Annotated in this window: 66 protein-coding genes, 1 other RNA gene and 1 pseudogene (1 of these 68 cut by a window edge); 22 read left to right on the forward strand and 46 right to left on the reverse strand. The window is 62.9% G+C overall.

Features of this window, described 5'->3' with window-relative positions; translation table 11 throughout:
- The 10 genes from AC1DW2_RS36510 to AC1DW2_RS36555 all read right to left on the reverse strand — a co-directional run.
- A partial coding sequence (locus tag AC1DW2_RS36510) for a helix-turn-helix domain-containing protein (protein ID WP_477006897.1) occupies positions 1-158 on the reverse strand: 158 nt, incomplete at its 3' end.
- A 230-nt stretch (positions 159-388) separates the two neighbouring features.
- A complete protein-coding gene (locus AC1DW2_RS36515) occupies positions 389-1,174 on the reverse strand; it encodes an inositol monophosphatase family protein (RefSeq protein ID WP_028150910.1) in 786 nt (261 codons plus the stop codon).
- An 84-nt stretch (positions 1,175-1,258) separates the two neighbouring features.
- Positions 1,259-2,341, reverse strand: a complete 1,083-nt coding sequence (locus tag AC1DW2_RS36520) for a tetratricopeptide repeat protein (protein WP_063981021.1) — start codon at positions 2,339-2,341, stop codon at positions 1,259-1,261.
- 8 nt (positions 2,342-2,349) lie between these two features.
- On the reverse strand, positions 2,350-3,024 hold the full coding sequence (locus AC1DW2_RS36525) for a thiamine phosphate synthase (RefSeq protein WP_063981022.1): 675 nt from the start codon (positions 3,022-3,024) through the stop codon (positions 2,350-2,352).
- Positions 3,025-3,027: 3 nt separating this feature from the next.
- Entirely contained in the window at positions 3,028-4,053 is a 1,026-nt protein-coding gene (locus AC1DW2_RS36530) for a class I fructose-bisphosphate aldolase (protein WP_063981023.1), read from the reverse strand.
- Positions 4,054-4,342: 289 nt separating this feature from the next.
- Positions 4,343-5,410 (reverse strand): class II fructose-bisphosphate aldolase, encoded by a 1,068-nt coding sequence (gene fba, locus AC1DW2_RS36535; RefSeq protein ID WP_477008376.1) that lies wholly within the window; start codon positions 5,408-5,410, stop codon positions 4,343-4,345.
- A 52-nt stretch (positions 5,411-5,462) separates the two neighbouring features.
- Positions 5,463-6,659: a phosphoglycerate kinase gene (locus tag AC1DW2_RS36540; RefSeq protein ID WP_063981025.1), complete on the reverse strand. Its 1,197-nt coding sequence runs from the start codon at positions 6,657-6,659 to the stop codon at positions 5,463-5,465.
- A gap of 138 nt (positions 6,660-6,797) precedes the next feature.
- Complete coding sequence (gene gap / locus AC1DW2_RS36545; RefSeq protein WP_085401784.1) at positions 6,798-7,805, reverse strand: type I glyceraldehyde-3-phosphate dehydrogenase; 1,008 nt, start codon at positions 7,803-7,805, stop codon at positions 6,798-6,800.
- A 168-nt stretch (positions 7,806-7,973) separates the two neighbouring features.
- On the reverse strand, positions 7,974-9,959 hold the full coding sequence (gene tkt / locus AC1DW2_RS36550) for a transketolase (RefSeq protein WP_063981027.1): 1,986 nt from the start codon (positions 9,957-9,959) through the stop codon (positions 7,974-7,976).
- Between the two features lie 182 nt (positions 9,960-10,141).
- Complete coding sequence (locus tag AC1DW2_RS36555) at positions 10,142-10,276, reverse strand: hypothetical protein (RefSeq protein ID WP_256376459.1); 135 nt, start codon at positions 10,274-10,276, stop codon at positions 10,142-10,144.
- Here AC1DW2_RS36555 and AC1DW2_RS36560 point away from each other — a divergent pair.
- The 5 genes from AC1DW2_RS36560 to AC1DW2_RS36580 all read left to right on the forward strand — a co-directional run bounded on the left by AC1DW2_RS36560 (position 10,245) and on the right by AC1DW2_RS36580 (position 12,754).
- Complete coding sequence (locus AC1DW2_RS36560) at positions 10,245-10,565, forward strand: DUF4164 domain-containing protein (RefSeq protein WP_020608063.1); 321 nt, start codon at positions 10,245-10,247, stop codon at positions 10,563-10,565. The two genes, AC1DW2_RS36555 and AC1DW2_RS36560, sit on opposite strands and share 32 nt — an antisense overlap.
- Complete coding sequence (locus tag AC1DW2_RS36565) at positions 10,562-10,945, forward strand: cell division protein ZapA (RefSeq protein WP_028150902.1); 384 nt, start codon at positions 10,562-10,564, stop codon at positions 10,943-10,945. Before AC1DW2_RS36560 ends, AC1DW2_RS36565 begins: the two co-directional genes overlap by 4 nt.
- Before the next feature lie 59 nt (positions 10,946-11,004).
- Positions 11,005-11,165: non-coding RNA, 6S RNA (gene ssrS, locus AC1DW2_RS36570), on the forward strand.
- A 190-nt stretch (positions 11,166-11,355) separates the two neighbouring features.
- Positions 11,356-11,952 (forward strand): 5-formyltetrahydrofolate cyclo-ligase, encoded by a 597-nt coding sequence (locus tag AC1DW2_RS36575; RefSeq protein WP_166079786.1) that lies wholly within the window; start codon positions 11,356-11,358, stop codon positions 11,950-11,952.
- Positions 11,930-12,754 carry a TIGR00282 family metallophosphoesterase gene (locus tag AC1DW2_RS36580; protein ID WP_028150900.1) on the forward strand — a complete coding sequence of 275 codons (825 nt, stop codon included), beginning with the start codon at positions 11,930-11,932 and terminating at the stop codon, positions 12,752-12,754. Before AC1DW2_RS36575 ends, AC1DW2_RS36580 begins: the two co-directional genes overlap by 23 nt.
- Before the next feature lie 206 nt (positions 12,755-12,960).
- On the opposite strand, the gene AC1DW2_RS36585 is transcribed toward AC1DW2_RS36580, so the two are convergent.
- Complete coding sequence (locus AC1DW2_RS36585) at positions 12,961-14,028, reverse strand: CobW family GTP-binding protein (RefSeq protein WP_063981029.1); 1,068 nt, start codon at positions 14,026-14,028, stop codon at positions 12,961-12,963.
- A gap of 120 nt (positions 14,029-14,148) precedes the next feature.
- Between AC1DW2_RS36585 and AC1DW2_RS36590 the strand changes: the two genes are divergently transcribed.
- Positions 14,149-15,246, forward strand: coding sequence for a cyclase family protein (locus AC1DW2_RS36590; RefSeq protein WP_063981030.1), 1,098 nt, complete (start codon positions 14,149-14,151; stop codon positions 15,244-15,246).
- A gap of 270 nt (positions 15,247-15,516) precedes the next feature.
- Here AC1DW2_RS36590 and AC1DW2_RS36595 read toward each other — a convergent pair whose 3' ends face one another.
- The 5 genes from AC1DW2_RS36595 to AC1DW2_RS36615 form a co-directional block, all read right to left on the reverse strand.
- Entirely contained in the window at positions 15,517-16,860 is a 1,344-nt protein-coding gene (locus AC1DW2_RS36595) for a c-type cytochrome (RefSeq protein WP_063981031.1), read from the reverse strand.
- Complete coding sequence (locus AC1DW2_RS36600; RefSeq protein WP_063986084.1) at positions 16,857-19,025, reverse strand: xanthine dehydrogenase family protein molybdopterin-binding subunit; 2,169 nt, start codon at positions 19,023-19,025, stop codon at positions 16,857-16,859. Before AC1DW2_RS36600 ends, AC1DW2_RS36595 begins: the two co-directional genes overlap by 4 nt.
- Before the next feature lie 8 nt (positions 19,026-19,033).
- Positions 19,034-19,498 carry a (2Fe-2S)-binding protein gene (locus AC1DW2_RS36605; protein WP_187387920.1) on the reverse strand — a complete coding sequence of 155 codons (465 nt, stop codon included), beginning with the start codon at positions 19,496-19,498 and terminating at the stop codon, positions 19,034-19,036.
- Positions 19,499-20,231: 733 nt separating this feature from the next.
- Positions 20,232-21,656, reverse strand: a complete 1,425-nt coding sequence (locus AC1DW2_RS36610) for a methyl-accepting chemotaxis protein (protein WP_063981033.1) — start codon at positions 21,654-21,656, stop codon at positions 20,232-20,234.
- Positions 21,657-21,764: 108 nt separating this feature from the next.
- A complete protein-coding gene (locus AC1DW2_RS36615) occupies positions 21,765-23,513 on the reverse strand; it encodes a methyl-accepting chemotaxis protein (protein WP_283018003.1) in 1,749 nt (582 codons plus the stop codon).
- 203 nt (positions 23,514-23,716) lie between these two features.
- Between AC1DW2_RS36615 and AC1DW2_RS36620 the strand changes: the two genes are divergently transcribed.
- The 10 genes and pseudogenes from AC1DW2_RS36620 (at position 23,717) to AC1DW2_RS36665 (ending at position 31,861) form a co-directional block, all read left to right on the forward strand.
- Positions 23,717-24,463: a YebC/PmpR family DNA-binding transcriptional regulator gene (locus tag AC1DW2_RS36620; protein WP_063981035.1), complete on the forward strand. Its 747-nt coding sequence runs from the start codon at positions 23,717-23,719 to the stop codon at positions 24,461-24,463.
- Between the two features lie 236 nt (positions 24,464-24,699).
- Positions 24,700-25,227 (forward strand): crossover junction endodeoxyribonuclease RuvC, encoded by a 528-nt coding sequence (gene ruvC, locus AC1DW2_RS36625; protein ID WP_028157463.1) that lies wholly within the window; start codon positions 24,700-24,702, stop codon positions 25,225-25,227.
- Positions 25,228-25,369: 142 nt separating this feature from the next.
- Entirely contained in the window at positions 25,370-25,987 is a 618-nt protein-coding gene (ruvA, locus tag AC1DW2_RS36630; protein WP_063981036.1) for a Holliday junction branch migration protein RuvA, read from the forward strand.
- On the forward strand, positions 25,984-26,514 hold the full coding sequence (locus AC1DW2_RS36635) for a hypothetical protein (protein WP_063981037.1): 531 nt from the start codon (positions 25,984-25,986) through the stop codon (positions 26,512-26,514). The genes ruvA and AC1DW2_RS36635 overlap by 4 nt, the downstream gene beginning before the upstream one ends.
- The gene (gene ruvB, locus AC1DW2_RS36640; protein ID WP_063981038.1) at positions 26,511-27,563 is read left to right on the forward strand and encodes a Holliday junction branch migration DNA helicase RuvB; all 1,053 of its coding nucleotides are present in this window, start codon (positions 26,511-26,513) and stop codon (positions 27,561-27,563) included. The genes AC1DW2_RS36635 and ruvB overlap by 4 nt, the downstream gene beginning before the upstream one ends.
- A 150-nt stretch (positions 27,564-27,713) precedes the next feature.
- Positions 27,714-28,628, forward strand: coding sequence for a metallophosphoesterase (locus AC1DW2_RS36645; RefSeq protein ID WP_477008377.1), 915 nt, complete (start codon positions 27,714-27,716; stop codon positions 28,626-28,628).
- A 403-nt stretch (positions 28,629-29,031) separates the two neighbouring features.
- A pseudogene (locus AC1DW2_RS36650) lies at positions 29,032-29,189 on the forward strand (hotdog family protein); the annotation flags it as partial.
- Between the two features lie 111 nt (positions 29,190-29,300).
- Positions 29,301-29,741 (forward strand): tol-pal system-associated acyl-CoA thioesterase, encoded by a 441-nt coding sequence (gene ybgC / locus AC1DW2_RS36655; RefSeq protein WP_477008378.1) that lies wholly within the window; start codon positions 29,301-29,303, stop codon positions 29,739-29,741.
- A gap of 83 nt (positions 29,742-29,824) precedes the next feature.
- A complete protein-coding gene (locus AC1DW2_RS36660; protein ID WP_477008379.1) occupies positions 29,825-31,108 on the forward strand; it encodes a hypothetical protein in 1,284 nt (427 codons plus the stop codon).
- 561 nt (positions 31,109-31,669) lie between these two features.
- On the forward strand, positions 31,670-31,861 hold the full coding sequence (locus AC1DW2_RS36665; protein ID WP_477008380.1) for a hypothetical protein: 192 nt from the start codon (positions 31,670-31,672) through the stop codon (positions 31,859-31,861).
- 54 nt (positions 31,862-31,915) lie between these two features.
- Here AC1DW2_RS36665 and AC1DW2_RS36670 read toward each other — a convergent pair whose 3' ends face one another.
- On the reverse strand, positions 31,916-32,125 hold the full coding sequence (locus tag AC1DW2_RS36670; protein WP_477008381.1) for a hypothetical protein: 210 nt from the start codon (positions 32,123-32,125) through the stop codon (positions 31,916-31,918).
- Positions 32,126-32,535: 410 nt separating this feature from the next.
- Between AC1DW2_RS36670 and AC1DW2_RS36675 the strand changes: the two genes are divergently transcribed.
- Together AC1DW2_RS36675 and AC1DW2_RS36680 are read left to right on the forward strand one after the other, a co-directional pair.
- Positions 32,536-32,769: a DUF6894 family protein gene (locus AC1DW2_RS36675; protein WP_477008382.1), complete on the forward strand. Its 234-nt coding sequence runs from the start codon at positions 32,536-32,538 to the stop codon at positions 32,767-32,769.
- A 102-nt stretch (positions 32,770-32,871) separates the two neighbouring features.
- Entirely contained in the window at positions 32,872-33,594 is a 723-nt protein-coding gene (locus AC1DW2_RS36680; RefSeq protein WP_477008383.1) for a Crp/Fnr family transcriptional regulator, read from the forward strand.
- 63 nt (positions 33,595-33,657) lie between these two features.
- Here the strand turns inward: AC1DW2_RS36680 and AC1DW2_RS36685 are convergent, their stop codons facing one another.
- From AC1DW2_RS36685 to AC1DW2_RS36695, 3 genes are all read right to left on the reverse strand, one after another.
- Positions 33,658-33,912 carry a hypothetical protein gene (locus AC1DW2_RS36685; RefSeq protein WP_477008384.1) on the reverse strand — a complete coding sequence of 85 codons (255 nt, stop codon included), beginning with the start codon at positions 33,910-33,912 and terminating at the stop codon, positions 33,658-33,660.
- Positions 33,909-34,097, reverse strand: a complete 189-nt coding sequence (locus AC1DW2_RS36690) for a hypothetical protein (protein WP_477008385.1) — start codon at positions 34,095-34,097, stop codon at positions 33,909-33,911. Before AC1DW2_RS36690 ends, AC1DW2_RS36685 begins: the two co-directional genes overlap by 4 nt.
- Positions 34,098-34,369: 272 nt before the next feature.
- On the reverse strand, positions 34,370-34,756 hold the full coding sequence (locus tag AC1DW2_RS36695) for a hypothetical protein (RefSeq protein WP_477008386.1): 387 nt from the start codon (positions 34,754-34,756) through the stop codon (positions 34,370-34,372).
- A gap of 118 nt (positions 34,757-34,874) precedes the next feature.
- On the opposite strand from AC1DW2_RS36695, the gene AC1DW2_RS36700 reads away from it, so the two are divergent.
- Positions 34,875-35,024, forward strand: a complete 150-nt coding sequence (locus tag AC1DW2_RS36700; RefSeq protein ID WP_477008387.1) for a hypothetical protein — start codon at positions 34,875-34,877, stop codon at positions 35,022-35,024.
- Positions 35,025-35,178: 154 nt separating this feature from the next.
- Here the strand turns inward: AC1DW2_RS36700 and AC1DW2_RS36705 are convergent, their stop codons facing one another.
- On the reverse strand, positions 35,179-35,463 hold the full coding sequence (locus AC1DW2_RS36705; RefSeq protein ID WP_477008388.1) for a hypothetical protein: 285 nt from the start codon (positions 35,461-35,463) through the stop codon (positions 35,179-35,181).
- Positions 35,435-35,815 carry a hypothetical protein gene (locus AC1DW2_RS36710; RefSeq protein ID WP_477008389.1) on the reverse strand — a complete coding sequence of 127 codons (381 nt, stop codon included), beginning with the start codon at positions 35,813-35,815 and terminating at the stop codon, positions 35,435-35,437. The genes AC1DW2_RS36705 and AC1DW2_RS36710 overlap by 29 nt, the downstream gene beginning before the upstream one ends.
- Positions 35,816-36,075: 260 nt before the next feature.
- Here AC1DW2_RS36710 and AC1DW2_RS36715 point away from each other — a divergent pair, with 260 nt between their 5' ends.
- Together AC1DW2_RS36715 and AC1DW2_RS36720 are read left to right on the forward strand one after the other, a co-directional pair.
- On the forward strand, positions 36,076-36,585 hold the full coding sequence (locus tag AC1DW2_RS36715) for a phasin family protein (RefSeq protein WP_166093118.1): 510 nt from the start codon (positions 36,076-36,078) through the stop codon (positions 36,583-36,585).
- A gap of 129 nt (positions 36,586-36,714) precedes the next feature.
- Entirely contained in the window at positions 36,715-36,996 is a 282-nt protein-coding gene (locus AC1DW2_RS36720) for a LuxR C-terminal-related transcriptional regulator (RefSeq protein ID WP_441267930.1), read from the forward strand.
- A 579-nt stretch (positions 36,997-37,575) separates the two neighbouring features.
- On the opposite strand, the gene AC1DW2_RS36725 is transcribed toward AC1DW2_RS36720, so the two are convergent.
- From AC1DW2_RS36725 to AC1DW2_RS36770, 10 genes are all read right to left on the reverse strand, one after another.
- On the reverse strand, positions 37,576-37,815 hold the full coding sequence (locus tag AC1DW2_RS36725) for a DUF6894 family protein (RefSeq protein WP_477008390.1): 240 nt from the start codon (positions 37,813-37,815) through the stop codon (positions 37,576-37,578).
- Between the two features lie 168 nt (positions 37,816-37,983).
- Positions 37,984-38,196 (reverse strand): hypothetical protein, encoded by a 213-nt coding sequence (locus AC1DW2_RS36730; protein ID WP_477008391.1) that lies wholly within the window; start codon positions 38,194-38,196, stop codon positions 37,984-37,986.
- Between the two features lie 116 nt (positions 38,197-38,312).
- Positions 38,313-38,522 carry a PRC-barrel domain-containing protein gene (locus tag AC1DW2_RS36735; RefSeq protein WP_441268827.1) on the reverse strand — a complete coding sequence of 70 codons (210 nt, stop codon included), beginning with the start codon at positions 38,520-38,522 and terminating at the stop codon, positions 38,313-38,315.
- A 132-nt stretch (positions 38,523-38,654) separates the two neighbouring features.
- Positions 38,655-39,404, reverse strand: coding sequence for a hypothetical protein (locus tag AC1DW2_RS36740; RefSeq protein ID WP_477008392.1), 750 nt, complete (start codon positions 39,402-39,404; stop codon positions 38,655-38,657).
- A gap of 12 nt (positions 39,405-39,416) precedes the next feature.
- The gene (locus AC1DW2_RS36745) at positions 39,417-39,557 is read right to left on the reverse strand and encodes a hypothetical protein (protein ID WP_441267935.1); all 141 of its coding nucleotides are present in this window, start codon (positions 39,555-39,557) and stop codon (positions 39,417-39,419) included.
- A gap of 136 nt (positions 39,558-39,693) precedes the next feature.
- On the reverse strand, positions 39,694-39,942 hold the full coding sequence (locus AC1DW2_RS36750; protein ID WP_441267936.1) for a hypothetical protein: 249 nt from the start codon (positions 39,940-39,942) through the stop codon (positions 39,694-39,696).
- On the reverse strand, positions 39,932-40,240 hold the full coding sequence (locus AC1DW2_RS36755; protein WP_441267937.1) for a hypothetical protein: 309 nt from the start codon (positions 40,238-40,240) through the stop codon (positions 39,932-39,934). The genes AC1DW2_RS36750 and AC1DW2_RS36755 overlap by 11 nt, the downstream gene beginning before the upstream one ends.
- Positions 40,237-40,956, reverse strand: a complete 720-nt coding sequence (locus AC1DW2_RS36760; protein WP_477008393.1) for a Crp/Fnr family transcriptional regulator — start codon at positions 40,954-40,956, stop codon at positions 40,237-40,239. Before AC1DW2_RS36760 ends, AC1DW2_RS36755 begins: the two co-directional genes overlap by 4 nt.
- A 238-nt stretch (positions 40,957-41,194) precedes the next feature.
- Positions 41,195-41,908, reverse strand: coding sequence for a helix-turn-helix transcriptional regulator (locus tag AC1DW2_RS36765; RefSeq protein WP_477008394.1), 714 nt, complete (start codon positions 41,906-41,908; stop codon positions 41,195-41,197).
- 137 nt (positions 41,909-42,045) lie between these two features.
- Positions 42,046-42,459, reverse strand: a complete 414-nt coding sequence (locus tag AC1DW2_RS36770; RefSeq protein WP_477008395.1) for a helix-turn-helix domain-containing protein — start codon at positions 42,457-42,459, stop codon at positions 42,046-42,048.
- A 331-nt stretch (positions 42,460-42,790) separates the two neighbouring features.
- Between AC1DW2_RS36770 and AC1DW2_RS36775 the strand changes: the two genes are divergently transcribed.
- A complete protein-coding gene (locus tag AC1DW2_RS36775) occupies positions 42,791-43,171 on the forward strand; it encodes a helix-turn-helix domain-containing protein (protein ID WP_477008396.1) in 381 nt (126 codons plus the stop codon).
- Between the two features lie 65 nt (positions 43,172-43,236).
- Here AC1DW2_RS36775 and AC1DW2_RS36780 read toward each other — a convergent pair whose 3' ends face one another.
- The 14 genes in view from AC1DW2_RS36780 to AC1DW2_RS36845 are tightly spaced (at most 56 nt apart) and all read right to left on the reverse strand, a layout consistent with a single transcriptional unit that may run on beyond the window.
- Entirely contained in the window at positions 43,237-43,470 is a 234-nt protein-coding gene (locus tag AC1DW2_RS36780) for a hypothetical protein (RefSeq protein ID WP_477008397.1), read from the reverse strand.
- 9 nt (positions 43,471-43,479) lie between these two features.
- A complete protein-coding gene (locus tag AC1DW2_RS36785; RefSeq protein ID WP_477008398.1) occupies positions 43,480-43,656 on the reverse strand; it encodes a hypothetical protein in 177 nt (58 codons plus the stop codon).
- The gene (locus AC1DW2_RS36790) at positions 43,653-43,928 is read right to left on the reverse strand and encodes a hypothetical protein (RefSeq protein WP_477008399.1); all 276 of its coding nucleotides are present in this window, start codon (positions 43,926-43,928) and stop codon (positions 43,653-43,655) included. The genes AC1DW2_RS36785 and AC1DW2_RS36790 overlap by 4 nt, the downstream gene beginning before the upstream one ends.
- Before the next feature lie 56 nt (positions 43,929-43,984).
- Positions 43,985-44,194 (reverse strand): hypothetical protein, encoded by a 210-nt coding sequence (locus AC1DW2_RS36795; protein ID WP_477008400.1) that lies wholly within the window; start codon positions 44,192-44,194, stop codon positions 43,985-43,987.
- A complete protein-coding gene (locus tag AC1DW2_RS36800) occupies positions 44,194-45,936 on the reverse strand; it encodes a hypothetical protein (RefSeq protein ID WP_477008401.1) in 1,743 nt (580 codons plus the stop codon). Before AC1DW2_RS36800 ends, AC1DW2_RS36795 begins: the two co-directional genes overlap by 1 nt.
- Complete coding sequence (locus AC1DW2_RS36805; protein ID WP_477008402.1) at positions 45,933-46,277, reverse strand: hypothetical protein; 345 nt, start codon at positions 46,275-46,277, stop codon at positions 45,933-45,935. The genes AC1DW2_RS36800 and AC1DW2_RS36805 overlap by 4 nt, the downstream gene beginning before the upstream one ends.
- A gap of 12 nt (positions 46,278-46,289) precedes the next feature.
- Entirely contained in the window at positions 46,290-46,874 is a 585-nt protein-coding gene (locus tag AC1DW2_RS36810; RefSeq protein WP_477008403.1) for a DUF4376 domain-containing protein, read from the reverse strand.
- Positions 46,871-48,136: a hypothetical protein gene (locus AC1DW2_RS36815; RefSeq protein WP_477008404.1), complete on the reverse strand. Its 1,266-nt coding sequence runs from the start codon at positions 48,134-48,136 to the stop codon at positions 46,871-46,873. The genes AC1DW2_RS36810 and AC1DW2_RS36815 overlap by 4 nt, the downstream gene beginning before the upstream one ends.
- Positions 48,133-48,915 carry a YmfQ family protein gene (locus AC1DW2_RS36820; RefSeq protein WP_477008405.1) on the reverse strand — a complete coding sequence of 261 codons (783 nt, stop codon included), beginning with the start codon at positions 48,913-48,915 and terminating at the stop codon, positions 48,133-48,135. Before AC1DW2_RS36820 ends, AC1DW2_RS36815 begins: the two co-directional genes overlap by 4 nt.
- Positions 48,908-49,981 (reverse strand): baseplate J/gp47 family protein, encoded by a 1,074-nt coding sequence (locus tag AC1DW2_RS36825; RefSeq protein WP_477008406.1) that lies wholly within the window; start codon positions 49,979-49,981, stop codon positions 48,908-48,910. The genes AC1DW2_RS36820 and AC1DW2_RS36825 overlap by 8 nt, the downstream gene beginning before the upstream one ends.
- Before the next feature lie 2 nt (positions 49,982-49,983).
- Complete coding sequence (locus AC1DW2_RS36830; protein WP_477008407.1) at positions 49,984-50,487, reverse strand: phage GP46 family protein; 504 nt, start codon at positions 50,485-50,487, stop codon at positions 49,984-49,986.
- A 4-nt stretch (positions 50,488-50,491) separates the two neighbouring features.
- Entirely contained in the window at positions 50,492-50,686 is a 195-nt protein-coding gene (locus tag AC1DW2_RS36835) for a hypothetical protein (protein ID WP_477008408.1), read from the reverse strand.
- A gap of 3 nt (positions 50,687-50,689) precedes the next feature.
- Positions 50,690-51,613 carry a phage baseplate assembly protein domain-containing protein gene (locus AC1DW2_RS36840; RefSeq protein ID WP_477008409.1) on the reverse strand — a complete coding sequence of 308 codons (924 nt, stop codon included), beginning with the start codon at positions 51,611-51,613 and terminating at the stop codon, positions 50,690-50,692.
- Positions 51,613-52,432, reverse strand: partial view of a hypothetical protein gene (locus AC1DW2_RS36845; RefSeq protein ID WP_477008410.1) — the 3' portion only. It continues 485 nt past the right edge of the window; the window shows 820 of its 1,305 coding nt (coding positions 486-1,305); the start codon falls outside the window, past its right edge; its stop codon occupies positions 51,613-51,615. The genes AC1DW2_RS36840 and AC1DW2_RS36845 overlap by 1 nt, the downstream gene beginning before the upstream one ends.

Consider the following 52,432-nt stretch of genomic DNA (forward strand, 5'->3'; position numbering starts at 1 on the left):
TCCCGATCGCCGGCCTGCCAGCGCGCCAGCCACTTGTAGCCGACGTCAGGACTGATGTTGAACCGACGGCACAGTTCGCGCCGGTTGGCGCCCTCCTGCAAAGCCAGCCGCACAAACTCGTGACGCTGATCCATCACTGACACCTCGCTCCAAGGCATGGACGGCCTCCCGAATCGGACCAATCCAGCCAATGTTGATGTGTCAGCTATGTCTCCGAACACCCGTCAGTGATCTGTCCGGGCTAAACAGCAGCCGGGGCATCCAGTACGCCGCGGCCCTTCCGTATCCAACAAACGTCTCTGGAATACTGGATCACCCGCTCCAGTGCGCAAGTGCGCACAAGGCGGGTGATGACGGCGGAGTGTGAAGCGTAGGGTTCGCCCTAAGCCTACTTCCGCAAAATCTTCACCAATTCCCCGTGCACGAACTCGTTGCCGCACACGACGTGGCCGGTCACCAGCGCATCACCCGGCGTTGCGATGTCGCTCACCGTGCCGCCTGCTTCGCGCACCATGATCATGCCGGCAGCGATGTCCCAGGATTGCAGGTTGCGCTCCCAGTAGCCGTCGAGGCGGCCGGCGGCGACGAAGGCGAGGTCGAGGGAGGCGGCGCCGAAGCGGCGCAGGCCTGCGACGCGGTCCTGGATCGCGGTCATCTCGCGGCGGAATTCCTCGTGGTCGCCGCGGCCGATATGGGGCAGGCCGCAGGCAACGACGCATTCGTTGAGCTGGCGGCGGCCGGCCACGCGCAGGCGCTGGTCGTTGAGGAAGGCGCCCTTGCCGCGCTCGGCGATGTAGAGCTCGTCATTGGCGGGGTTGTAGATCACGCCCGCAATGATCGTGCCCTCGCGCACGAGGCCGATCGAGATCGCGAATTGCGGGATGCCGTGCAGGAAGTTGGTGGTGCCGTCGAGCGGGTCGACGATCCAGGTGTGGCTCTTGTCGCTGCCTTCGCGGGTGCCGCCTTCCTCGCCGATGAACCCGTAGCCGGGGCGGGCCTTGGCGAGGTCCTGGTAGAGGATCTCCTCGGCGCGCTTGTCGGCGAGCGAGACGAAATTGGCCGGCCCCTTCAGCGAGACCTGGAGATGCTCGATCTCGCCGAGATCGCGCTTGAGGCTGCGGCCGGCGCGGCGCGCGGCCTTGACCATGACGTTGATAGTGGCGGAATACAGCATGTGCTCTGGTCTTGATCGGGGGAAATGGCGCGAAATCGCGCCTGTTTGAACGATGGGGTGCCCTGCGAGGGCCTTTGCGTCAAGTCATTTGGTCCCGAGCCATTTTCTGGCGGCGGCCTCGGCCTTGCCCCGGTCCTCGGCCGGCAGGTCGGACAATTGCTTGTCGAGCTCCGGATCGCCCTTGCCGGAGGTTTTCGCCACCAGGTGCCATTTAAAGCCCTCGACCTTGTCCACGGACGTGCCCATGCCGTTGATCAGCACCCAGGCCAGGCGGTTCTGCGCGATCGCGCTGCCCTGGCGGGAGGCCTTGCGGAGCAACGCGACGGCGGCCGGCTGGTTCTTCACCGTGCCGGTGCCGTTGAACATGGCGATGGCATATTCGACCTCGGCATCGACATTGTCCGCCAGTGAAGCCGCCTGGAGCAGCCGCACCGCGCGTTCCGGGTCCTTCGGCACGCCGGTGCCTTCCTTGTAGAAGGTCGCCAGCGCGTATTGCGCCTCTGGCAGGCCGGCATCGGCGGCCTGACGCAGCAGCTCGGCGGACCGCTTGACGTCCTGCGGCAGGGTCTGGCCGTCGAGGTAAAGCAGCGCGAGGTTATAGGCCGCCTTGGGCTCGCCGAGCTTGGCGGCGGACGCCATCAGCTTCACCGCCTCGCTTTTGTCGACCGAGCCGCCGCGGCCGGAAATTCGCAGCATGGCGAGCGCGAACATCGCCTCGCGGTCGCCGGCATCGGAGGCGCGCTTGTACCATTCCAGCGCCTTGGCGTAGTCGCGGCGGATGCCCATGGCGTTGGAATAGAGCTCGCCGAGCATGGTCATCGCCTTGGGATCGCCTGCTTGTGCGCGGGCGGTGGCGAGATCGAACGCCGTCTTGTACTGGCCGCGCTGATAGGCGCCGAACACCAGATCGACATTGGGATTGTCGGTTGCCGGTGCGGGGATCACGGTTGCGGGCAGCGCCGGCTTGGGCGAGGCGGCCGGCTTGGGCGAGGCCGAAGGTTTTGGCGCCGGCGCGGCCTCCTTCTTCTTGGCGGCCGGAGGCGGCTTGGGCTTCTGTTTCTCAGGCACAGCGCCAGGCGTGGCCACCGGCGGCGTGATCTGGAGCTGCGCGGCCGCGGGCGCCGTCAGCAGCAGCGTGGCCAGGATGGTGATGCGCGGGAGCTTCATGTCGGGCGCTAGCCGTGCTCCTGACCCGCAAGCGCAGCCGCATGGGCCTTCTTGATCTCAGCGTCGACCTCGATCAGCGCGGCCTTGGGACCGCGCGGATCGGACCAGACGAAATCGCCGACCAGCACGAAATCGGCGCCGCTGGCGGCGAAGTCGTGCGCCTCTTCGAGCGAGGTGGCAAAGCCGACGCAGGGCGGCTCGAACAGCTCGGCCCACCAGTCCAGCCGCTCGGCGATCGCCTGGGACGACGGGCGTTGGCCCTTTGCATCAGGTTCGCCGAACAGCACGTAGTCCGCGCCTATCTCGCCCGCATCCATGGAATGGTGCCGCGTCGTCAGCCCGCCGACGCCGGCGATGCGATCGGGCTTGAGCGATGGCAGCGCCTCTTTCAGCGCGGCGATGCCGGGCAGGTGCGCGCCGTCGGCGCCGCCACGTGCGACCAGTTCGGCATGACCTTCAACGAGCAGCGCGGCGCCCGCCTTCTGGACCGGTGGGGCCAGCGCCTTGATGCGCGTGATCATGGTGCGCTGGTCGGTCTCCTTCAGCCGCAGCAGCACGGCCGCGACGTCGGCGGCAGCGAGCAGGCCCGGCAGCTCGGCGACGAGCGCAGCGGGATCATCGACGGCAGGCGTCGCGAGATAGAGACGCGGCGCCGGGCGCGGCGGAGGCGATTTGTTCGACAAGATCTAGGCTGCTTTCTTTTCCAGGCTGCTTTGCCATTCGCCCTTGGACGCCAGACCATTCATCCGGGCGCGATGGCTGAATGCACTTTGGCCGGCTGCGACATTCTCGGCCTTGCCGGACCAGGCCTTCTGCGGCGCGGCCTGCAGCGCGCGGCCGTAGGAGAAGGTCAGGCCCCAGGGCAGCGGCCCGAGCTTATGCATGGCGTTGAGATGCGCAGTCGCCTCTTCGTCCGACTGGCCGCCGGAGAGGAAGGCGATTCCGGGCACGGCCGCGGGCACGCAGGCCTTCAGCAGCCGAATTGTCTTCTCCGCGACTTCCTCGACGGGAGCCTGCTTCGCGCACTTCTTGCCCGAGATCGCCATGTTCGGCTTCAGCACCATGCCTTCGAGCGCAACGCGCTGCACGCGCAATTCCTGGAAGGTCTTGTTGAGCACGCGGGTCGTCACTTCATAGCAGCGGTCGATGTCGTGATCGCCGTCCATCAGCACCTCAGGCTCGACGATCGGCACGATCTGCGCGGCCTGGCACAGCGCTGCGTAGCGGGCCAGCGCATGGGCGTTGGCGCCGATCGCGGTCATCGACGGAATGCCGCTGCCGATATCGATCACCGCGCGCCATTTGGCGAAGCGCGCGCCGCGCTCGTAATATTTCTTCAGGCGTTCGGCGAGCTTGTCGAGCCCGACGGTGACGAGCTCGCCCGGGCACATCGGCAGGGCTTGCGTGCCCTCGTCGACCTTGATGCCGGGGATGGCGCCGCTCTGTTCGATCAGCTTGACCAGTGGCGTGCCGTCCTTCGCGTCTTGCCAGATCGTCTCGTCATAGAGGATCACGCCGGAGATGTACTGGCTCATGGCCTCCCTGGAGCGGAACAGCATCTCGCGATAGTCGCGGCGATTGCCTTCCGTCGATTCCACCCCGATCGCGTCAAATCGCTTCTTGATGGTGCCGGAGGATTCGTCGGCGGCAAGGATGCCCTTGCCGGGCGCGACCATGGCGGTCGCGATCCTGTTGAGCTCAGTCAGATTCATCGAGAGGTCCTCCCAAAACGATGCTGCCCTTGCCTGTGAAAATAGACCGTTCTCGGGCAATTGCCGAGTTAACGTTCGTCGCAGGGTAAAGGGGCGGGAGGTCAGTTGGGCGAAAAAGAGCGGGCTGGGCGCCCCTTCACCTCGCCCCGCCTGCGGGGAGAGGTCGGATTTTGCGCGTAGCGTAAAATCCGGGTGAGGGGGTACAGGTCTATCGATAGGGCACAATTCGCGGAGCGAGCCCCTCACCCCGACCCTCTCCCCGCGAAGAGCGGGGAGAGGGAGGGATAGATCACGCCACCTTCGGATCGAGTTCGCCCTTGGCGTAGCGCTTGGCCATCTCGGCGGGGGTCAGGACCTTCTTGAACTTGGAGGCCTGGCCTGCGGTATTGAACTCCTGGAGCCGCTGCTTGCACAGCTTGGTCATCGCTTCCATCGCCGGCTTCAGGTACTTGCGCGGGTCGAACTCTTCCGGGTGCTCCTTGAACACCTTGCGGATCTGGCCGGTCATGGCCATGCGGTTGTCGGTGTCGATGTTGATCTTGCGCACGCCGTTCTTGATGCCGCGCTGGATCTCGGCGACCGGAACGCCCCAGGTCGGCTTCATCTTGCCGCCGAACTCGTTGATGATGTCCTGGAGGTCCTGCGGCACCGACGAGGAGCCGTGCATCACGAGATGCGTGTTCGGCAGCTTGCGGTGGATCTCCTCGATCACCTTCATGGCGAGGATGTCGCCGTCGGGCTTGCGGGTGAATTTGTAGGCGCCATGCGAGGTGCCCATCGCGATCGCGAGCGCGTCCACCTTGGTCTCCTGAACGAACTTCACGGCCTCGTCCGGATTGGTCAGGAGCTGGTCGTGGCTCAGCTTGCCTTCGGCGCCGTGGCCGTCTTCCTTGTCGCCCATGCCTGTTTCGAGCGAGCCGAGCACGCCGAGCTCACCCTCGACCGAGATGCCGCCGAGATGGGCCATGTCGGTCACGGTCTTGGTGACGCCGACATTGTAGGTCCAGTCGGCCGGGCTCTTGCCGTCGGCCTTGAGCGAGCCGTCCATCATGACCGAGGTGAAGCCGGCCTGGATCGCGGTCATGCAGGTCGCGGCCTCGTTGCCGTGGTCGAGATGCACGCAGACCGGAATGTGCGGATAGATCTCGGTCACCGCGTCCATCATGTGCTTGAGCATGATGTCGTTGGCGTAGGAGCGCRCACCGCGCGAGGCCTGGATGATGACGGGCGCGTCGACCGTGTTGGCGGCGTCCATGATCGCCAGCGCCTGCTCCATGTTGTTGATGTTGAAGGCCGGTACGCCGTAATCGTTCTCCGCTGCATGGTCGAGCAATTGACGTAACGTGATCCGAGCCATCTGTCTTTTTCTCCGGTTTGGGCCTGCAAGGCCGACTTAAAAGGCCGACTGATTACTTGGTGCGCAGAACTTCGACGCCGGGAAGGGGCTTGCCTTCCATCCATTCAAGGAATGCGCCACCGGCGGTCGAGACATAGGTGAATTGACCGGCCACATGGGCCTGGTTGAGGGCCGCGACCGTGTCGCCGCCGCCCGCGATCGAGATCAGCTTCTTGGCCTTGGTGCGCTCGGCGGCGTGCTTGGCGGCCGACACCGTTCCGCGGTCGAACGGCTGCATCTCGAAGGCGCCGAGCGGTCCGTTCCAGACCAGCGTGGCGGCGTCGTCGATGGCGGCGTGGACACGCGCGATCGATTGCGGGCCGACGTCGAGGATCATGCCGTCGGCCGGGATCGCATCGAGCCCGTAGGCATGCGAGGGCGCGTTCGCCGCGAAATGATAGGCGACGGTGGCGTCGACCGGCAGGATGATCGCGCAATTGGCGGCTTCCGCCTTCTCCATGATGCGGATCGCCGTCGCGGCGAGATCCTTCTCGGCCAGCGACTTGCCGATCCCAACGCCCTGGGCGTGCAGGAAGGTGTTGGCCATGCCGCCGCCGATCACGAGCGCGTCGACCTTGGTGACGAGGTTTTCGAGCAGATCGATCTTGGTCGAGACCTTGGCGCCGCCGATGATCGCGATGACGGGCTTGGTCGGCGAGCCCAGCGCCTTCTCCAGCGCGACGAGCTCGGCCTGCATGGTGCGGCCGGCATAGGCCGGCAGCTTGTGGCCGAGGCCTTCGGTCGTGGCATGGGCGCGGTGCGCGGCCGAGAAGGCGTCATTGACCCAGATGTCGCCGAGTTTTGCCAACTCCGCGACGAAGGCGGGATCGTTCTTTTCCTCTTCCTTGTGGAAGCGGGTATTTTCCAGGCACAGGATGTCACCATCCTTCAACGCAGCCACGGCCGTGGCCGCGGGCTCGCCGACACAGTCGTCGGCGAAGGCGACGGGCCTGTTCACGACTTTCGACAGCGCTTCGGCAACCGGCTTGAGCGACTCCTTGGGGTCGCGTCCCTTCGGCCGGCCGAAATGCGCGAGCAGGATGACCTTGCCGCCCTTGTCCGAGATTTCGGTGATGGTCGGCGCAACGCGCTCGAGCCGGGTCGCGTCGCTGACGCGCCCGTTGTCCATGGGCACGTTGAGATCGACGCGCAGCAGCACGCGCTTGCCCTTCACATCGACGTCGTCGAGGGTGCGGAATTTGTTGGTCATCGGACACTCTCTAGTCCCGTGCGCATAGCGGCGCGGAGTGCCGCCGTGCAGATCCGGGACCTACGCTGGAGGGACATGGGTCCCGGATCTGCGACGCAGCGTTTCACGCTGCATCGCGTCCGGGACACGAGAGCGGAGTTAGATCACCTTCGCGAACGCGACGGCGGTGTCCGCCATGCGGTTCGAGAAACCCCACTCGTTGTCGTACCAGGACATCACGCGCACCAGCGTGCCGTTCTGCACCTTGGTCTGGTCCTCGTGGAAGGTCGAGGAGTGCGGATCGTGGTTGAAGTCGATCGAGACGTTCGGCTGATTGGTATAGCCGAGAATGCCCTTGAGCTGCTGCTCGGAGGCCCGCTTCATCGCTGCGTTGATTTCCTTGGCGTCGGTGGCGCGCTTGGCGACGATCTTGAGGTCGATGACCGAGACGTTCGGGGACGGCACGCGGATCGAGACACCGTCGAGCTTGCCCTTGAGTTCCGGGAGCACGAGGCCGATTGCCTTCGCCGCGCCGGTCGAGGTCGGGATCATCGACATCGCCGCCGCACGGCCGCGGTAGAGATCCTTGTGTAGCGTGTCCAGCGTCGGCTGGTCGCCGGTGTAGGCGTGGATCGTGGTCATGAAGCCGGTCTCGATGCCGACCAGGTCGTTCAGCACCTTGGCGACCGGCGCGAGGCAGTTGGTGGTGCAGGAACCGTTGGAGACGACCAGATGATCCTTGGTCAGCGTGTCGTGGTTGACGCCGTAGACGATGGTGGCGTCGGCGCCGTCGGCGGGCGCGGAAACGAGAACGCGCTTGGCGCCGGCGGTGAGATGCGCGGACGCCTTGTCCTTCGCGGTGAAGATGCCGGTGCATTCCATCGCGATGTCGACGCCGAGATCCTTCCAGGGCAGCTTCGAGGGATCGCGCTCGGCGGTCACCTTGATCTTGCCGCCGCCGAGGTTGATGGAGTCGCCATCGACGGTCACGGTGCCGGGGAAGCGGCCATGGACGCTGTCGAAGCGAAGGAGGTGCGCGTTGGTCTCGACCGGGCCGAGGTCGTTGATGCCGACGACCTCGATGTCCTTGCGGCCGGACTCGGCAATAGCCCGCAGGATGTTGCGGCCGATGCGGCCAAAACCGTTAATTCCGACGCGGACTGCCATGTTTCATCTCCTTATGACCGTTCAATGACGTGTTCGATAACCCCGATCATCCCGCACAACGCGCTTAGCGCGCCTGCGAGGGTTTTTTAGGGCGGACGCCCGGTTCGGCCGGGCGATGCTTGATCATATGAGAGACTACGTAGTCCTTTTTTTTGGCAAGCTCAACTCTCAGCTAACGCGCTTCAGCACAGCGTTAACCGCAGCCTCGGCGGTAATGCCGAAATGCTTGTAAAGATCCTTCGCCGGCGCGCTCGCGCCGAACGAATGCATGCCGATAAAATCGCCATCCTGGCCGATCACGGCGTCCCAGCCCCAGCGCACTGCGGCCTCGATCGCGACCTTCACCGGCGCGTTGCCGATGATCTCGGCACGCTTGGCTTCTGGTTGCGCTAACAAAAGCTCGAGCGAGGGCACCGAGACCACCCGTGACGCGATGCCGCGCTCGGCGAGCTGCTTCTGGGCGGCGACCGCGATCTCGACCTCGGAGCCGGAAGCGAACAGCGTTGCCTTGGCTTCGCCCTGGGCGGCGACCAGCTCGTAGGCGCCGGCCGCGCAGGGAATGTCGTTCGGCGCATTGGTGCGGAGCTGCGGCAGGTTCTGACGCGTCAGCGCCAGCACGGTCGGGCCGTCGATACGATTGAGCGCAAGCTCCCAGCACTCGGCGACCTCGATGGAGTCGGCGGGGCGGAACACGCGCATGTTCGGAATGGCGCGAAGTGCGGCGAGATGCTCGACCGGCTGGTGGGTCGGGCCGTCTTCGCCGAGGCCGATGGAGTCGTGCGTCATCACGTAGACGACGCCGGCGCCCATCAACGCGGCAAGGCGCATCGCGGGTCGCGCATAGTCGGTGAACACCAGGAAGGTCGCGCCGTTCGGCGCGAAGCCGCCATGCAGGAAGATGCCGTTCATCGCAGCCGCCATGCCGTGCTCGCGGATGCCGTAATGGATGAAGCGGCCTTTTGGCGTCTTGGCCGAGAAAGCTGTGGCCGACTTCGCCTTGTTGTTGTTGGAGCCGGTGAGGTCGGCCGAGCCGGCGAGGAATTCCATCGGCATCGCGCCGGCAATGACTTCGATCACCGCTTCCGAGGATTTGCGGGTCGCCGCGGTCATCGGCTTTTCCAGCAGCTCCTTCTTGTAGGCGCGCACGGCCTTCGCGAGCGAGGCCGGACGCTCGTGGCGCAGACGGCGCTCGAACTCGGCGCGCTTGCGGCTGCCGAGCTCGCCGAGCCGTCCCTCCCATTCCTGCCGTGCCGCCGCGCCGCGGCTGCCGGCTGCGCGCCAGGCCTTAAGCACGTCATCCGGCACCGAGAACGGCTCGAGCGAGATGCCGAGATTTTCCTTGGCGGCCTTGAGCTCGTCGGCGCCGAGCGCCTCGCCATGCGCCTTCGCGGTGCCGGCCTTGTGCGGCGCGCCGAAGCCGATGGTGGTGCGGCAGGCGATCAGCGTCGGCTTGTTGGATTTTTGCGCGCGGGTGATCGCAGCGGCGATGGCGGCCTGGTCATGGCCGTCGATCTTTTCGGCGGCCCAGCCCGCGGACTTGAAGCGCTTCACCTGGTCGACGGAATCGGAGATCGAGGTCGGGCCGTCGATCGAGATGCCGTTGTCGTCGTAGAGCACGATCAGCTTGCCGAGCTTCCAGTGCCCGGCCATCGCGATCGCTTCCTGCGACACGCCTTCCATCAGGTCGCCGTCGGAGGCGAGCACATAGGTGTGGTGGTCGACGATCTTCTTGCCGAACTCGGCGGCCAGCATCTTCTCGGCGAGCGCCATGCCGACCGCGGTCGAGATGCCCTGGCCGAGCGGGCCGGTGGTGGTCTCGATGCCCTTGGTGTGGAAGTTCTCGGGATGGCCCGGGGTCAAGCCGCCGAGCTGGCGGAACTGCTTGAGCTGATCCAGCGTCATGTCGGCATTGCCGGTCAGATACAGCAGCGAATAGAGCAGCATCGAACCGTGGCCGGCCGAGAGCACGAAGCGGTCGCGGTCGGGCCAGTCGGTGGCAGTGGCGTCGAATTTCAGGAATTGCGTGAACAGCACCGTGGCGACGTCGGCGGCGCCCATCGGCAGGCCGGGATGGCCCGATTTCGCCTTCTCGACAGCGTCCATCGAGAGGCCACGGATCGCGTTGGCCATGCGGTTGTGGTCGACTTGCGTCATGTCTGAAATCCGTCTGAAATGAGGCGCTTGGCGGTGGTGCGGGCCGCGTGGGGGGAGCCTGGCGGCCACGGAAGGTTGGGCTGGGATAGCACCTCGGTTCCGGGAGTCCAAGGCAATCAAACGTCGGTTTGGCCGTAAAAGTTGCTTAGCAGTGCATAGTTTCGCGGCGGCGTTGCGCTCCGCTAGCTTGCCACGTAAATTTCTGCTTCTAACCGTTTGCCGAACCGAGTCTTTTGCCGGACGGCAAGCCCCACGGGCAAGGCCACAGGTTCCGCCGCTGACTGCATGAACGATCGCGTTTCAAACAGCTCTGCCATGACGGAGTCCTCGGCCGTCGAGATCGAGATCGCGACCCGCAGACTCATGGCGGCGCTCGACGCGCTCGAAAGCGCGGTGGAGCGGCGGCGCGATGCCGATCGCGACGAGAACGAGCTCGCGGCGCGAATCCAGGCACTGGGCGCGGATCGCTCGCGGCTTGCCGATGAGCTCGACGGCGCGCTGGTGAAGGCGCGCAAGCTCGAGCGCACCAATCGCGAAATCTCCGATCGGCTGGATTCCGCAATCGTCACGATACGCTCGGTGCTCGATACCGGAGAGGACGGATGAGCCACATCAACGTCACCATCAACGGCCGGCAATACCGCATGGCCTGCGAGGAGGGCCAGGAGGTGCGGCTGCTCAAGCTCGCCGAAAGCCTGGAGACGCGAATTCAGTCGCTGCGCGGAAAATTCGGCGAGATCGGTGATGCCAGGCTCACCGTGATGGCGGCGCTGACCGTCTGCGACGAGCTGGTCGACGTTGGCAACCGCGTCCGCACCATGGAGCAGGAGCTGACTGAGCTCAGGGATTTCCGCAATGCCGCCGTCGAGCGCGCCCGGATGACCCAGACCGCCGTGGTGAATGCGCTCAACGCCGCCGCCGAGCGCATCGAGAAGTCGACCCAGGTCCTGAACCGGACGGTGGGCAACGGGATCGCGATCGGCTGATTTTGGGCGGACCGCCCGTTGGGCTGGCGGTTCGTCAGTATCGTTGTTACATTGCGCGGGCGAGGCTGCGACGTGCGTCAGGAGCCATATATCCCCGGGGCCTTATCGATCCTTTAGGGAACTGTCCCTGGCCGGGCCCGTGGGCTCGGACATATGGTGCCCACCTACTTTCGTAGGGAACTCCGGGATCGAGTGCTTCAACGGCGTTCGCGGCTTCGCACTTTTTTTGCTTGGTTTGTGCTTGTCGAAACGACTGCGGCCAGCTCGGTAGATGTCATGCTCCGGCTTGCCCGGCGCATTCAGTACGCCGCAGCCTTTGTGTGAATCACCACCGCCTCTGGAATACTGGATCACCCGCCCCGGTGCGCAAGGGCGCACAAGGTGGGTGATGACGTGGGGGACCAAAGCGCATGTCCAATTCGAAAGCCGAACTCCGTGCCAAAGCCCTCGCGGCGCGCGATGCGCTGAGCGAGAAGAAGCGCACCGCCGCCGCCGCAAAGCTCGCCAAGCGCGGGCTGCCGTTCCCGCTCCTGCCCGGCAGCATCGTCTCCGGCTATTCCCCGATCCGCAGCGAGATCGATCCGCTGCCGCTGATGAAGGCGCTCGCCGAGGCGGGCGCAAGGCTCGCGCTGCCCTGCGTCACCGCCCGCGGCCAGTCGCTGATCTTCCGCATCTTCCATCCGAACGACCGCCTGATGCTCGGCCCGCTCGGCATTCCCGAGCCGTCGCCGGCCGCGGCCGAAGTCATCCCCGACATCATGCTGACGCCGCTCGCGGCCTTCGACCGTCTCGGCCATCGCATCGGCTATGGCGCGGGGCACTACGACCACACCTTCGCGCATCTGCGCAAGACCAAGCAGATCGTCGGCATCGGGCTTGCTTTTGCAGCGCAGGAGATCAAGGCGGTTCCGGCACTATCGCACGACGTCGCGCTGGATTATGTGCTAACGGAATCGGACGTGTTCGATTTCCGGAGTTCTGAAGTTGCGCATTCTCTTCGTGGGTGATGTCGTCGGCCGTAGCGGCCGCAACGCCATCGCCGAATATCTGCCCGGCATGGTCAAGGACTGGTCGCTCGATTTTGTCGTCGTCAACGGCGAGAATTCCGCCGGCGGCTTCGGCATCACGGAAGCGATCTATCAGGAGTTTCTCGATGCCGGGGCCGATGCGGTGACGCTCGGCAATCATTCCTGGGACCAGCGTGAAGCCCTGGTGTTCATCGAGCGCGCCGAACGCCTGGTGCGGCCCACGAACTACCCGCGCGGCACGCCCGGCCGCGGCGCCGCGCTGGTGGAGACCAAGAACGGCAAGCACGCGCTCGTCGTCAACGCGCTCGGCCGGGTCTTCATGACCCCGTTCGACGATCCCTTCGCCGCGCTCGAGCGCGAGCTTGGTGCCTGTCCGCTCGGCGTTGCCGCCGACGCCATCGTCGTCGACTTCCATTGCGAGGCGACCAGCGAGAAGCAGGGCATCGGCTTCTTCTGCGACGGCCGCGCCAGCCTCGTCGTCGGCACCCACACCCATGTGCCGACCGCCGACCACCAGATCCTGTCGGGCGGCACGGCCTACATGACCGACGCCGGCATGACCGGCGATTACGATTCCATCATCGGCATGCAGAAGGAAGAACCGCTGCGGCGCTTCACGTCGGGGATTCCCTCCGGCCGGTTCGAGCCGGCGGCTGGCGTTGCAACGCTCAGCGGCGTTGCGGTCGAGACGGATGATGCCACGGGCCTTGCGCTAAAGATTGCGCCGGTGCGCGTCGGCGGCCGGCTGGAGCCGGCGACGCCGAAGTTCTGGTTGAGCTGAAGTCTCACGGTATTGGCCACCCTCCCCTGGAGGGGGAGGGTCGCTACGCATGAAGCGAAGCGGAATGCGTAGCGGGGTGGGGTGACGGTCCTTCCGCGACGAACAGTGCCCGCGTGGAGAGATCACCCCACCCCGCTCGCGCTTCGCGCGATCGACCCTCCCCCTCCAGGGGAGGGTAAGAGCAGCGTCGCTCATTTCGACGCGCCTCACGCTGCGGCGCGAACCGCCTGCCAGAGCTCAAGCACGTCCGCCCGCAAGATCCCGCGCGTGATGAAGACGATGCGCGAGCGGCGATCGCTGTCGGGCCAGCCGCTGAGCGCGACCGGCGGATGGAAGACGTGATGCACGCCATGGATCACGATCGGCGTCGGTTCGTCACGGAGATTGAGGATCCCCTTCACCCGCAGCAGATCCTGGCCGCGCGCGTTGCGTAAATGCGCAAGCCAGTGCGTCACGGCCATCCAGTCGAGCGGCTCGTCGAACGCCAGCATGAAGCTCGCGATCGACGCATCGTGATCATGATGGTCATGATCATGGTGCGCGTGATGATCGTGATGCGCATGGCCGGCGTGCGCATCTGGTTCCGCGAAGGCCCGCTCGTTGAGCCAGCGCTCAACGTCTATCCTTTTCAGCTCGGGATCGATCAGGCCGGCGCCGAATAGCTGCGCGGGATCGATCTCGCCGTGACTGACGTTTTCGATTCTGGCGCCGGGATTGAGCCGCCGCAGGCGCAGCTCAAGCGCGGCGATGTCCTCGACCAGGTCGCTCTTGGTGATCAACAGCCGGTCGGCCAACGCCACCTGTTTCACCGCCTCATACTGCCGGTCGAGCTGATGCGGCGCGTTGACCGCATCGACCGTGGTCACGACCGTGTCGAGCCGCAGGAAGTGCGAGACGAGCGGATTGTTGAGCAGAAGCTGCACGATCGGCGCGGGGTCGGCGAGCCCGGTGGTCTCGACCAGGATGCGGCGGAACGGCGGAATCTCGCCGCGGTCCCGCTTCACCAGAAGGTCTCGCAGCGTCTGCTCCAGGTCGCTGCGGATGGTGCAGCAGATGCATCCGCTCGCAAGCACGGCGACTTCGCCGTCGACGCGTTCGACCAGGAGATGGTCGAGGCTGACTTCGCCGTACTCGTTGATGATGACGGCGCTGTCTTTCATGCCGTCGTGGCGCAGCAAGCGATTGAGCAGCGTGGTCTTGCCGCTGCCGAGAAAGCCGGTGATCAGCGAGACCGGAAGTCGCTGCGCGGATTTATCGCTTTCGAACAGGCCCATGGGAAGCTCTCGCGTCGGCCGTCTTATTTTTGTCGCTGGACAACAGCGTAGCGGAGGAGGAGGCTAGCGGAAACAATTTTAGAGTCAGACATTGTTCTGACCACAACCTGGGAGGGTGGAATGTCTAACGAGATCAATAACGTAGATCAAGACGGCGGCGGCTCCACGACGGATCGCCGGACCCTGCTCCGCACCGCGGGCATCGCCGGCGTTGCTGGAGCCGCGCTCGCCGGCTCGATGCACGGCAAGTTCGCGCTTGCACCGATCAGTGAGGCCCAGGCGCAGACTGCAACCTCCATGCCCAAGGGCACCGACAAGCCCTGGTGGCCATCGAAATGGGGTAAGGATGACGAGTCCGGCGCATCCAACCACATCACCCCGGCGAAGGTCCTCGACGCGGCGAAATGGATCAAGGACGGCAAGATCTACAAGATCGGCCGCGTCTACGAAGCCGCCATGCCGCTGTTTGGTGCGCGTATATTCGCACTGCGCATTCCCGGCAGCCCGACCGGCGGCCCGTTCGGTGACAATAAGATGGTCTATCACGACGAATTCCTGGCCACCGAGATCGGCCAGACCGGTACGCAGTTCGACGGCCTCGGCCATATTGGAGTCCAGCTCGGCAAGGACGGCGACAAGAGCGAGATGCGATTCTACAATGGCTTCACAGCTGCAGAAATTAGCGACGCATACGGGCTCAAGAAGCTTGGCATCGAGAAGCTTAAGCCGATCTTCACCCGCGCGCATCTGCTCGACATGGTCGCGCTCAAGGGCGGCATGATGGATGCGGGGCAGGAGATCACCTCGGCTGACATCAAGGCGGCGCTGGCGAAGCAGAACATCCCCGAGAGCGACATCAAGCCTGGCGACGCGATCATGTTCCACACCGGCTGGGGCTCGCTGTGGATGAAGAACAATGATCGCTTCAACAGTGGCGAGCCGGGCATCGGCCTCGATGCTGCGAAGTGGGTGGTCGAAAAGGATCTTGCGCTGACCGGCGCCGACACCTGGGCGGTCGAGGTGGTGCCCAATCCCGACAAGTCGCTCGCTTTCGTGGTCCACGCCGAGCTGCAGACCAAGCACGGCATCCACAACCACGAGAACCTGATCTTCGACGATCTGATCGCCGAGAAGAAGTATCAGTTCGTCTATTCGTTCACCCCGGCGCCCATCAAGGGCGCGACGGGAAGCAACGGATGTCCGATTGCGATTACGTGACGATACGCATCGGCGCGGGCGGGTGACGCGTCCGCGCCGATGTTATGGTTGAGCTGAAAGCGGCGCCACATCCTCGGTGTCGTCCCCGCCTAGTGCGCAATTGCGCACGGGGGCGGGGATCCATAACCCCAGGGAGTAGTGCGGGGCACAGCTCCCACACCGAATCTTCGCCAAACCCCGCCCTGTGGGTATGGGTCCCGGATCTGCGCTTCGCTTGTCCGGGACGACGGCGGAGATTGGCGCGCGATCACGCGTCAATCTCGTCGTACACTACTCCGCCGTCTGCTCCCGCAGCTCCGCGACATCCTTCGCCGTCAGCTTCGAGCCCTTGGTGCCGAACCGTGCCGTGACGTAGTTCGCCACCGCCGCGATCTCGTCGTCGCTATACGCATCGCCGAACGCCGGCATCGAGAGCGCGCCGTCGGGCGTATGCCGCTTGGTGCCCGACAGCACGATCTGCGCGACGTTGGTGGCGGCGGGGTCGTTGACGGCCCAGGTGCCGGTCAGCGTCGCCATCGGCGAGACCGGGCTCTCGCCGCTCCAGCCGTGGCAGCTGGCGCAGGCGCTGGCGAACACCATCTTGCCGCGTGCGTCGGCCGTGACGCCGTCCTTGTGCGAGGCGGGCGCGGCCGGTGCCGTGGTGGCAGGCAGGTCGGGCGAGGCCACCGGCGGCACGCTGCGCAGATAGGCGACGACCGCGCGGATGTCTTCGGGAGCGAACTGGCTGAAGCTGTGATCGACCGCTTCGCCCATCGGACCCGAGGCCGAGCCGTGGCCCGGCGCGTGGCCGAGCGAGAGATACGAGATCAGATCCTCGTCGCGCCAATTGCCGAGGCCGGTGGCCTTGTCGGAGGAGATGTTGAAAGCGCGCCAGCCGGCCGTGATCGCGCCGCCGAACTTCTTGCGGTTGTCGAGCGCAAAGCCGAGATTGCGCGGCGTGTGGCACTCGCCGCAATGCGCCAGCGCTTCGGCGAGATACGCACCTCTGTTCCACTCCGGGCTCTTCGAGGTATCCGGCGTAAAGCGCGTGTCCGGATTGAACACGGCCGACCAGAAGATCATCGCCCAGCGCTGGTTGAACGGGAACGACAGCGTGTTGTCGGGCGCTTTCGCGCGCACTGCCGGCAGGCTGAACAGATACGCCTTCACCGCCAGCACGTCCTCGTCCGTCATGTAGGTGTAGGACGTGTAGGGCATGGCCGGATAGAGCCGCGCGCCGTCATGACGCGTGCCGCGCTGGACCGCGTTGAGGAAATCCTGGTCGCTGTAATTGCCGATGCCGGTGTCCTTGTCCGGCGTGATGTTGGTCGAATAGAGCGTGCCGAACGGCAGCTTGAAGCCGAGCCCGCCGGAATATTCCTTCTCGCCGGGCTTGGTGTGGCAGACCATGCAGTCGGCCGCCTTCGCGAGATACTCGCCGCGCTCGACCACACTCGCTTTCTCCAGCTTGGCCGGCACGCCGGTCGGCTTGCCGGCGCGATAATCCGCCAGCGCCACTTTGGTGCCGCCGGCGAAGTCGAGCGGACCGGGCCCACGGATGATCCAGACGCCGAGCGCCGCCACGACGATGGCGATCACGACCAGGCTTGTGAGGATACGCATCTTGCCGCTCATGCCTTCTTCCCCGCAGCCAGAAGTTTCCGGTCGATCGGCAGGCGCCGCAGCGCCACGCCGGTTGCGGCGTAAATCGCGTTGCGCAGGGCCGGTGGTCCGGCATTGACGCCGGCTTCGCCGATGCCGCCGGGCGCTTCGCCGCTCTTGACGACGATGACCTCGATCTTCGGCGTCTCGTTGATGCGCATCATGCGGTAGTCGTGGAAGTTCGACTGCTGCACGCGGCCCTTGTCGATGGTGATCTCGCCATAGAGCGCGGCGGTGAGGCCGAAGATCAGCCCGCCCTCGATCTGCGCCTTGATCGTATCGGGGTTGACCGCAATGCCGGTGTCCACCACCGAGGTGATGCGGCGCAGGGTGATCTCGCCGATGTCGTCGATCTCGGCTTCCACCACAGTTGCGAGGAAGCTCGCAAACGATGGCTGCAGGCAGACGCCACGGCCAACGCGGGCCGGCAGCGGTTGGCCCCAGCCGGATTTCTCCGCGGCAAGGTTGAGCACCGCGAGCGCACGCGGAGTCTTGGTCAGCATCGACCTTCGGAATTCGACCGGATCCTTGCCGGCCTTGCGCGCAAGTTCGTCCAGCGCGCATTCGAACGCGAACACATTGTTGTTCGGGCCGACACCGCGCCAGAAGCCGGTCGGCACAGCCGGTGGCTCGGCACGGACATATTCGACGTGGAAGTTGGGAAAGTCGTAGGGCGTCTCCACGGCGGCGTCGACCGCGTCGATATCGACGCCCTTCTGGAACGCTGGCGGCAGCCAGCGGGCAATCACCGCAGAACCTGCGATCTTGTACTTCCAGGCCGCCACCTTGCCATCGACCAGGGTCGCATTGACCTGGTCGCGATAGACCGGGCGGTAGACGTCGTGCTGGATGTCCTCCTCGCGGGTCCATATCACCTTGACGGGATAGTCGACCTGCTTGGCGATCTTGACCGCCGCAACCACCATATCGGGTTCGAGCTTGCGGCCGAAACCGCCGCCGAGCAGGTGCTGGTTGACGATCACCTTCTCGACGGGAAGGCCGGCGGCCTTCGCCGCCTCCGACTGCACGCGCGTCATGATTTGTGTGCCGGTCCAGATCTCGCAGGCATCCGGCCTGACGTGAACGGTGGCGTTGATCGGCTCCATCGAGGCATGCGCGAGGAACGGCAGTTCGAAGCTCGCCTCGAACTTGTCTCCGCTGGCAAGCCCCTTGGCGATGTCGCCGACGGATTTCGCGATCGCGCCATCCTTCTCGCTGGCCTTGCGTAAATCGTCCCAGATGTCCTTGGTGGAGATCTTGGCGTTCGGTCCTTCGTTCCACTCGATCTTGAGCGCTTCGAGACCTTTCTTGGCCGCCCACATGTGATCGCCGATCACGGCGACGGCGTCGTCGAGCACGACGACCTTGCGCACGCCGGCGACTTTCATCGCTGCGCTGTCATCGACCTTGCCGACCTTGCCGCCGAACACCGGGCAATTGGCGATCGCGGCAATCTTCATGTTGGGCAGGATCGCGTCGATGCCGTAGACGACTTTGCCGTTGACCTTGTCCGGTGTATCCAGCCGCTTCAGCGGTTGGCCTATGAGGACGAAGTCCTTGGGGTCCTTGACCGGGACATCCTTCGGCGGTGTCTGGCTCTGTGCCGCCAGCGCGAGCTCACCATAGCCGAGCTTGCGGCCGCTTGCCGCATGGATGACTTCGCCCTTGGACGTCGTGCAACTCGCGGGCTCGACCTGCCATTGCGCGGCGGCGGCCTGCACCAGCATCGCGCGCGCGCTGGCACCCGCTTCGCGTAGCGGCTTCCACCAGGCGCGGATCGACGTCGAACCACCCGTCGCCTGCAGTCCGAAGGCGGGATTGGCGTAGAACTTGTCGTTTGGCGGCGCGTGCAACGCCCCGACCTTTGCCCAATCGGCGTCGAGCTCTTCGGCCAGAACCATCGAGATCGAGGTGTAGATGCCCTGACCCATCTCCACCTGCGGCATGATCAGCGTGGTCTGGCCGGTCTCGTCGATACGGATGAAGGCGTTGGGCGCGAACTTGCCGTCGGTCGTATCCTTCGGCTGCTCCGGCTCGTTGACGGCGGCCCGTAGGGGCAGGTGAAAGGCGAGCAGGAAACCGGTCGCAAGACCGCTGGTCAGAAGCGTGCGGCGGGAGAGGCTGTTGTGTGCATTCATGGCGGACCTCACGACTGACGGCCGTTGGCGGCCTGCTTGATGGCCTCGCGGATGCGGACATAGGTGCCGCAGCGGCAGATGTTGCCAGCCATCGCGGCGTCGATGTCGGAATCATCCGGATGAGAGGTGGTTGCCAGTAGAGCGGCGGCCGCCATGATCTGGCCGGATTGGCAATACCCGCACTGGACCACCTCGAGATCGAGCCAGGCTTTCTGCACCTTCGCGCCTGCGAGCGTATTGCCGACATGTTCGATGGTGGTGATGGCGCGGTTCGCAACCGCGCTGACCGGCAGGACACAGGAGCGCACGGCCTTGCCGTCGACATGCACCGTGCAGGCACCGCATTGCGCGATGCCGCAGCCGAATTTCGTGCCCGTCATTCCGAGGATGTCGCGCAGCACCCACAGCAGCGGCATTTCCGGCGGCGCGTCGAACGATTTCGTTTCGCCGTTGATGGTGAGAGTTGTTGCCATATGCATCCCCTTGCTCGCTTGATCGCTTGCGGCGATCTCGTCGGCGAATTCGTGCGCGACAATAATCATACTGATGCGAAACGATGAAGCGCCAGAATATCCGGCGATGCATATTTGCGTTGCCGACGCGTCAGGCCATGACGTTCACGAATTTGTGCGGCGATCGCTGCAGCGGAATTGGGCCAATTGATATGATAATCGTCATGTTGTGACGCATTTTCGTCGCATGCATCGTTGATCGCCGCAGATGATCGTGCGAATGCGGAAATTCATGCGATGACGAAATTCGTGCGATTGGGAAAGTCGGGCCGTGGCACGTCCTTGCTCGCGGCCATCCTTCGAGACGCCCGCCTGCGGCGGGCCCTCAGGATGAGGACTGAGTGTGCGGCCGTCGTTTTGACGAGCACCGATGCCGCTTAGCCTCATCCTGAGGAGACCGCGAAGCGGTCGTCTCGAAGGACGAGGCGCGCGCTCAGGTCGTGCAAAATGCCATACGCGATAGCTCCACTTTGCGGGAGTGGGCTGCTGCGCTGGCAGATGCAGACTGACCCGGGTGAGGGGTTTGTCTGCACGTATGGGTGATTTCGGAATAGTAGTATTATGCGCCTGTTTTGCCCGACGCGTCAAACTGCGTCCTGGCCTGCCGGCGTAAGTCCTTGATTCCCCTGGCCCCCGCTACTGTGCATGGGGTTGTTTTTCAGGTTTTTGATTCAGGGGGCCGCCGGAGCGACCCTCAGCTCTGCCGAAAACCCATCCGGAAGGCGCCCCAGTGCTTGCCGCGGATCACGATCGGCGAGGACAGGTCCTTCATCAGCACGAACTGTCCGCCGCCCATGTCGCGGCGATAGGTCTGGAGCAGGAACGGTTTTGTGTTGGCCGCGACCTTCTTCACCGCGCGATCGCTGAACAGGCGGCGGTTGCGGCAATTGGCGTTGTTCCAGACGGGGTCCTTGCCCTGCGGCAGGCGGTAGTTCGGGTTGTGGGTCGGCAGATAGCCGCCCTTGGCCCAGGCGACGCAGAACACGATGCGGGAATCGGACTTCTGGATTGGGTCCTGGATGGCGGGCAGCACGCGGTCGGTGAAGTCGACGTAGTTGGTCTTGTATTGCTTGGGATCGGTGCCGGGGGTTTCCCGGTAGTTCTCGTCCATGAGCTGGTCGAGCGTGATCTCGCCGCGGTCGATTGCGGCCTCGAACTCGTCCGAGATCCGCTTTGCGGTCTCGACGACGACGCGGATCAGCGGCGCATCCGATGTCTCCACGCCGCTGTCGGCGATCATTGCGATCAGCGCTTCGGAGGTGTCGAGCAGTTTTGTCACGCGCTGATCGGCGTTCTTGAGATCGCGCGAGGACAGGTCGACGCCCTTGGCGAGCTCGTTGAGCTCGCTGATGACCGTGTCGCAATGGCCGAGATTGGAGGTCGCGGCGCGCGTGACGCTGTCAATCTCCGCTTCCACCGAGGCAAAACCCTGCTGGACCCGCGAGATGATGCCGGAGATCTGCTGGGCGCCTTCGCCGGCAGTCTTAGCGCGTTGCGAAGCGTCGCTGCTCTCGCCGATCAGGCCTTCGATCTGGCCGTCGAGATCGCGCACGGTGTCGGAGATCTGATGCGTGGCCGCACGGGTAGCCTCCGCGAGATTCTTGACCTCGCTTGCGACCACCGCAAAACCACGGCCGGCATTGCCGGCGCGGGCCGCCTCGATGGTGGCGTTGAGCGCGAGCAAATTGGTCTGCTTCGCGATCGCCTCGATCGAGCCGGACACTTTTGCCACCTGCGCCAGCGCCGAGCCGACCGCGCTCAGGCGCGCCTCGATCCGCTCCACGGCTGCGACGAGCTCGGAGATGTGGCTGACCGCGGTGTCGACCGCGCCGCGCGACTGCGCGATCTCGCCGACCGCCGCCGATGCGGTCGATTGCACCGCCTGCGATGCGTTGGCGATATCGTGATTGGCCGAGACCATGGTCTCGGCCGTCTCCTGGAGGTGATGGAACCGTTCGGACTGGTTCGCGACGCGGTTTGCGACCTCCTGGACGTTGCCGGCGATGTCGGCGAGCTCGACGCCGAGGCCGCCGATGCGGTCGGCGAGCTGGTCGATCAGACGTTCGGCAAGTGTCCGGTTGGAGCCGGTGTCCAGGACTGCAAATTGTGCGACGGACATGTTTTGAGAGTCCTCCAGTCAGAGCCGTTCGCCGGCTCTCCGCGGCATTCCCATTCCAATTCCAGCCTTAAAGGATGATTCGCGGCCGGCGTCTTGCCTGAGCGTGCACTACAGCTTGTAAGCCGTGCGGAATCCGCCCCAGTGCCGGCCCTGGACGCGGATCGGGACGTCGATCTCGCGCATCATCACGGTGTTGCCGTTGCCCATGTCGCGGGCATAGCTCTGGACCAGGTACGAGCGCAGGTTGCGCGCGGCGGCGAGCCCTGCCGGATCGTTGAAGATCCGCCGGTTGCGGCTGTTGGCAGTGTTCCAGGCGGTGTCGCCCGGCCGCTGCGGATGCGAATAGATCTTGTTGTGCACCGGCAGGAAGCCGTTGCGGTCGACCATGGCGCAGAATGCCATGCGCGGTTCCTTGGCGAGAAAGGCTTCCTGGAACGGCGGCAGCGTGCGGTCGGCCCAGTCCAGATATTTCGTGCGGTATTGCTGCGGATTGGTGCCGGCGATTTCCGCATAATCGGTGTCGAAGAGGTCGTCGATCTTGACCTCGCCGCGTGCAACCGCCTGCTCGAAAATCCGGGTCACCGCCGTGCCGGCTTCCATGGCGCGGGTGACGAACTCGGTGTTCTCCTCGTGGATCGACCAGAGCCTGTCTTCGATCTTCTCGCTGAGATCGGCGTTGGGGCTGACGAACTGCGCGCGGGCGCCGGTCTTGGACTGCTCGATCACGCGCAGGCGGCAGGCGCCGACGCCTTCGAGGGTGCCGTCGACGACGGCCTGCGTGGCAAGCTTCGCCGCCTCCGCGCCGCCGATCAGCACGCCGTCCATCGCGATCTCGTAGACCTGCAACACGCCGCGCGCGGCTTCGAACTTGAGATGGCAGGGCAGCCGCTCGGTCTTGCGGCGGTCGTCGTGCTCGCTCTGGCGCAGCAGCACGGCACAGCGCGATTTCAGCTTGCGCGCGAAGGTGGTGACGGCCTTGCCGGCGCTGGCGACGTTCTCGCCGTGGGTCTCGGCCGCCTTGGTCGCGGCATCGATCTCGGCCGCGCTCTCGCCGACCGAGATGACGAACTGCGACGCGCTGGCCGCGTTGCCGGAGACCTCGCTGGTGGTGGCATTCTGCTCGGCCACTGCGCCGTTGACGGTATCGAACACCGGGCGGATCGCCTCGATCGCCTGCGCGATGCGATGCACGGCGTCGGCCGAGCCGGCGGCGTCGCGCTGAAGCGCGTCGATCTTCCTGGTGATCTCCTCCGTCGCGCCCTGGGTCTGCACCGCGAGCGCCTTCACTTCGGTGGCGACGACCGCAAAGCCCTTGCCGGCCGCACCCGCACGCGCGGCCTCGATGGTCGAGTTGAGCGCGAGCAGCGTCGTCTGCCGCGCGATCTGCGCGATCAGATTGACGACATTGCCGATGGCGGCGGAGGATTCGCGCAGGCGGTCGACATTGGCGCGGGCTTCCTGCGCCGCGGCGCTGGCTTCGTCGGCGAGCTTGCCGGCCTCGCGCACCTGCGCGCCGATGCCTTGCGCGGACTGGGTGAACTTGTCGGCGGCATGGGCGAAGGTCGAGGCGTTCGACTGCGCGGCATTGGTCCGACCGGTGAGGGCGTCGGTGCGCTCGCGAATGTCCGCGAGCGTTGCCGCGGTCGCCTCCGCGCCGCCGGCCACCGAATTGGCGGCGCGCTCGAGCTGGCGGATCATGGCGCCGAGCTCGAGTTCCAGCAGTTCCAGGATTTCCCTGGCGGAATCGCCCTCGGCCGACAGGGCGGGCGCGGGATCGGCCGGCGACGGCGCGGCCTGTGGGGGTGCCACGGGCGTGGACAAGTCGGGCAGACGCTTCCGAAACAATGCGAACGCCATCAGGTCACTCTTGTCGGGGAACGGGCGGTTGCTATTTTCGCAAGCCGGAATGAAATCAGGGTTAACGGTGCCTGACTCCTAGGCACGGGACACTACGGTATTACCTTAAAGTCGTAGAGCCTCTTTCATTCCGGTGGGTTGGCGGCCTATAAGGCCGCGCTTCCCACGCTCACCTTTGGCGCACGATTCCTTACGAGACACGCATGGCCGGACATTCCCAATTCAAGAACATCATGCACCGCAAGGGGCGGCAGGATGCCCAGAAGTCGAAGCTGTTCGGCAAGCTGGCGCGGGAAATCACCGTCGCGGCCAAGCTGGGCACCCCCGACCCCAACATGAACCCGCGCCTGCGTGCCGCCATCATCGCGGCGCGCCAGGAGAACATGCCGAAGGACAATATCGAGCGCGCCGTCAAGAAGGCGCTCGGCAATGAGGGCGAGAACTATGACGAGATCCGCTACGAGGGTTACGGCCCCGGCGGCGTCGCCGTCATCGTCGAGGCGCTGACCGACAACCGCAACCGCGCCGCCTCCGACATCCGCTCCTTCTTCACCAAGTCGGGCGGCAATCTCGGCGAAACCGGCTCGGTCTCCTTCATGTTCGACCGCACCGGCATCATCGAATACGACCGCAGCGTCGCCTCCGACGACGCGGTGCTGGATGCCGCGATCGAGGCCGGCGCCGACGACGTGGTATCGGGCGAAGGTGGACACGAGATCTACGCCTCGACCGAAGGCTATCGCGACGTCGCCAAGGCGCTGGAAGCCAAGTTCGGCGAGCCGCGCAAGGCCGCTCTGATCTGGAAGCCGCAGAATACGGTCGCGGTCGACGACGAGACCGGCGAGAAGCTTTTGAAGCTGATGGACCTGCTCAACGAGCACGACGACGTCCAGCACGTCTACGCCAATTTCGAGGTGTCGGACGCGCTGATGGCGAAGATTGGCGGCTGAGGTCGCCACCAGCCCCGGATTCCGCTGTCGTCGCCCGGCTTGACCGGGCGACCCAGTATTCCAGAGACGTCTGAGGGAAACGGAGAAGCCGCGGCGTACTGGATACCCCGCTTTCGCGGGGTATGACGTCGGAGGGTGCTGCGGGCAGCGCGGCGATCTCCGACGAGCCCCACTTCCCCTGTTACTTCCGTTCTGTTTCTGTTTCCCCCACCGCAGCCAGCCGCTATCACTGGCCCATGACTGCGCTCCCGATTCGTGGCCCCGTTCGCATCATCGGCATCGACCCCGGCCTGCGCCGCACCGGCTGGGGCGTGATCGAGGCCGAGGGCAATCGTTTGATCTACGTCGCCTGCGGCTCGGTGGAACCACCGGACGATCTGCCGCTGGCGAGCCGGCTGCTCGCGATCCATGAGGGGCTTGCCGCCGTCCTGTCCGGTCACAAGCCGATGGAAGCCGCGGTCGAGCAGACCTTTGTGAACAAGGACGGCGTCGCGACGCTGAAGCTCGGCCAGGCCCGCGGCGTCGCCATGCTGGCGCCCGCGATGTTCGGCATTACCGTCGCCGAATACGCGCCGAACCAGGTCAAGAAGACGGTGGTCGGCGCCGGCCACGCCGACAAGCACCAGATCGCGATGATGCTGAAGATCTTGCTGCCGAAAGCCGAGCCGCCGTCAGCGGACGCCGCCGACGCGCTCGCCATCGCGATCACCCACGCCCATCACCGCCAGAGCACGGCGCTCAGGCTGAAGGTGGTGGGGATATGATCGATCGTCATGCATCGCCGGCGTCATGCCCGGGCTTGTCCCGGGCATCCACGTTCTTTCTCGTCGATGTCAAAGGCGTGGATGGCCGGGTCAAGCCCGGCCATGACGAGAGAGAAGTGCCTGCCGTAGCTGAGGTCCCGAGATGATCGGCAAGCTCAAGGGCCTGATCGATTCCTACGGCGAGGATTATGTGCTCCTCGACGTCGGCGGGGTCGGCTATCAGGTGCATTGCTCGGCCCGCACGCTGCAGCATCTGCCCTCGCCCGGCGAGGCCGCGGTGCTGTCGATCGAGACTTATGTCCGCGAGGACCAGATAAAGCTGTTCGGTTTCCGCACCGATCAGGAGCGCGAATGGTTTCGCCTGCTCCAGACCGTGCAGGGCGTCGGCGCCAAGGTCGCGCTCGCCGTGCTCGGCACGCTGGCGCCTTCCGATCTCGCCAACGCGATCGCGCTGCGCGACAAGGCCGCGGTGGCACGCACGCCGGGCGTCGGCCCCAAGGTTGCCGAGCGCATCGTTACCGAGCTGAAGGACAAGGCGCCAGCCTTCGCCAATGTCGATCCCGCCGTCGTCCATCTCGCCGGCGCCGTCGACGACCAGCGCGCGCCGCGCCCGGTGGCGGACGCGATCTCTGCGCTGGTCAATCTCGGCTACGGCCAGCCGCAGGCGGCTGCGGCCATCGCGTCGGCATCGCGCAGCGCGGGCGAGAGCGCCGAGACCGCGCAACTCATCCGGCTAGGCCTGAAGGAGCTGTCGAAGTGAGCGCGGCCCACGCCAATCCCGTCGCCGCCCTGCTTCGTCGCCTTTCGCGCGTGGCCGGTATCGTCGTGATTTTCTCCATTGTCGGGCCGCTGACGACCGCCGCGTTGGTTGCTGTGACGGTAACGGCGCTCGGCGCCGCGGTGCTGCAGATGTTTCTCGTGTTCCTCGAACTGGAAGCACTGCGTGCTCTGGTTTCGATCGCGGTCGTGCTGTTGGCCATCGTCACGATTCTCGCCTCGTTCCTTCCTGCAGTCGTCGCCGGCCTGATATTTGCGTTGGCGGCGGTCTACGCCGATCTCAACATGATCTGGATGGCGTGGCTCGCCGCGGCCGTGGGCGCGGCCGGCTTCGTCATGGTTGGCATGTTCGTCGTGCCCTCCGAAACCTCGGCGGTGATCGTGCCGAGTGTCCGTTCCGCGCCCGAGGCGCTGAAGCTTTCGGCGATGCTCGCCGTCGTCGCCGTCATTCCGGCCAGCCTGTGCTGGTGGCTCGCGAAACCGCTGCATCGTGTTATCCTGCCCGCATGACCACTCCCCCACGCATCGTCACGCCCGAGCGCCGCTCCGATGACGTCGGCGACACCGCGCTACGCCCGCAGTCGCTGTCCGATTTCGTCGGCCAGCAGCAGGCGCGCAAGAACCTCTCGATCTTCATCGAGGCGGCACGCAAGCGCGGCGAGGCGCTCGATCACGTGCTGTTCGTAGGCCCGCCCGGCCTCGGCAAGACCACGCTGGCGCAGATCGTCGCCAAGGAGCTCGGCGTCGGCTTTCGCGCGACCTCGGGTCCGGTGATCGCCAAGGCCGGCGATCTCGCCGCGCTCCTCACCAACCTCGAAGAGCGCGACGTGCTCTTCATCGACGAGATCCATCGGCTCAGCCCGGCGGTGGAAGAGGTGCTCTATCCCGCGATGGAGGACTTTCAGCTCGACCTGATCATCGGCGAGGGCCCGGCGGCACGCTCGGTGAAGATCGAGCTGTCGAAATTCACGCTCGTCGGCGCCACCACGCGCGCCGGCCTCCTCACCAATCCCTTGCGCGATCGCTTCGGCATCCCGGTCCGCCTCAACTTCTATACGATCGAAGAGCTGGAAAGCATCGTCACCCGCGGCGCGCGCGTGCTCAATGTCGGCATGAGCGCCGACGGTGCCAACGAGATCGCGCGCCGCGCCCGCGGCACGCCGCGCATCGCCGGCCGCCTGCTGCGGCGCGTGCGCGATTTCGCCTCCGCCGCCGATGCCGCCTCGATCGACCGCAAGATCGCCGATCATGCGCTGAGCGCGCTCGAGGTCGACGCCGCGGGCCTCGACGCCATGGACCGCCGCTACCTCACGACCATCGCGCAGAACTATGGTGGCGGCCCGGTTGGCGTCGAGACGATGGCCGCCGCCTTGTCCGAGCCGCGCGATGCGATCGAGGACATCATCGAGCCTTATCTCATTCAGTGCGGCTATCTCCAGCGCACTCCGCGCGGCCGTCTGCTCACCTCGCACGCCTTCCGCCATCTCGGCATCGCCGAGCCCTCGCGCGATGCCGCGGCACAGTTCGGCCTGTTCGGCTCGGACGAGAGCGACGACTAATTGCGGTGATGTAAGGTGCGTCGGTTGTCATGAACTTCCGGTAACCTTTGTGCAAACGGTCTGCACGCAAATGCAGGCCGTCTGCACGAGCGGACCCCAATTCCGCTCCAATCGGACCGCATCACAAAGCTGCATCACCATCGGGCTTCCATGATCACGCGTCGTCATCTCATTCGATCCATCGGCGGCCTGTCCGCGCTAAGCGTCTCGACCGCGGCCTATGGCGTCGGCATTGAGCCGCTGCGGCTCCGCGTCACCCGTTATCACCCGACCCCGCGGCAATGGCCGGCGGATTTTCCGCTCAAGATCGCCATCGTCAACGACATTCATGCCTGCGATCCCTGGATGTCGCTGGAGCGGATCGAGGGCATCGTCGATCGCACCAATGCGCTCAACGCCGATGTCATCGTGTTGCTCGGCGACTATGTTGGGGGTGTTCACCAGGTCACGCGCATCATTCCGTCGAGCGAATGGGCCAAGGTGCTCGCGGGCCTCAAGGCACCGCTCGGCGTCCATGCCGTCATGGGCAATCACGACTATTGGGTGGACAGGGCCGTGCAGCAGGCCGGGCACGGGCCGACAGCCGCCCATCGCGCGCTGGAGGCGGCCGGCATTCCCGTCTACGAGAACGACGTCGTGCGTCTCACCAAGGACGGACGCTCCTTCTGGCTCGCGGGCCTCGGCGACCAGCTCGCCTACTATCCCGCGAAGCGCTATGGCCGCGTGCATCGGCTTGGCGCCGACGATCTCGCGGGCACGCTGGCGAAGGTCACCGACGATGCGCCGGTTATCCTGCTCGCGCATGAGCCAAATATCGCGCCGCTCGTACCCGCGCGCGTCGCGCTGCAACTGTCCGGCCATACCCATGGCGGCCAGGTCCGCCTGTTCGGCTGGTCGCCGGCTGTTTCGCCTCAGCACGGCGTGCAGCTCGCCTATGGTCACTTCCGGCTGAAATGCGACGTCATCGTCTCCGGCGGCCTCGGCTGCAGCATCATGCCGGTCCGCGTCGGCGTGCCGCCTGAAATCGTCGAAGTGACGCTGGGAAGGACGCCGGCCGTGGCATAACCTGCGCTTGCGCGGCCGGCTGTTTTTGCGCAAAACGGGTCGGTTGCAAAAAGCGAAGAGGCTCGCGACGTGACAGCCCATCTCGACGGCGAGATCCGCGACGGCCGCCATCACATGCAGGTCCGCGTCTACTACGAGGACACGGATTTCCCGTGCTTGCCTTTATAGTAATAGCGAAAGCCGGGTGGTTTCCCTGGGGCGCTGGAAAGTGGCGGCCTAAAAGGGCCAAACCAACGGCATTCAGGCCGCCCCACGGGGCGGCTTTTTTGTGTTTGAGTACGTCCCCCCCAGGGTTAAAAGCGGCTGGGGCTTTCACCCACGCCCCACAGGGGAACTCGCGAGGGGCTTTGTGACAACACCGCATTTCTTTTTAGACGGCCTGATCAGCGGTGGCCGCCACACCATGCAAGTCCGGGTCTTTTTGAGGATACCGATTTTAGCAAGGTGGTTTACCACGCCAGCTGTCTGCGCTTCATGGAGCGTGGCCGATCGAACTATTTGCGCCTACTCGGGGCCGATCACCGCGCCTTATTCGAAGAAACAGAGAGCGAGGCGCCTGGCAGGGTCCATCATTAAAAGCACAGAACGCAGCTTGTCATTTCCTTGGGTCGGTGGACGGCAGGGGCACGAAGCGAGCGCGCTATCTAGTGCTTCAAATGGGATGATGCCTAAATGACGAGACCGCATCTCGACGGCGAGATCCGCGACGGCGGCCATCACATGCTGGTCCGCGTCTACTATGAAGATACCGATTTTTCAAAAGTGGTGTATCACGCAAATTATTTGCGCTTCATGGAGCGGGCCAGAACGAACTATTTACGTTTGCTGGGGACCGACCACCGTGCGCTCTTCGAAGAAACGCAGAACGAGGCGCCCGGCTTCGCGTTTGTGGTGCGCTCGATGACCATCGATTTCCTTAAGCCTGCGTATATGGACGATGTGCTGGAAATCGTCACTGCGCCAATAGAAGTAAAAGGCGCTTCAATTGCGCTACTACAGCAATGCAAGCGCGGTGCCGACCTTTTAGTCGAGGCACGTGTGCGCGTGGCGTTCGTCTCCGGTGGAAAGGCGCAACGTATTCCGAGTTCGCTACGTATCGCGATGCAAGGCTGAAACAAAGATAACGTCCAAATGTCCGAGTGGATTTCAAACGCTCACAGGTTGTTTTCCTGGGGAGCGGTTGATAGTGTCATTTTATGGCAAAGAAATCTATTAAGTCCGCAAAGAAGGGTCTCGCGCCCGCGACCCCGACCACAAAAGAACTGTTCGCTCCATTCTTGGATGCCCATCCGTTTTCGAAGATCGTCGAGATGCGATTTAACGACGAGCAGCGGCATGCCATTGAAAGGCCGTGGGACGACAATTCGCTTATCGTTGCTGTCACCCCAAGCAATGTAGAGAAACTTGCAGCGGCGTTGAACTCGACAATATTACCTCAACGCTTTTCCGCGATCTGGCACGCTGACACGAAGGATTTTGAGGTCATTTGGACGGCCTTCAGGCTCAGTAATGGGGCCAAAGAAGTAGCGAGCCGCAAGTTTGATTTTTCTTTTAATGGCAAAACATATCGGTGTGAGTTCGGGGAAAGCAGCGAGCGGTTACTCGAAATTGCGAAAGCGGCTTTGCCGATCCGTGGCACTGAAACGAATTACAGAAATATACAGTCTCTTACGATGTTCGCAAAAAAAGTTGACGCATCCAGACTGGATAAGGCGATGTCCTTTTGGGTGCGTGACGTCGAATGGAATGAAGATATCGTAGTCGATCTTGCGTACCATCTAAATTTTTATATGAGCTACTTCGATGATCGTACTCCAAAAATCATCATTCATCCGAGACCAGAGGTCAGTACGGTAAAGCCGCAGGAACGCTACATTGCCGGTAAGTTTCCTTCGAGCATTAGGGCCACAATCATAGACCCAAATATCCTGCATTTTTGGCAAGCCGCACACGGTGCGGAAGATCAATCCAAGTCGTTCTTGTATTACTATCGATTGGTTGAGTACGCTTCGACAACCTATATCGACAAGGAGGCAAAGGCGACGGTAAGACGCCTGTTTGCTCAACCCAACGCGCTTGACGATGTTGCTGAAATTACGGAGCGACTGGTACTCGCCACTCAGAGCACAAAACAGGACGACGACCAACGGATCAGGCGCCTGCTCGAAGATACGGTTGATAGAATTCAGTTGGCGCGCGAGATCGACAAGAATATTGCTCTTTTTAGCAAGCAGACGCTTTTCGAAGGTGGCTTTACCCTAGACCCTCTGATCTCCACTAGTCAGAAAGCGGACAGTTTTGATCTGCTTCGGTTCGCCAAACACATCAAGGACATAAGGAATGCTCTATCTCACGGTCGAGACATTCGTACTCAAATGGTAATCATTCCTACTCAAAAGAACTTCGATCTCCTTCAGCCGTGGGTGACCCTAATGTGCGTGGTCGCGGGGCAGGTCATTCTGTTCAAGGGAATTTCATAGATATTAACGATTGACATTCTATGATCATCGCGGTGACATGCGCACGTAGGTATTGTGGGGAACCCGCCCCCTCCTATATGGGTGGAGGGGTAACAGGTTGGAGATTGCAGAATGACCGGTGGTTAACAATAGTCCCCGAAGAGTTTTGATGCTGCCGCCGCCCATGATGGGCGGCGTTCGTTTTTGGGGCGGCCTTTCTTCCCGATTTGGTCGAGGTCGGTTCCGATCCTGCTAGGACATTAGTCTCTAATCGCTTCGCTCGTCCCAACGGCTTATCCCGAACAGAACTCCGGCGTGTTCAAGCCGTCTGCGCCGCCACCTTCGACGGCTGCGCGGCCCCGGCTGCAGGGTTTCGGCGGGGTGGGCCGGGGCCGCTTGCCAGCTCGGGGACGAGAGCTAGCGATCTTTGAACGGTGATGCTCCCGCGCAGTTCCTAGCCATTCGCCAGATCGGGTTAATGATCCGCTCGATGCTCGGACCCTGGGAAATTTCCCAAGTGTCCGGCCCGGTCGCCGGGCGCTACATCTTCCGCCCTGGATCGCTTGGGTGGGACGTCGCTGGATGGAAGAACTGATGGCCCAGATCGAGAAGTTTCGGGCCGAGGCAGAGTATTGCGGCCGATTGGCGAGAACTGCGCCAGACAGGCAGACGCGCGCCCTATTCGAACGGCTTGCCGAACGGCTCCGGGACCTGATCCAGGAAATCGAGACGACGATCGCCGCGCGAACCAAGCTGAGTGGTCGCTGGGAATAGTTCGTCCGCAGGCGTAGGTGCGGCGCAATGGATAACACCCTGGGTTAAATATCTTCACGACGTGCCGTTGCTCCAGCTTCCGCTGGTCTGACCGCTCACGTCGGGCCGCGCGGTGTCATCATTTCGGTCATCCTTGACGGCGATCTTTTGGACGCGGGTGCGCTTTTTCTTGGCAGGGGATGTTTGATCGGGCGGCTCGCCGTGGTCGATCCGCAGCATCGCCTCGATCTCGGCAACGGTCAGCGACAGAATTCGGTCCGTCATGTGTGTTCCGCAGAGATGTCTGTGATCCAAGCCGCCCGAGATGCATCAACGCCTAAATTATACCAGAAGGTGTGAACCTACATCAATTCGGCGGGCTTCGTCCGAACTCACACCCGGCGGGCGAGGGAAAAGGCTCGATTGTCGACTGGATCGGCGCGAGGAACATCCCGGCTTCTGCCAAGTTTTCCCGACGCCCAAGCGCTCGCAAGGGCAAACCTCAAAGGCCCCGGCTCATTCCCCTGTGGGCTGGGGTCCTTTTTCACGCGGTCATCGCCTCTATTGTCTCGAACGCCTTCTCGCCCCCGGCGATGCTCCGGTTTGGACTTCATTTGTCGTCGCCAACGCAGCATCCAACATGACGGCAGTGCGGGTTCTTAGGAACATAACCCCTCCAGCTTCATTCATGACGAATGCCGCGGTTCTTTTTCGACTATCAAGAGGAAGATGGCATCGTTGCCGACTTGGTCGGCGTTGAGCTGCCATGCGTCGAGGCAGCTCGACGGGAGGCGCTTCGAGCCATTGGCGAAGCTGTCCGGGATCGCACGGCCAAGGGCCATACAGGTCAAGTCGCGATCATCGGGAGGGACAGCATAGCCCCAATTCTGTCAGTAACAGCCGCGATCAGCTTAGCTCAAGCGAATTGAGAGGGGCCTTATGCGGCAGCGGAGATTGAATTTGCGGTCGCCAGCCTACCCAAAATGATCGAGAATTTTAGGTCCTGTCCCACAGCCGCGCGGGAGGCGTGCTTGCGCTACACAAGTTTGATTGCGCGGTTAACAGCCACGGCGGATCTGATCCCGCAGGATCGCGCGGTGATTTCAGCCCTTCCAAGCACGATCGAGACGTTCAGACATGGTGCCCCCATTATGCGGCGGGGCGACAGGGCTACACGATGCGCGATCATAGTGAGCGGCTTCCTAGCACGCGAAAAAATAACCGGCTCTCGAAACCAGATACTGTCCTTTCATGTCCCCGGCGATATGCCCGACGTGCACACACTCCACTTGCCGGTCATGGATCATGATCTTCGCAGTGCGGGACCTTCGACCATCGCCTTTGTCGCCCACTCGACATTAAGCAACGTGCTCGCTAAGTCGGCGACGCTCACGCACACATTCTGGCGCGAAACGCTGATTGACGCGGCAATCTTTCGCGAGTGGGTTGCAAACCTTGGCTCGCGCCAAGCCTTGGAGAGGCTGGCGCACCTATTCTGCGAGCTGGCATCGCGGCTTGAGGTTGTCGGCTTGATGGAGGATCGGCGGTTCCAGCTACCTTTTACGCAATCAGATTTGGCTGACGCTTGCGGTTTGTCCGGTGTGCACGTCAACCGCACCGTCAAGGAACTTCGTCGTCGCAATCTTCTCACATGGGAAAGCCAAATGGTCGAGTTCGTTGACCGGAAGGCACTGGAGGAGCTGGCGGAATTCGATCCCGATTATCTGCACCAGCGACCTGCGGGCGGTCGGTGAAAACTTCGCAGATTTGGCGATACCATCGATTGTTTTCGCGATCTTGTCGAAGACAGCGCCGGTTTAACGGGTAACTTCCCGTTTTCCGCTTGACGAGGGCTGACCTTCTGCATCGTCGGCAACTTCCGTCGTTTGCCGCCGCGCCGTCTTGGAAGCTTCGATCATCGCAAGCTCAACCTGATCGGCAAGGCTGGTCAGATGCAGGGCCAACCTATCGAACATTTCCCGCTTGGTCGGGACAGTGGCAAGATCGCGGATTAGCGCGGCCTCAGCAGCATCTTTCCGAAGCTTTTCGAGAGACGCTTGATAATCCCTCATGGGGTTGCTTCGCGCGGCTGCATGGTGAACCCGGCCATAGTATCGGCCTGTAGCGCCTTGCGGAGCATTTCGTCTTTTTCTGCCCCAGGCGGAAGCAGCGCGGCAACTGCGCGGGCCGCCTTGGCGAACACCACGAGCCGATCTTCGAGAGACAATTGTTGCTTGAAACGACGCCGTTTGATCATGGCGCGCTCCTTTCCATTCCAGGAAGGCGGGAGCGCAACCGGCGTTCACATCACCGATATGAGCCAAGAACCGGGCGGTGATGTAGGATCAACACCCTTCGAGCAAGTCTGTTCCCCGATCATCCTTCCTCGGTCGCTTGCGATGGTGACGCGGTGGCGCTGGAGCGTAGGCTCCGCGCGCTGATGATCGATGCGCGACATCGAGAGCAGAGACATTCCCAAAAAACTGGGGTCCTCTAAAGCAGGAGGCACGAACGGATGCCGCATCGGCTTCATGTCCGCGCGTCCGGATGCGGTTCGAACCTGCCGTTGGGCACCACTGCCTGCAGCACCTCCGTCGCCTTGCGTTCTATCACCTCCAGTGAAAGATCGCGGATAAGCCAGCAGCCGCGACAGACCCCGAAAACGCTAGCGGCAGTCGGTTTAATGGCTGCTGGCGTGGTGAGCAGCAATGCCCCGACATACCTCCTGCCTGGCATCTGAACGCCGCAGATGACGCATTCTCTATGTGGGGGTGCCGAGAGACCATCACACCAGTTGCGTGCAGCGCGTTGCAGCAATGGATGAGCATCGAGCGGATCATCGATATCGACCAAATAGGTCAACAGCGCACCGGATGCCTCGCGCCGATAACGGCGACGGTCGTGACGGTTGCTCATGTCACCACCCCTTGTCGGCTCATGCGATCGAGCAGGCGGGCGGTCACTGCGTCGGCATCAGGGCGCCTACCGACGGGTCTTAGGGTTGCAGCACCGACAAGAGGCGTAGTCTCTCCTGTTGAAGTCGGCGCTGGTCGGTGCGCATCCGTTCGAGTTCGTCCTCGGCCTTGCTCGTATCCTGCTTCTGCCGTTTCAAGCCGCAGACGAGAGCCTCCTGATCTGCCAGTTGCCGCTCACCTGCAACCACCTGACGTTCGACCTGACTTAGCTCGTCCAGGACGGGCTATTTGTGCATGTACATGGTGACACGCTGCTCCAACGGGTTATCGCCATCTAACCCCCGCGTTCAAAGCTGCGTTCCTAACTGCAGTCTCGAACTAAAGTGGAATTGGCGAAGGCAGGCGCGGACGAGCGCTTCCAGTTCAGTTCCGACCGATCGAGCGACGCGGGCGGCGTTTTGGTGTCTGGCTCAGCCCCAGGTGCGGCGGGGAGCCTGCGCCCAATGCTTCCATGGTTTTCTCGACCCCGGCGATGAACGCCAGCGCGGCGGGAAGGGACGGCGCGTCATAGACGATGTCGCCGGTTGGTCCGGTCCACAGGACCTCGACGTGCCAGTGCTCGCCGATGCGGGTTATCGACCCGGCGATGATCTCGTCGCACTTGATCAGCACCGCGTTGTCATCGACTTCTTCGGTTTGAAACTTCATTCGTCCGCTTCCTCAGAGCAGCGAAAGCTGGATATCGATGGGGTTGGCCGTAGGGATCCAGAAATGCCTCTAGGGTCGGCGGCGGGGCTTCGTCGCACTCCGCGCAGCGCTGGCGCAGCTCAGCGGCGATCTCCTCGGAAGCGTCCTCTGACCAGCCTTCGCTGGGGTTGAAGCTGACGATCCGGACCGGATCATGGTACTGCCCCTCCATCAGGTGGCGCAGCAGCGTTTCGCGGTCGGTGTGCTCCTCGTCGGTCTCGGTCCAGGCCCGGCCAAGACGGCCGCCGAAATCATCCAGCACCAGATAGATGTCCCGCTCGGAACCGGGCACGATCGACGGCGAGATACGCATGACGCTTGCTCCATCAACCCGCTAATCCAAGCGGGTCGTGCCGGGGGCGTCAAGTTTGGTCGTTGGGGATCGCCAGTTAGACGTTTGTTGGTTGAAGTTGCTACCTAAACTCATCGTCGACATCGCAGAACGTGCGATTGATCTCCAGTTCATCCCGGACCGCAACAATGCACGGGTTTGGAACGACCACGTCACAAAGCCTGTTGTCCTTCCAGAAATGACCGTTGTGGTCGCACCCCCCATTTTTTTTGGAGCGTCAGATGAGCAAGCGCAAACCGGCGACAGTACCAAAGCGCGCCCGCAATCCGAAAACCGCGCGGGCCCAACGGAACAAGCAGGCCATTGTCAGAAGCCCGAAAGAGAATTTACTTCGCTCTGTTGCGGCAGTCTCGATTGAACCGCCTCCTGAGCTTCATGATGATCCTAAACACGAGGTTCCTGTCATTGAGCCTCGGGTGAATGCCTTACCGGATGACGTCAGTCAGAGAATGACGGGTAGCGATCCAACGAAAGGCTTTGCTTTGGCGACGGCAAACATGCAGGCGTATCAAGCGAAGCTACTTGAGATGGCCGGGGCCAACGCGCAATTTGCGCTTGAATTCAGCCTAAGACTTGCGACGATCAGGTCACCAACTGAATTTTTCAGCGTCATTACGGAGTTTACAAGTAGACGGGTCGATATGTTCGGGCAGCATTCGAGAGAACTGGCGGCATATCCGTTCTGGCGCATCGAGCCACCCGGGCAGCCCACGGCTCTGCCGGGACGATAACTGCAGGCCGCTCCGGCAAAGGGATGGACGCGAATGCGGATCGCCCACGGACCTTGAGCAGTTCTATTTCGAGTGACTGCCGGTGGCCACCGGGATATGCTCGGTCCCGTGCTATTGCAGAGGTCAAAATTGATCAACGGTAGCGTCCCTTTTTTGAGCCCGCGCGAGAAGCGCATTTTGCGGCGTCTAGCCCGAGGCTACTCTGATCGTGCCATTGGGGTTCAGATCGGCGGAAGACCAGAACAAGTTGGCGAACAGCGGAAACGCCTGCTGCAGAAACTGCAAATCAGTTCCCAGTCTGAAATTGCAGAAGCCGCCGCGCAGTGGGCGTCTTGGCCATCTTACAAATTCACTACGGTCGTCGACGAGCTGCAGCATAGCGAGAACGGCGGCTGCGAACCGCCGTCCTGAACTTCGGCTGCATGATTGTCGAGAATATCTGCTGCTAGAAAATCCGTGGTTGCAGTTGCAGGACCGCTATCGCGCGTCGCCACGTATTAATAGGCGCAAATATAGTTTCCGTACGCATCGTAGCAACTGCGGCGGTACGCAGCAGCGCCAACGGCAGCCGCGCCTACTGCTGCCGCTCCGACACCGTAGCCCCGATAGCCGTAGCCGCGATAGCCGCCCCGATAGCCGTAGCCCCGGTAGCCTGCGCCGCGCACTGCAACAGCGCCGCCGCCCCGCGGTCCTCGAACTGCGACCGCACCGCCGCGGTAACCGCCGCCACCCCGATAGGCACCTCCGCCGCGCCGAGCCTCGGCATCATCGGGGAGCAAGCAGGCGATGAGCAGAACGAAAGCGGCAAGAGGAGCGAGAATATAGCGGAGCATGACAGAAACCCTTCTATGAAGTCCTAAGCCCCGCTCGCGAGATTGCGGCTCTCTCCGCGCAGGAGGTTGATGTAGATCAATCGAACCTGCGCACTGCGGCGCCTACGCTATGTTCCCGCGCCTGTCAGGAAAAAGAATGGTCGCTTCCGAAACGCGATCACGTTCGGCCGCCGTGTTCGGTGCTCCTTTTGACCTCTATCGTAGCGGTCACGCGCAGTATTGGGCCAAACTCGTCTCTTGCCTCGACTTCGATAGGTCCTGTGCCAGCACCAAAAATGATGGTTTCTCCTAATAATTCGCGCGCTAACCGTTCGACGGCCTTAAGGTCCGCAAGATCGATACCCTCATGATCAATAACGACGGCCGGACTGCGGTAGTCGAAGTAAAACCTTGGCATGCCGCACCAACTTGCACGACCGGGCCGGGTTCCTAGTTTTCCCGGAGGCTTGGCAATGCTTCTAGCTCAAGATGCCTGGGTTTTCTCAGCCGACTGCCGAGTTTTCCCGGAGGCTTGATGATGCTCTACTTGAGCTGACGGAGGCACGTATGGGACGGCGCAGCCAACCTAACTGGCCAGCCGCAGGGTCAGTTGGCGATCCGGGCCGACGTGGCGGTCGAAAGTCTTCCAGTCTGACGGCACGTCGTGGCCTTCAATGCCGACGCGGCGCAGTATTTCTTGCGCGATGGCGTGCGAAACATCCTCGCGTTGGTTGGTGTCGGGGTTGAACATCACCGCGCGCAGCGGATCGCTGTGCTGCCCGCTCATCAAGTCGGTCATGGTTGTCTCAAGAACAGCCCAGTAAAGATCGGTCTCGGCAAAAGCTGCATCGTGCTGAGCGAGGCGCTGCGATTAGCCGATAACATCAGGCCATTACACGCGCCGGTTGGTAAGCACTATTGCTCTAGTAGCTTGATCGTCGAGACGGGCCACTTCCCGAGATGGCCAGCGACCGAAAGACGCAAACCGTGCGCTTCGTCCAAGTACAGCCCCTCGACAGTCCCTGCCTTCCCGTCCGTTAGCACCACGGCCTTGCCGATCAATTCCGTCTCGGCTTTGTGATACTCCCGCAGAATAGCGGCGGCGTGCGTTTTGGCTCGGGGCATTGCCTCGGTCTGTCTCATTCGCATCAGAGCGACTTCGCATGCAAACCTGGGAAGCTGAGCAGGGTTCCTACGGGTGCTAGATGCCGGCGTCGCGCATCGCATCCTAGGCAGGAAATCCATCGGCCTTCTCCTTCATGTGACAGCGACCCGGTGCTTGAGACCGTTCGGGCCGTGCGCCCCCGCACGCCCGTTGGCCTTCTTCGTCTTCATCCTCGCCTCGTGCGCCGCGCGTCCACGTGGCTTCTTCGGGCGTGGCTCGACCGCGTTTAGCTTCGCCTGTCCTTGATGGACGGCCACTTCGCCCAGCCGCTCAAGGTAGTAGAGCTTCAATTTGATCTGCTTTGCCGATAGCCCGGTGTCGCGCGCGAGTGCCGATAGTGAGACCCATCGATCGAGCGCCAAATATTCCTTGATCTTGACGCTCCTGCTGCTGGCCGGCTCGGGCGGCGGTGCCGGCGGCGGCGGTGGAGGCGTCTGCGCCGCGATCGTCTCGCGCATGTTGCCGACCATCCTGAAAGTCCGCACCATCAGCTCGGTGAGGTCCGCCACCTCGCCGCGCAGGGCGGATATCTGATCGGGGATCGGCACCATCTCTTTCGGCAGGCTCAGCGCTTTCGCCAGCGCGGGGTGCTTCTTCGGCTTCGGCTCTTCGCGCTTCAGCGTCACGTTGTCGGCGCGGAGGAGCCTGCGAACGTCGGCCCTGATGTTCATGCGATTGCGCCAATCGCTGCCGGTCTTCGCCGTGGTGACGCATCGGAGTTCCTTTTCCGGGACAACCCGCCACATGATCTGGACGTGCCCGCCGTTGGTGTGTGTCACCTCTGGTTTTATGCCGTGCTGCTTCAACTCGGCCGTCGCGATTTCCACCAGCTCGTTGTTCATGCTTGCTTGCTCCTAAGCGTGACCCTTGAAGTGCTGCTCGGTTTTTCTGCCGCGCCAGTCTTTGCTGGCTTTGGCGCAGTTCTCGCTACGCATGATTGCGCGCAGCTCCTTTGCTCTTGGCTTGCGCCGGCCGCCGGGATCGCTCTTGGCCATCACGCTCCACTCGCCGCACTCGTCGCACAGCGACAGTTCGCCGTCGCGGGGGAGGGCTCGGCTCCATTGAGGTCATCGAGAGCTTCCAGACCATCGGTGCGGTATCCGCAGTGCGGACACGTCGTCGGGTATTCGATCACTGCTTGCTCCATCCCTCCGGCATCCCGCCATGCCGTTCGAAAAGGATTTGCTCGTTGACGCCGATCAGGCTTCGCATGCCGTTGACGAAGACCTCGATCATCTCCTCGCGCATCGCGGGGTGATGCCCTGCGAAATACATCGCTACCAGATCGACTAGCACCGCACCTTGAACGTCCGGACCTTGACCGTGCAAGGCCAGCTCGCAGATCCGCGTCACGAGCGCGATGCTGTCATCACGCTGCATTCTCGGCTTCCTCGACGCTGTCCAAAATCACGTCAATCATGGCGACGAGCTGGATCAGCCGTGCCTGGGCCGCCTCGCTGTTTGGCTCGCGCGCATCGATCATATAAACCAGCGCGTCGCCCATTTCGCTTGAGCGGAAGGGCGTGAGCGCCGCGACCAGGGCGTCGTGGTGGTTGAGCGCGCGAGCTATGCGTTCCGCGACCGTCTTGGCCCTATCGCAGGCGATTGTGATGATGTCATCGTCGCTGACGAGGGTTGCCGCGTTGTCGCTCGCAACTCCAAGCTTCAACCGCTTCATTTCTTCTTTCTCCCGATCAGGAAGTGCGCGAACTCATGAGCCGTGTTGGCCACGGGGCTCTTCTCCCATTGCAGATACTCCTCCAGCGCAGCGCGATTGAGAAGGTAGCTGCGACCCCCCTCGCGCCGAGTGAGCAATCCGGCGGCTTCAAAGTCGTTGATGACCCTATGCGCAGTCTGCCGCACCATGTTGTTCAGCTCGCCATAGTGCTTCGGCGTGGCCGGGATCAGCAGCTCCCGCTGGTCGGCGCGGGGGAAGCGGCCGAGAAAGTATTCCGCCATTCTCATGTGCGCGGAGTGAAGGATGTGGCTGCTCATCGCTGCGTTCAAGGCTCGCGCGGTCTTGGTCGCGCCGCGCGTGAAGAAGCGGTGAAAGAGCGCGTGCTCATCCAGAAGCTTCGGGAATGACGCGCGGGGGAAGGCGATGTAGTCGCTTTCTGCGACTGCCGTTGCCGTGGTCGAGTGAACATCCGCATCGTCCAGGGCGCCTTCGCTGAGCCAGCTATCTGCTCCAACCAGTCCGACCGTGGTGCGGCCTTGCGCCGATGCCATGTCGATCTTGATCTCGCCACGGCGGATCAGGAAAATCTCAGCGATGCGCTTGCCCTTTGAGAAGAGCTGTTCGCCCTTCCGGGCATGTCCGATGCGCTTGCTCTTCATCGAGTTGATAAACGTTCGCACCTCGTCCGCTTCGTCCCGTTCGGTCGTCATCGACATTTTCTCCCCCCTTGCACTGAGGGTTGTGCAATCGTTGTTATGCGTTTCTTGCTGGTAGAGTAACATGAGTTACTCATAGCCAACGTGCATCTGACTTGACACTGATGGCATGGATTTCGGCGTCCGCAAAACGTATTTTCAGCATGCGCTATTGCTGAATGTTGCGACCGTGCTCGCGTCGCCACATTGGGAAAAGTGATACCTATCAAAAGTGATAGCCAGCAAATGTGTCAGTGCTTCAAGGCCGGAGCATGCGGTGACCCAGCGCGATCGCCACCGCTTGCGCGAGCGTCTTGGCGCCGAGTTTCTTACGGCAGTTGTTGAGATGCATAAACACCGTGGGCTTGGTCACATTGATGGAGCGAGCGATTTGCTCCGCTTTCTCTCCGATTGCGGTCCGCGTCAGCACCTCGTGCTCGCGCGCGGTCAGAGTGGTGACAGTCGAAGGAACACCCTTGATCTGCAGCACACGGTTGAACGCAGTGAGCGACATGAGATGCAGCGCGGGCAGAGCCCGATCAGGCAGATCGATCTCCGCGCCGCCGAACCACACCTGGCCCAGTCGCCCAATCGGCGAGATCACCGGGATCACAACGCCGTCCACAAGCCCGAAGTCCCTGTTGAACTGCACCAGTTCAGCGACGCGCGCATCTTGCTCGGGGCTGTGCGGCGCTTCCTTGAGCCAGCGGAACGGCAGAAGGGTGGCCTGGCAGTAACGGAAAGCGGGATCATCAGGCGCGTACCGTTGGTCGGTGTAAGCCGTCACGTATCCCTCTGGCAGCCGATTGTACAACAGGACGTCGGCAAGGCTCTCGGTCGCTGTCGGGACGAAGCTGAAAACAAAATGGTCGATCCCGACCCGCTTCAGCGCCGCGCCGATTGCGTTCATGACCGCGTTAGTAGATGAAAGTTCGACCACGTTGTCGATAAAGTCGAAGGCCACCCGATGCATGTTGTTCCCTGCTTGCTCGTTGTGCGCTCTTTTGCACACAAGGCGGCGGTATTGTGTCGGGCGACCTCGTTGGCAATCTTTGGAAAATTCGCGCGGAGAAACCCGCTATCAGAAATCAATTTTCTAGTTCTGAAAAATCAGGTGGCGGATTTCGCCACGAACGGCCCGAGCACGGGCAAGGCTTGCGACAAGATGAGCGTGAAGCGGTCGAGGTGCGGCACGGCCTGCGCGCGGACCGGTTCGAGATAATATCTGCCATCCATGCGCTGGATCAGGCCGAGGCTAGTCAGCACATTAAGCCTGTCGCGGACCGTCGAGCGGGCCACATTGATCGACGACGCGACTTGGCTTGCGCTCATCGGACGCCCTTCGGCGTGCCCGAGCATCACGACCACGGCAACGACGGCTAGATTTGCATCAAGTTCGCTTGGCGTCTGATCGGGCGGAAATATCGTGGCATAGAAGGCCAGGGTGAGATCGATGAACATGCGGGCAAGGGCGCGGCGCTCTGCTGGGATGGAGAGAGCAATTGGCAGCTTGTTTCGGGGCACTGGCGATCTCTTAAGCGTGTGAGAGACTGGTGAGATTGGCACCGATGGCGCGGGCAGCCATTAACAATGCAGTGTTTGTATGGGAGAAATCCGTACAATGGCTCGCTCGGAAATCCCAGGGCGCCATAAGCGAGCGCGCACGGTAGCGTCCCTCGCATGATCGTGAGGCTCCCCAGCGAGCGGCTCACTGATGTCGCATACATCGATGTCATCGTTGCTAGTGGCACAAACTGCATAAAATCAGAGCGCGATGCTTGACCTCGTTACCCGTAGCGCGACAAAATTGAAGCGAACCGGCCAGAATGGCCGGGCCGGGATTGTGAGGAAACCAATGTCCACCAACAAGGCGGTGACCGCCGTTGATGCCTTTATCGGCGAGAAAGTCCGAGGCTACCGCAACATACGCAACATCTCGCAGGAGGAGCTGGGTCGGATGCTCGGAGTATCGTTCCAGCAAATTCAAAAATATGAAAAAGGAGATAATCGCATCACCAGCTCGCGGCTGCAGGAGATCGCGAAGATATTTGAGTGCGATGTCGCTGACCTATTGCCCGAACAGAAGAAGGGCAAAAAATTACAAAAGCTTTCCAATCTAGATCGTATTGCAGCGACGCGAGACGGCATGAAGCTGATTGACAGCTTCGTCGGCATCAAGAGCGAAGTGATGCGAGCCGCCGTGGTTGAACTCGCCCGGCGTTTTTGCGGGCACTAGCAACCTCTGCAGATTGATGGCGGTCCTGGCCCTCCGGTGGCGGAGCCTCATACTGCGATTGACGTTTATCGGTAGCTCCAAAAGTGGGGGAGGCCGGGGCCGCCTCCCAGCACCCCCGCGAGCCACATGACGACAGCGATCAGGCAGAGCAGGCCGACGATCACCTTGCCCCATTTCATCACGTTGGCGTCGATGCTCCAGCCCATGAACGACTGGATCACCCAGACGATGACGAAGGCGATGAAGATGATGATCGAGATGTAGAGCAGCAGGTTCAGGAAGCTGATCAGGATGCCCATGGTGTCCTCCTACTTGATGCAGCGTTCGAGGATGGTGTCGCGGCGCGCGATGGCGGCGCCGACCTCGTGCAGGGTGTAGGCGGAGCCAGCGAGCACCGTGATGTTGACGATCAAGATCGCGAGCACAAAGGGCGTCGCCTTCATCTGGTCGACCACCTTGTGCGCGAGGTCGCCGGGGTTCATCACGGCACCGCTTCAAAGGCGAGCGATCGGGCATCCCAGATCGATGCCAGGGCGAACTCGATGTCGCCGTCCGGCACGTTGGAGCCCAGCGCCGCCGGATCGCTTTCGATGGCGGCACCGATGGTCGCATTTGACGAGATGACGTGCGCCGCCACGATCTGCGGCTTCTCCTCGCCCCGGATCATCATGCCGGAATACGCGATCCGTTCCGCGTGGTTCGCCGTGGCGGGGTCTTCGCTGGCGACGTTCTGGGCCACCTTGAACATGATCATCATCACGCGCCCGCTGAAGGTCGGGTCGGACGCAGTCGCGATTTGGTCGAGTGCGGAGATCAGGCGGCTCCCAAGATTTGAGCGGTTGTCTGTGCGGGCTTGTAGTCAAGCGCGGGATTGATTGGCGGTTTAACCGGATCGGGCACGCCGCCTGCTTCGAGCCACGCCTCGTACTCGACGCGGTCGCGGTTGGTTGGATCGTTCGGGATGCACGCACTGTCTGCGGTGCGGATCACGGTGTCAGTCTCGGTGAGCTGATAGTCTGCCATCACAACCTCGCATCCGCGACCCAATGAACAGAACAGCTCGCGCCTTGGCTCGATCCCGACGCGCCGGTCCCGACAAGCACTGCGCTTTGTTCGCCCTGTGAGCCCACGATAGAATTGCTCCAGTCGAGAGCCTGATTGACATTCCTGATCTGGTTGTTCGCAGCGTATGGATTGAAGAGTGTCAGCGTGGGTGTGGCGCGTTTGCTGACAGAGTAACCAATCGTGCCGACCGTCTGCGAGTTGGCACCRCCAAGCAACTGCGCGAAACCGTAGGCCCCGGCTGTGCCGGTGTTGCCCGCTGGCGCGATGAGGTAGGGGAAGCTCTTCTCGTAGAAGCGCTGGCACAGCAGCAGCTCCTGATCGAACGGGCGCATGACGAACGGCAGGCGGTCCTGCGGAGGCGCTTCGAGGCCAGGTAACAGCGCCACGCCAGCGAGGCGGAAGTTGTCGGTCAGCGCCGCGATGCCGTTGATCTGGCCGGGACCAGCGACATAGTTTGTCCCGGTCAGCCATGCGTTGGCGACGGGCGCGCTCCAAGTCGAACCCGCCGCCATTGCGAACTGCACGTAGGCTCCGGTGGTGTTGTCCTTCGGCCATGCCCCATCCGTGCAACCGTCGATTGTGATGGCGTGAAACTCCACAGCGTTGGAGACAGTCTGATTGTAGGTGAAGGCGAACACGCGATTGGCAGCAGGGTTCTTGAACACGCCGGTATAGAGCCCGGTTCGGGTATGCGACGACCAGAATGCGAGCGTGAGCGGCCACGCGGCTGCAGTGCCCCACGCCAGCCGCGCCATGCGACTGCCTTCGATTTGGTGATAGAACACCAAGTAGTCGGCCGCACCCATCACGGCCTGTGCCGTCGTCAGGTATGAGCCGAGAGAAGACGGAAGGTTCGGAACGAGTGGGCCACTTGTGTAAGCGTATCCGGCATGCGTGCCAGCGCGCGCAACTCCCCAGCCATCGGCGAAGTAGCCGCTTCCGGCGAAGCCGGTGCCTGCAACGCGCTCCTGCGTCACCTCGAAACCGCCATTGATCTGGATGCCGCTATAGCCCATGGCATCGAACGGCGCGGCGTAGATGTTCTGGCGCCCTTGCACACGCTGGGGGCTGGTAAGCGCAGGTTGCGCGATGTCAACGCGCACCGCGATCAGCTTGGTGTCGATCCACGCGCCGTTCTGCCGCGCGTAATGGTTGGCGTCGGCGGGCTCAGCGATGCCGGGACCAGCGGGACCAACACCGCCGGTATCGCCTTTGTCGCCCTTCGGTCCTTGCGGCCCGATCAGGGAGAAGCCCGCTGGCCACGCGCCCGCAGCCTTCGGGCCGAACATGAAATGCGTCGCCGTGTTGATGTAGAAATTTCCATCAACGCCAGTGCCTGCGACCGGATCGGCCGCACCATAGAGCACCGTGTTGCCGGGGATGCCCTGCGGGCCGATCATCGAGGTGCCAGCGGGCCAGATGCCGTTCACGCGCGGACCAAAGATGAAGTGCGTGGTGGTGTTGATCCAGAAGTTACCGTCTTCACCATCCGCATGGTTCAGAGGATCGGCTGGCCCATAGAGCACGGTGTTGCCGGGCTCGCCCTTGTCGCCGTGCCCGCCGGGCGGTCCCTGCGGGCCGGGCGGTCCCTGCTCGAAGGTCTGGATGATCTCGACATTGTCCTCAAGGACAACGACCACGGCGGTGTCACCCGGCATCGCGGTCACGTCGATGGTGTTGGTGACTTCGACTTCGGTCATCGCGTCGGTCCCGCGTTGTTGGTGAGAAGGCCGGACCAGACCCGGACCTTGTAGCCGTTGCGGTTGAAGATGTTCGACTGGTCAAAGTCGCCCAGCGCGAGGCGCTCCAGCGCGTCCTTTATGATCCGCACCGTGAACTGGCCGTTGACCGGATCGGTGAACACGATCTCCCCGGTGTCGCTGCCAAGGCGCAGCACCGCCGCCTCATCCTTGGCATGACGACGAAGCATCATCTCCATCACGCCGCCGGTCAGGTCGATGGGGGCGCCAGCGAGGGTCTGCCAGGCGAACGTGCGATAGAAGTCCGCGTCGTTCTGCACCGTGATGTTGACGATTGCCATGGTCGCACGTCCTTACTTCGTCGTCGGCTTCGGCCACTYCCACCCGCGCTTGACCGCCGACTTGGCAGGCGCAGCCGCGAATGCTGCATCGATCTGCTCGCGCGTGGTGATGGTGCCAGCCGCGATCTGCGCCAGCACGTCGGCCGAGATCGCGAAGCAGTCATCGATGTGGATCAGAAGCTCTTGGTTCATAGCGGTTATCGCCGTCGCATCGAGCGGATGGTCGGTGCCATCGGCCGCGTGCCACGTCGTCGTCACGCTCGGCATCGCCTGCGCCGCCGCATAGACGCCCGTGATCTTTGCCTGCGAGCGGTCGTCGGTCCTGATCGGCATGCCAGAGGCCAGCGTGATGCCAGCCTGTTCACGCTGCCAGCGCTTGAACCATGTGTAGGTGTCGAGCATCCCCGGAGGATAATGCTCCGCAAACATCGACTTCAGATCGGCGAACTCGATGGGACCGGCGACGTTGCCGCCCGCGACGAACGCCGCATAGCCCTCGTCGGCCACCGGCACGCTCGCCGCCTTGAGGCTCGACCAGACATTCTCGCGGTCCTCGCCGACGAACCAGTACCAGTCCTTGATGTCGAACATCTTCATACGTACTGCCCTCCGGTTGCGACTGATCCGGCAACGGAGCCGGGGAAAAAATTGACGCCGCCGCCGGACGTGCCGATGGTGCCGTTCATATAGGCCATATACTTTGAGCCAGTGACGAAGCCGGGATTGCCCCAGACCAATCGACTTGGCGGCACCGAGATAGCACCGCCCTGCGATGCGTAGGCACAGAAGCCCACCGTGATCGCCTGCGCGATGTTCTGCGCAACGCCATCGCCCCATGCGATCAGCCCGTTAAGGTACGACCAGTACATCTCGCCGCAATTGCCGTTGAAGGTGTGCACTCCGATGGCGATGTTGGCCTGATAGGCTTCGAACACCGCGCCCGTGCAGTAGTTGCTGCGGGTGTTGTTGGTGAACAGCGACCCGCCGTTCGATGCGATGAAGCCGCCACCGGGGCCAGCCGCATTGACCGTGGTCGCGACCGTGAGGCCCTGACACGTCAGCGTGTTGACGCCGGAGACGACGCAGGCGTGGTTGTTCTGCCCCGTGACGAGCACGTTTTGCGGTGCGGCGTTGTTGCCGATGACGAAGATGTTTGGACCAGACCAGTACGGCGTGTAAAAGCCCTGATAGTTGAGGCTGTCGGCGACGTGTATCGTGATGATGTACTGCGACGGCGGGTAGACGAAGGCGAGGTCGATGGCCGCCTGAATGTTCCTCAGAGCATGCGCCGCGTCGTTCGCGGTGCCATCGTTGGCGTCGTTGCCGATGGCGTTGTTGACAAAGATGTGGAGGTTCTGGGTCAGCAGACCAGCGCCGCCGGACATGCCCGCGCCGAAGAGCTGAAACTTCGCGCCGTCATAGATGTAGAGCTGGATCGACCCTGCGACGATGTCGTTCGCCTTCAAGTCACTGCCGTCGCGCCGGACCACCGGCTTGAACGGCAGGCCGCTCGCTGAGAGCAGCGTCGCGCCGGTATTGTTCACGGCGGCCAGGATGTAGATGCGCAATCCGCGATAGAGCGCCGGGACCGCTGGGTTCAGCACCACCGACATCTGGTTGACGACGCCGCTATCGACAGCGAAGTTCACCAGCCCGGACTGGATGCCCTTGGAGAGCTGGTGCAGGTCGGCATCGTCAGGCGGTGCAAGTCCATTGTCGCTGATGAAGTTGACGATCTCGCGCTGCGGATATTCGATGCTCTGCGCGGGCGGGATCGAGCCCATCGTGCCGGTCGAGGGATTGCCGTTGACGTAGGCGGCGTTTGGATCAGAGACGCCATAAGGCTGGTGATACTTCATGGCGTGCCCTCCATCGGATCGCCGGGGTTCAGGTTGGTGTAGTCAAAGATGATTTGGGTGTGACCCGGCTTCCAGCGATTGAGCAGGCACTCAAGATCGTCGACGATGCCAATGCGCAGATGCGGATCGACGCCGGTCTGACCTGACGTGACGCGAAACCAAGTCAGCTTCGCTGCATGCACATGCACGGTCCAGTAAGACCGCTCCCACACTTCGCCGCAGAGACCGTAGTTAGGCCACTCCGACAGCTCGCCTTCGGAGATGTTGTGATCGCCGGGCGGCGCCAGGATCGGCTGGCCCCACTGGTTGCGCATGACCGGGTCCGGCGCTCCAACCGCACCGTACTGTCGGCAATCGCCGCAGCCGTCCATGGCGATGAAGAACGGGCGATACTCGGTGATGGTGATCGTGTAGCCGATCATCGCAGCAATGCCGATGAAGAACTCGCGGCTCTGCGCGCCCCACAGCGTCATGCGCATGACGAGCGCGAGCTGGCGCTCCGCGATGGTCTGCGGCGACTGATAGCAGGGATCAGGCAGGCCCCAGTTGCGCTCCCAGTCCGGCAGAAGCTCGATCGTGGTGCGCGGGTCGCTCTCCATCTCCAGCAGCTTGCTGGCGCGGATTTCGAAGTCGCCCCAGATGCGGCACAGCCCGCGCACGACGCGCATCAGCACGCCGTCCCAGTCTCGCGGCCACGCCTGCCCGAGAGGCAGCAGCGCCTGCATGGCGTCTGCATAGTCCTCGCCAGTTCGCGTGACGTGCTTGTCTTCGCTAGGCATAGAGGACGGTCCCCAGGACAGGCATGTAAGCCGGTGCAGGCATCACGGTTGTTTCGAAGTCGAGTTCGTGCGTCTCCTCGCCAACCGCCTGACTGATCGCCTCATCGACCCATGAGCGGTACATGGTCTGGCCCGGCTTCGATCGCGCGAATTCCATCTCCGCAATCGAGGTCTCGATGCGGGCGCGCACGGTCGGGTCGTCGTTGGTGAGGTTGCGAATGGTGATGTCGTAGAAGAACAGGATCGGAGCCATCACGAAGCAATCGACCACGGTGACGGGCCGCTTGCTGTTGATGTAGTCGTTGACCACCTCGATGTCGGCGGGCTGCGGAAGCCCGTAATTGTCGGGGTAAAGATCATCCATCAGGAAGCGCACCGTCATGGTGCCAGGACCGATCTCCTGCGCGGCCCATGCCCGCGTCACGCCCGGCACTGCCATCGCCCAGCGCACATAGTCGGCTTGGCTGCCGCCCATCGGTGGGTTCTGGATGCGGAACAGGATGCGCTCGCGGAGCTGGTCGTCGGTCTCCTCATCGACACCGCCCGTCATATCGCCCAGCAGCGTCACCAGCGTCACGCCGGGAATGGCTGGCTCCAGCGACAGCGTGTCGCCGTCAGGCAGGTTGCTGATCGAGCCGGAGGTCAGCGCCACCGCTTCAGCCGTGCCCAGGCCGCCCGAACCAATCTCGCCCTCGGTGACGGTCTGATACTCGACACCGTTCGCGCCGTTCATCGTCGTGCCGACCGGGATCACGATGTCGTCGTTGCCTTCGAACTGCACGGTGCCGCTGGCATAGGTCGCGGCCTTCCGGCCCTTCGAGCCATCCGCGTTCACCAGCCAGATTTGGCCGTGCCGATCCAGCCACTCCTGCTCTGCGGTGTCCGGCATCAATTGCTTTGCCAGCCAATCGAGATACAGGAACGTCAGGTGCGTGAGCCCGGCCATTGCATCGCTCATGATGCGCAGCACCGAGTTCGGGATCATCGCCTTCGCGCCAAGCTGCGACAGCACGTAGTCGCGCGTGAGCTTGCGGGTGTCCTTCAGCGTGGGTGTGTTCCAAGGCATCGCTATTTCCCTAGCTCGTCCCAGAGTTCGCTGTAGCGCAGCTCGATTTCCGGCTCCGGCCCGCGATAGATCACCACGCCGACATCGATGCGCTGCGTGTCGATCTGCTCTGCCAGCACGTCGATGTGCGAGGTGATGCGGCGCTGCGTGAAAGGAGCCATTGCCTCGCGGGTCCAGCCTTCGGCCTTGCCGATTGTCGAGCCCTGACGCGCCAGCGGACCGGTGATCTTGGCACGATGCAGCAGCCACAGCAGGCAGCCGACCGGCCAGCCGCCCCAGATTTCGTCTGCATCCATGTCGGCCCACCAACCGCGCCTGTCGGTGGCATCTGGATCGGGCAGCTCCTCGTCGGGCGGCGCGAGCGCGTCGGTGCCCAGCGCCACGATGACCGCTGACTGCAGGTCGTAGCCGTCCACGATCAGGTTCTGATCGTTCATCAGCCAGTCGAGTTCGACCGCATAGGCGGGGAAGTCGAGCTGTTGCAGATAGCGAACGTCACCGACCACGGCATTACCTCGCTGCGCCTGACCGACGGGAACGCCATCGTCGCTTGCTGGCGCGGTTCTTCTCTGGATGTTCCTGCTTCCATTTTCTCTTATAGGCCCGCACTTTTTCGATGTTGTTCTTGCGCCATGCGGCTCCCACTTCTGGATGCTCGCGCGCCCATTTCGCCTTGCGTTCCCGTTCCCTTTCGAGACCGTCCATGATCTACCCCGGCACCGTGAATGGCGGCGTCTCCGGCCCGCCGCCGTTGAACTTGATCGGCTTGCCCTTGATGTCCGTCACGCCATTGGTGCATTCCAGCGTCAGGTGGTCACTCGCCGTCAGCGTGATGTTCTTGCTCTTGAAGGTCCACGTGCCGGACTGCTTGTCGTAGACGCCGACCACGGTCTCGCCGTCGAAAATTTCGATCTTGCTTTTGGTGGCGCGCACCTCTGTGTTGATGGTCTCGCCTTCGTGCTTGTAGTCCTCATGGTTCGGCGCGCGCGCCTTCTCCGCGCGCTCGTCCGGCGATGCGCGGAAATAATCCCAGCCAGCATCGATCCACGTCTGCAGGTTCTTCTGCGGCGAGCCGCCTTTCTCGCGGTCCTGCTTCTTCTTGGTGACGTGACGCAGCGAGACCATCCGCTCCTGCTTCTCGCTCTTGCCGGTCGCGCGGCCCTCGGCATCGCGCAGCATCACCGCGCCGGGCTGCTGGCCTTCGCCTTCGTCGTCCAGCGACAGCATGAACATCCCGTTCTTGCGGATCAGCGTCATCTGCCCTTGGTGGTCATACTGCGCGCTTTCACCGGCCTTCAGACCCATCGGCCGGTGCCGCCGGTCGTCCATGCCGATGATCACCGGGTGATTGCGCATGCCGCCCAGAAACACCGCGATGCCTTCGGCGGCCGGGCCTTTCATGTTGCTCTCGCCGCCACCGCCACCGCCACCGCCTTGCTGGTCGTCGCGGGGCATCGGCATCGAGGTCATGCCGAAGCTCTGCAGCCGCTCCACGATCTTGCGGCCTTCCTTGACCATGCCGTCGAAGCTCAGCTCCTGCATCATCGGATTGTCGTTGGCCTTGTTCATAGTCAGCCGCACCACATGGTGCATCGCGCGTCCCGCCATATCCGTCAGGCTGTTCCGGTGCATCAGCCGCCTCCCGCTTTCGCGCGCTCTGCCGCCTCACGCTCGCGTTCCTGCCGCAGCGTTGCCTCGACTGCTTCGCGATAGTTCAACTGGCCGTTCATGTGGATCGGATCGACAAGCGACAGCGTCGTGGTCGAGCCGCCGTCGCTCTGCTCGTACTTGCAACCGGCGCAGCCCAGCACCATCCCGTTCATGATCAGCATCGGCGATGTCACGGTGTAATACTCGCCCGCCTTCCACACGTCGTTGGACTGGTTGTTGTCCTTGAACCAGCCCTGCACCGTGACCTGGGCTTCGATGAAAGAGCCTTCGGTAAAGACCTTCTCCATCATCGCGCGCCGCCGGATGCCGTGCATATCGTCGGCGAGGTCGGCCGGGATCACCTGATGCCGGTTGCGCGAGGAGGTGCCGTCCTCGGTCGCGATCTGCTTGTTCTGGCTATCGCCATAGGCTTTGTTGCTGCCGTTGTTCTGGCCGATCACATAGATCTTCTTGTAGACGTTCTGGTCGCGCACCACGGCGTTGGCGCGCAGGATGTTGACGCCCTCGACCAGCTCGCCGGACGGCGATGCGGAATGCTCGCCAATCGCCAGCAGACCGCCATGGGCGTTGCTGCCGATCACGATGTTGCGCATGCGGGCATACTGCTCCAGCGCCTCCATGATCCGCTGGCCCGGCTGTATCTGGATGTTCTCGAACGGCTTGTTATCGACCGCGCCAGTCTCCTTCAGCTTGATGCCGAGATGCGACATCAGGTCTCTCGCAAGCTGCGACCATGACTTGCCGTCGTGGCCGTCGAGCTTGTCGATAGGAACGCTGGAG

This window comes from Bradyrhizobium sp. P3_C3 (assembly GCF_056402655.1).

Excerpts from the sequence above, each read along its gene's own strand:
- AC1DW2_RS36730 (WP_477008391.1), bottom strand. The coding sequence starts at position 38,196 with ATGACCGACTTGATGAGCGGGCAGCACAGCGATCCGCTGCGCGCGGTG.
- AC1DW2_RS36575 (WP_166079786.1), top strand. The coding sequence starts at position 11,356 with ATGTCCAATTCGAAAGCCGAACTCCGTGCCAAAGCCCTCGCGGCGCGC.
- AC1DW2_RS36590 (WP_063981030.1), top strand. The coding sequence starts at position 14,149 with ATGTCTAACGAGATCAATAACGTAGATCAAGACGGCGGCGGCTCCACG.
- tkt (WP_063981027.1), bottom strand. The coding sequence starts at position 9,959 with ATGACGCAAGTCGACCACAACCGCATGGCCAACGCGATCCGTGGCCTC.
- AC1DW2_RS36715 (WP_166093118.1), top strand. The coding sequence starts at position 36,076 with ATGAGCAAGCGCAAACCGGCGACAGTACCAAAGCGCGCCCGCAATCCG.
- AC1DW2_RS36620 (WP_063981035.1), top strand. The coding sequence starts at position 23,717 with ATGGCCGGACATTCCCAATTCAAGAACATCATGCACCGCAAGGGGCGG.
- AC1DW2_RS36840 (WP_477008409.1), bottom strand. The coding sequence starts at position 51,613 with ATGCACCGGAACAGCCTGACGGATATGGCGGGACGCGCGATGCACCAT.
- AC1DW2_RS36820 (WP_477008405.1), bottom strand. The coding sequence starts at position 48,915 with ATGCCTAGCGAAGACAAGCACGTCACGCGAACTGGCGAGGACTATGCA.
- AC1DW2_RS36705 (WP_477008388.1), bottom strand. The coding sequence starts at position 35,463 with ATGAAGTTTCAAACCGAAGAAGTCGATGACAACGCGGTGCTGATCAAG.
- AC1DW2_RS36675 (WP_477008382.1), top strand. The coding sequence starts at position 32,536 with ATGCCGCGGTTCTTTTTCGACTATCAAGAGGAAGATGGCATCGTTGCC.
- AC1DW2_RS36755 (WP_441267937.1), bottom strand. The coding sequence starts at position 40,240 with ATGAAGCGGTTGAAGCTTGGAGTTGCGAGCGACAACGCGGCAACCCTC.
- AC1DW2_RS36735 (WP_441268827.1), bottom strand. The coding sequence starts at position 38,522 with ATGCCCCGAGCCAAAACGCACGCCGCCGCTATTCTGCGGGAGTATCAC.
- AC1DW2_RS36615 (WP_283018003.1), bottom strand. The coding sequence starts at position 23,513 with ATGGCGTTCGCATTGTTTCGGAAGCGTCTGCCCGACTTGTCCACGCCC.
- AC1DW2_RS36685 (WP_477008384.1), bottom strand. The coding sequence starts at position 33,912 with ATGAGGGATTATCAAGCGTCTCTCGAAAAGCTTCGGAAAGATGCTGCT.
- AC1DW2_RS36645 (WP_477008377.1), top strand. The coding sequence starts at position 27,714 with ATGATCACGCGTCGTCATCTCATTCGATCCATCGGCGGCCTGTCCGCG.
- AC1DW2_RS36750 (WP_441267936.1), bottom strand. The coding sequence starts at position 39,942 with ATGCAGCGTGATGACAGCATCGCGCTCGTGACGCGGATCTGCGAGCTG.
- ruvC (WP_028157463.1), top strand. The coding sequence starts at position 24,700 with ATGACTGCGCTCCCGATTCGTGGCCCCGTTCGCATCATCGGCATCGAC.
- AC1DW2_RS36690 (WP_477008385.1), bottom strand. The coding sequence starts at position 34,097 with ATGATCAAACGGCGTCGTTTCAAGCAACAATTGTCTCTCGAAGATCGG.
- AC1DW2_RS36775 (WP_477008396.1), top strand. The coding sequence starts at position 42,791 with ATGTCCACCAACAAGGCGGTGACCGCCGTTGATGCCTTTATCGGCGAG.
- AC1DW2_RS36745 (WP_441267935.1), bottom strand. The coding sequence starts at position 39,557 with ATGGCCAAGAGCGATCCCGGCGGCCGGCGCAAGCCAAGAGCAAAGGAG.
- AC1DW2_RS36780 (WP_477008397.1), bottom strand. The coding sequence starts at position 43,470 with ATGGGCATCCTGATCAGCTTCCTGAACCTGCTGCTCTACATCTCGATC.
- ruvA (WP_063981036.1), top strand. The coding sequence starts at position 25,370 with ATGATCGGCAAGCTCAAGGGCCTGATCGATTCCTACGGCGAGGATTAT.
- AC1DW2_RS36795 (WP_477008400.1), bottom strand. The coding sequence starts at position 44,194 with ATGGCAGACTATCAGCTCACCGAGACTGACACCGTGATCCGCACCGCA.
- AC1DW2_RS36565 (WP_028150902.1), top strand. The coding sequence starts at position 10,562 with ATGAGCCACATCAACGTCACCATCAACGGCCGGCAATACCGCATGGCC.
- AC1DW2_RS36740 (WP_477008392.1), bottom strand. The coding sequence starts at position 39,404 with ATGAACAACGAGCTGGTGGAAATCGCGACGGCCGAGTTGAAGCAGCAC.
- AC1DW2_RS36530 (WP_063981023.1), bottom strand. The coding sequence starts at position 4,053 with ATGAATCTGACTGAGCTCAACAGGATCGCGACCGCCATGGTCGCGCCC.
- AC1DW2_RS36595 (WP_063981031.1), bottom strand. The coding sequence starts at position 16,860 with ATGAGCGGCAAGATGCGTATCCTCACAAGCCTGGTCGTGATCGCCATC.
- AC1DW2_RS36725 (WP_477008390.1), bottom strand. The coding sequence starts at position 37,815 with ATGCCAAGGTTTTACTTCGACTACCGCAGTCCGGCCGTCGTTATTGAT.
- gap (WP_085401784.1), bottom strand. The coding sequence starts at position 7,805 with ATGGCAGTCCGCGTCGGAATTAACGGTTTTGGCCGCATCGGCCGCAAC.
- AC1DW2_RS36710 (WP_477008389.1), bottom strand. The coding sequence starts at position 35,815 with ATGCGTATCTCGCCGTCGATCGTGCCCGGTTCCGAGCGGGACATCTAT.
- AC1DW2_RS36765 (WP_477008394.1), bottom strand. The coding sequence starts at position 41,908 with ATGCATCGGGTGGCCTTCGACTTTATCGACAACGTGGTCGAACTTTCA.
- AC1DW2_RS36825 (WP_477008406.1), bottom strand. The coding sequence starts at position 49,981 with ATGCCTTGGAACACACCCACGCTGAAGGACACCCGCAAGCTCACGCGC.
- AC1DW2_RS36660 (WP_477008379.1), top strand. The coding sequence starts at position 29,825 with ATGGCAAAGAAATCTATTAAGTCCGCAAAGAAGGGTCTCGCGCCCGCG.
- AC1DW2_RS36695 (WP_477008386.1), bottom strand. The coding sequence starts at position 34,756 with ATGAGCAACCGTCACGACCGTCGCCGTTATCGGCGCGAGGCATCCGGT.
- AC1DW2_RS36805 (WP_477008402.1), bottom strand. The coding sequence starts at position 46,277 with ATGGCAATCGTCAACATCACGGTGCAGAACGACGCGGACTTCTATCGC.
- AC1DW2_RS36600 (WP_063986084.1), bottom strand. The coding sequence starts at position 19,025 with ATGAATGCACACAACAGCCTCTCCCGCCGCACGCTTCTGACCAGCGGT.
- AC1DW2_RS36605 (WP_187387920.1), bottom strand. The coding sequence starts at position 19,498 with ATGGCAACAACTCTCACCATCAACGGCGAAACGAAATCGTTCGACGCG.
- AC1DW2_RS36560 (WP_020608063.1), top strand. The coding sequence starts at position 10,245 with ATGAACGATCGCGTTTCAAACAGCTCTGCCATGACGGAGTCCTCGGCC.
- ybgC (WP_477008378.1), top strand. The coding sequence starts at position 29,301 with ATGACGAGACCGCATCTCGACGGCGAGATCCGCGACGGCGGCCATCAC.
- AC1DW2_RS36610 (WP_063981033.1), bottom strand. The coding sequence starts at position 21,656 with ATGTCCGTCGCACAATTTGCAGTCCTGGACACCGGCTCCAACCGGACA.
- AC1DW2_RS36540 (WP_063981025.1), bottom strand. The coding sequence starts at position 6,659 with ATGACCAACAAATTCCGCACCCTCGACGACGTCGATGTGAAGGGCAAG.
- AC1DW2_RS36585 (WP_063981029.1), bottom strand. The coding sequence starts at position 14,028 with ATGGGCCTGTTCGAAAGCGATAAATCCGCGCAGCGACTTCCGGTCTCG.
- AC1DW2_RS36515 (WP_028150910.1), bottom strand. The coding sequence starts at position 1,174 with ATGCTGTATTCCGCCACTATCAACGTCATGGTCAAGGCCGCGCGCCGC.
- AC1DW2_RS36555 (WP_256376459.1), bottom strand. The coding sequence starts at position 10,276 with ATGGCAGAGCTGTTTGAAACGCGATCGTTCATGCAGTCAGCGGCGGAA.
- AC1DW2_RS36520 (WP_063981021.1), bottom strand. The coding sequence starts at position 2,341 with ATGAAGCTCCCGCGCATCACCATCCTGGCCACGCTGCTGCTGACGGCG.
- AC1DW2_RS36665 (WP_477008380.1), top strand. The coding sequence starts at position 31,670 with ATGGAAGAACTGATGGCCCAGATCGAGAAGTTTCGGGCCGAGGCAGAG.
- AC1DW2_RS36815 (WP_477008404.1), bottom strand. The coding sequence starts at position 48,136 with ATGAAGTATCACCAGCCTTATGGCGTCTCTGATCCAAACGCCGCCTAC.
- AC1DW2_RS36790 (WP_477008399.1), bottom strand. The coding sequence starts at position 43,928 with ATGATGATCATGTTCAAGGTGGCCCAGAACGTCGCCAGCGAAGACCCC.
- AC1DW2_RS36670 (WP_477008381.1), bottom strand. The coding sequence starts at position 32,125 with ATGACGGACCGAATTCTGTCGCTGACCGTTGCCGAGATCGAGGCGATG.
- ruvB (WP_063981038.1), top strand. The coding sequence starts at position 26,511 with ATGACCACTCCCCCACGCATCGTCACGCCCGAGCGCCGCTCCGATGAC.
- AC1DW2_RS36760 (WP_477008393.1), bottom strand. The coding sequence starts at position 40,956 with ATGTCGATGACGACCGAACGGGACGAAGCGGACGAGGTGCGAACGTTT.
- AC1DW2_RS36835 (WP_477008408.1), bottom strand. The coding sequence starts at position 50,686 with ATGGACGGTCTCGAAAGGGAACGGGAACGCAAGGCGAAATGGGCGCGC.